The 57,671-nt window shown below is 64.6% G+C and carries 51 protein-coding genes and 1 tRNA gene (2 of these 52 running past the window's edge); 27 read left to right on the top strand and 25 right to left on the bottom strand.

The genetic code is table 11. The annotated features are described in order from the left end of the window. Positions 1–2,183 carry the 5' portion of an RNA degradosome polyphosphate kinase gene (locus ABF990_RS03550; RefSeq protein ID WP_415499936.1) on the bottom strand. Its footprint begins 322 nt before the window's first position, so the window shows 2,183 of its 2,505 coding nt (coding positions 1–2,183); its start codon is at positions 2,181–2,183; its stop codon lies beyond the left edge, outside the window. 152 nt (positions 2,184–2,335) lie between these two features. Continuing rightward, complete coding sequence (locus ABF990_RS03555) at positions 2,336–3,142, bottom strand: chromosomal replication initiator DnaA (protein WP_415491165.1); 807 nt, start codon at positions 3,140–3,142, stop codon at positions 2,336–2,338. Between the two features lie 106 nt (positions 3,143–3,248). Between ABF990_RS03555 and purM the strand changes: the two genes are divergently transcribed. The 6 genes from purM to ABF990_RS03585 all read left to right on the top strand — a co-directional run bounded on the left by purM (position 3,249) and on the right by ABF990_RS03585 (position 10,624). Next, complete coding sequence (gene purM / locus ABF990_RS03560) at positions 3,249–4,331, top strand: phosphoribosylformylglycinamidine cyclo-ligase (protein ID WP_415491164.1); 1,083 nt, start codon at positions 3,249–3,251, stop codon at positions 4,329–4,331. After that, positions 4,328–4,963: a phosphoribosylglycinamide formyltransferase gene (gene purN / locus ABF990_RS03565; protein ID WP_415491163.1), complete on the top strand. Its 636-nt coding sequence runs from the start codon at positions 4,328–4,330 to the stop codon at positions 4,961–4,963. The genes purM and purN overlap by 4 nt, the downstream gene beginning before the upstream one ends. Before the next feature lie 119 nt (positions 4,964–5,082). Beyond that, positions 5,083–6,396: an RsmB/NOP family class I SAM-dependent RNA methyltransferase gene (locus ABF990_RS03570; RefSeq protein WP_415491192.1), complete on the top strand. Its 1,314-nt coding sequence runs from the start codon at positions 5,083–5,085 to the stop codon at positions 6,394–6,396. Between the two features lie 138 nt (positions 6,397–6,534). Continuing rightward, positions 6,535–7,239: a ribulose-phosphate 3-epimerase gene (gene rpe, locus ABF990_RS03575; protein WP_415491162.1), complete on the top strand. Its 705-nt coding sequence runs from the start codon at positions 6,535–6,537 to the stop codon at positions 7,237–7,239. Positions 7,240–7,324: 85 nt separating this feature from the next. Next, entirely contained in the window at positions 7,325–9,487 is a 2,163-nt protein-coding gene (locus tag ABF990_RS03580) for a heparinase II/III family protein (RefSeq protein WP_415499937.1), read from the top strand. Between the two features lie 9 nt (positions 9,488–9,496). After that, the gene (locus ABF990_RS03585; protein WP_415499938.1) at positions 9,497–10,624 is read left to right on the top strand and encodes a glycosyltransferase family 4 protein; all 1,128 of its coding nucleotides are present in this window, start codon (positions 9,497–9,499) and stop codon (positions 10,622–10,624) included. Between the two features lie 72 nt (positions 10,625–10,696). Here the strand turns inward: ABF990_RS03585 and ABF990_RS03590 are convergent, their stop codons facing one another. From ABF990_RS03590 to coaE, 3 genes are all read right to left on the bottom strand, one after another. Next, positions 10,697–11,272, bottom strand: coding sequence for a hypothetical protein (locus tag ABF990_RS03590; protein WP_415499939.1), 576 nt, complete (start codon positions 11,270–11,272; stop codon positions 10,697–10,699). Positions 11,273–11,494: 222 nt separating this feature from the next. Next, positions 11,495–12,169, bottom strand: coding sequence for a DNA polymerase III subunit epsilon (gene dnaQ / locus ABF990_RS03595; RefSeq protein WP_415491158.1), 675 nt, complete (start codon positions 12,167–12,169; stop codon positions 11,495–11,497). Then, the gene (gene coaE, locus ABF990_RS03600) at positions 12,166–12,783 is read right to left on the bottom strand and encodes a dephospho-CoA kinase (RefSeq protein ID WP_415491157.1); all 618 of its coding nucleotides are present in this window, start codon (positions 12,781–12,783) and stop codon (positions 12,166–12,168) included. Before coaE ends, dnaQ begins: the two co-directional genes overlap by 4 nt. 316 nt (positions 12,784–13,099) lie before the next feature. Here coaE and ABF990_RS03605 point away from each other — a divergent pair, with 316 nt between their 5' ends. Then, positions 13,100–14,407 carry an amidase family protein gene (locus ABF990_RS03605; protein WP_415499940.1) on the top strand — a complete coding sequence of 436 codons (1,308 nt, stop codon included), beginning with the start codon at positions 13,100–13,102 and terminating at the stop codon, positions 14,405–14,407. A 22-nt stretch (positions 14,408–14,429) separates the two neighbouring features. On the opposite strand, the gene ABF990_RS03610 is transcribed toward ABF990_RS03605, so the two are convergent. The 3 genes from ABF990_RS03610 to ABF990_RS03620 all read right to left on the bottom strand — a co-directional run bounded on the left by ABF990_RS03610 (position 14,430) and on the right by ABF990_RS03620 (position 16,559). Further along, on the bottom strand, positions 14,430–15,356 hold the full coding sequence (locus tag ABF990_RS03610; RefSeq protein ID WP_415499941.1) for a shikimate dehydrogenase: 927 nt from the start codon (positions 15,354–15,356) through the stop codon (positions 14,430–14,432). Beyond that, positions 15,353–16,117, bottom strand: coding sequence for an N-formylglutamate amidohydrolase (locus ABF990_RS03615; protein ID WP_415491190.1), 765 nt, complete (start codon positions 16,115–16,117; stop codon positions 15,353–15,355). The genes ABF990_RS03610 and ABF990_RS03615 overlap by 4 nt, the downstream gene beginning before the upstream one ends. A 130-nt stretch (positions 16,118–16,247) precedes the next feature. Next, positions 16,248–16,559 (bottom strand): hypothetical protein, encoded by a 312-nt coding sequence (locus ABF990_RS03620; RefSeq protein ID WP_415499942.1) that lies wholly within the window; start codon positions 16,557–16,559, stop codon positions 16,248–16,250. Between the two features lie 410 nt (positions 16,560–16,969). Between ABF990_RS03620 and argH the strand changes: the two genes are divergently transcribed. From argH to galE, 5 genes are all read left to right on the top strand, one after another. Further along, positions 16,970–18,430 carry an argininosuccinate lyase gene (gene argH / locus ABF990_RS03625; RefSeq protein ID WP_415491154.1) on the top strand — a complete coding sequence of 487 codons (1,461 nt, stop codon included), beginning with the start codon at positions 16,970–16,972 and terminating at the stop codon, positions 18,428–18,430. Then, positions 18,427–18,570: a hypothetical protein gene (locus ABF990_RS03630; RefSeq protein ID WP_415491153.1), complete on the top strand. Its 144-nt coding sequence runs from the start codon at positions 18,427–18,429 to the stop codon at positions 18,568–18,570. Before argH ends, ABF990_RS03630 begins: the two co-directional genes overlap by 4 nt. Positions 18,571–18,718: 148 nt before the next feature. Next, a complete protein-coding gene (gene lysA, locus ABF990_RS03635; RefSeq protein ID WP_415491152.1) occupies positions 18,719–20,062 on the top strand; it encodes a diaminopimelate decarboxylase in 1,344 nt (447 codons plus the stop codon). A 2-nt stretch (positions 20,063–20,064) separates the two neighbouring features. Beyond that, entirely contained in the window at positions 20,065–22,920 is a 2,856-nt protein-coding gene (locus ABF990_RS03640) for a DUF4175 domain-containing protein (RefSeq protein WP_415499944.1), read from the top strand. Positions 22,921–23,045: 125 nt separating this feature from the next. Beyond that, a complete protein-coding gene (gene galE, locus ABF990_RS03645; protein WP_415491150.1) occupies positions 23,046–24,032 on the top strand; it encodes a UDP-glucose 4-epimerase GalE in 987 nt (328 codons plus the stop codon). Between the two features lie 238 nt (positions 24,033–24,270). Here galE and ABF990_RS03650 read toward each other — a convergent pair whose 3' ends face one another. Then, the gene (locus tag ABF990_RS03650; RefSeq protein ID WP_415491149.1) at positions 24,271–24,621 is read right to left on the bottom strand and encodes an ArsR/SmtB family transcription factor; all 351 of its coding nucleotides are present in this window, start codon (positions 24,619–24,621) and stop codon (positions 24,271–24,273) included. Positions 24,622–24,718: 97 nt separating this feature from the next. Between ABF990_RS03650 and ABF990_RS03655 the strand changes: the two genes are divergently transcribed. Continuing rightward, complete coding sequence (locus ABF990_RS03655; protein ID WP_415491148.1) at positions 24,719–25,810, top strand: NADH:flavin oxidoreductase/NADH oxidase; 1,092 nt, start codon at positions 24,719–24,721, stop codon at positions 25,808–25,810. Positions 25,811–25,896: 86 nt separating this feature from the next. On the opposite strand, the gene panB is transcribed toward ABF990_RS03655, so the two are convergent. Beyond that, positions 25,897–26,715 (bottom strand): 3-methyl-2-oxobutanoate hydroxymethyltransferase, encoded by an 819-nt coding sequence (gene panB / locus ABF990_RS03660; protein WP_415491147.1) that lies wholly within the window; start codon positions 26,713–26,715, stop codon positions 25,897–25,899. A 194-nt stretch (positions 26,716–26,909) separates the two neighbouring features. Between panB and ABF990_RS03665 the strand changes: the two genes are divergently transcribed. From ABF990_RS03665 to ABF990_RS03685, 5 genes are all read left to right on the top strand, one after another. Then, positions 26,910–26,995 (top strand) — tRNA-Tyr (locus ABF990_RS03665). A 437-nt stretch (positions 26,996–27,432) separates the two neighbouring features. Beyond that, positions 27,433–27,870: a hypothetical protein gene (locus tag ABF990_RS03670; RefSeq protein WP_415491146.1), complete on the top strand. Its 438-nt coding sequence runs from the start codon at positions 27,433–27,435 to the stop codon at positions 27,868–27,870. Positions 27,871–28,058: 188 nt separating this feature from the next. After that, complete coding sequence (locus ABF990_RS03675) at positions 28,059–29,861, top strand: glycosyltransferase family 2 protein (RefSeq protein WP_415491145.1); 1,803 nt, start codon at positions 28,059–28,061, stop codon at positions 29,859–29,861. A 156-nt stretch (positions 29,862–30,017) separates the two neighbouring features. Continuing rightward, entirely contained in the window at positions 30,018–30,995 is a 978-nt protein-coding gene (locus ABF990_RS03680) for a glycosyltransferase (RefSeq protein ID WP_415499945.1), read from the top strand. 70 nt (positions 30,996–31,065) lie between these two features. Beyond that, positions 31,066–31,650 (top strand): cytochrome b, encoded by a 585-nt coding sequence (locus ABF990_RS03685; protein WP_415491143.1) that lies wholly within the window; start codon positions 31,066–31,068, stop codon positions 31,648–31,650. A 133-nt stretch (positions 31,651–31,783) separates the two neighbouring features. On the opposite strand, the gene ABF990_RS03690 is transcribed toward ABF990_RS03685, so the two are convergent. The 3 genes from ABF990_RS03690 to ABF990_RS03700 are packed head-to-tail and all read right to left on the bottom strand — an operon-like array spanning position 31,784 to position 34,963. Continuing rightward, complete coding sequence (locus tag ABF990_RS03690; protein ID WP_415499946.1) at positions 31,784–32,671, bottom strand: S-methyl-5'-thioadenosine phosphorylase; 888 nt, start codon at positions 32,669–32,671, stop codon at positions 31,784–31,786. Further along, entirely contained in the window at positions 32,658–33,497 is an 840-nt protein-coding gene (locus ABF990_RS03695; protein WP_415499947.1) for a cytochrome c1, read from the bottom strand. The genes ABF990_RS03690 and ABF990_RS03695 overlap by 14 nt, the downstream gene beginning before the upstream one ends. Then, on the bottom strand, positions 33,494–34,963 hold the full coding sequence (locus ABF990_RS03700) for a cytochrome b (RefSeq protein ID WP_415506476.1): 1,470 nt from the start codon (positions 34,961–34,963) through the stop codon (positions 33,494–33,496). The genes ABF990_RS03695 and ABF990_RS03700 overlap by 4 nt, the downstream gene beginning before the upstream one ends. Before the next feature lie 171 nt (positions 34,964–35,134). On the opposite strand from ABF990_RS03700, the gene hemF reads away from it, so the two are divergent. Beyond that, positions 35,135–36,049 carry an oxygen-dependent coproporphyrinogen oxidase gene (gene hemF, locus ABF990_RS03705; RefSeq protein WP_415492536.1) on the top strand — a complete coding sequence of 305 codons (915 nt, stop codon included), beginning with the start codon at positions 35,135–35,137 and terminating at the stop codon, positions 36,047–36,049. Positions 36,050–36,120: 71 nt separating this feature from the next. Beyond that, positions 36,121–37,320: a hypothetical protein gene (locus ABF990_RS03710; RefSeq protein ID WP_415492535.1), complete on the top strand. Its 1,200-nt coding sequence runs from the start codon at positions 36,121–36,123 to the stop codon at positions 37,318–37,320. 109 nt (positions 37,321–37,429) lie between these two features. Here the strand turns inward: ABF990_RS03710 and ABF990_RS03715 are convergent, their stop codons facing one another. The 4 genes from ABF990_RS03715 to ABF990_RS03730 form a co-directional block, all read right to left on the bottom strand. Next, positions 37,430–38,209 carry a Smr/MutS family protein gene (locus ABF990_RS03715; RefSeq protein ID WP_415506477.1) on the bottom strand — a complete coding sequence of 260 codons (780 nt, stop codon included), beginning with the start codon at positions 38,207–38,209 and terminating at the stop codon, positions 37,430–37,432. Positions 38,210–38,441: 232 nt separating this feature from the next. Further along, on the bottom strand, positions 38,442–39,851 hold the full coding sequence (locus ABF990_RS03720; RefSeq protein ID WP_415492189.1) for a cytochrome-c peroxidase: 1,410 nt from the start codon (positions 39,849–39,851) through the stop codon (positions 38,442–38,444). 142 nt (positions 39,852–39,993) lie between these two features. After that, positions 39,994–40,800 carry a DNA-methyltransferase gene (locus ABF990_RS03725; protein WP_415500778.1) on the bottom strand — a complete coding sequence of 269 codons (807 nt, stop codon included), beginning with the start codon at positions 40,798–40,800 and terminating at the stop codon, positions 39,994–39,996. 80 nt (positions 40,801–40,880) lie between these two features. After that, positions 40,881–41,570: a Tim44/TimA family putative adaptor protein gene (locus ABF990_RS03730; RefSeq protein WP_415492187.1), complete on the bottom strand. Its 690-nt coding sequence runs from the start codon at positions 41,568–41,570 to the stop codon at positions 40,881–40,883. Positions 41,571–41,762: 192 nt separating this feature from the next. Between ABF990_RS03730 and ABF990_RS03735 the strand changes: the two genes are divergently transcribed. Both ABF990_RS03735 and secB read left to right on the top strand, forming a co-directional pair. After that, on the top strand, positions 41,763–42,281 hold the full coding sequence (locus ABF990_RS03735; RefSeq protein ID WP_415492186.1) for a histidine phosphatase family protein: 519 nt from the start codon (positions 41,763–41,765) through the stop codon (positions 42,279–42,281). A 197-nt stretch (positions 42,282–42,478) separates the two neighbouring features. Then, the gene (gene secB, locus ABF990_RS03740) at positions 42,479–42,976 is read left to right on the top strand and encodes a protein-export chaperone SecB (RefSeq protein WP_415492185.1); all 498 of its coding nucleotides are present in this window, start codon (positions 42,479–42,481) and stop codon (positions 42,974–42,976) included. A gap of 67 nt (positions 42,977–43,043) precedes the next feature. Here secB and ABF990_RS03745 read toward each other — a convergent pair whose 3' ends face one another. Then, complete coding sequence (locus ABF990_RS03745) at positions 43,044–43,835, bottom strand: uroporphyrinogen-III synthase (RefSeq protein ID WP_415492184.1); 792 nt, start codon at positions 43,833–43,835, stop codon at positions 43,044–43,046. A 246-nt stretch (positions 43,836–44,081) separates the two neighbouring features. After that, positions 44,082–45,164 (bottom strand): hydroxymethylbilane synthase, encoded by a 1,083-nt coding sequence (gene hemC, locus ABF990_RS03750; protein ID WP_415492183.1) that lies wholly within the window; start codon positions 45,162–45,164, stop codon positions 44,082–44,084. 147 nt (positions 45,165–45,311) lie between these two features. Here hemC and tsaD point away from each other — a divergent pair, with 147 nt between their 5' ends. Further along, positions 45,312–46,418, top strand: a complete 1,107-nt coding sequence (gene tsaD, locus ABF990_RS03755; RefSeq protein ID WP_415500776.1) for a tRNA (adenosine(37)-N6)-threonylcarbamoyltransferase complex transferase subunit TsaD — start codon at positions 45,312–45,314, stop codon at positions 46,416–46,418. Continuing rightward, positions 46,415–47,236: a 23S rRNA (adenine(2030)-N(6))-methyltransferase RlmJ gene (locus ABF990_RS03760; protein WP_415500774.1), complete on the top strand. Its 822-nt coding sequence runs from the start codon at positions 46,415–46,417 to the stop codon at positions 47,234–47,236. The genes tsaD and ABF990_RS03760 overlap by 4 nt, the downstream gene beginning before the upstream one ends. A gap of 62 nt (positions 47,237–47,298) precedes the next feature. On the opposite strand, the gene ABF990_RS03765 is transcribed toward ABF990_RS03760, so the two are convergent. From ABF990_RS03765 to ABF990_RS03775, 3 genes are read right to left on the bottom strand one after another with little or no spacing between them, the layout of a single operon-like run. Then, positions 47,299–48,033, bottom strand: coding sequence for a MarC family protein (locus ABF990_RS03765; RefSeq protein ID WP_415506478.1), 735 nt, complete (start codon positions 48,031–48,033; stop codon positions 47,299–47,301). Positions 48,034–48,093: 60 nt separating this feature from the next. Then, positions 48,094–50,169 (bottom strand): lysylphosphatidylglycerol synthase domain-containing protein, encoded by a 2,076-nt coding sequence (locus ABF990_RS03770; RefSeq protein WP_415500771.1) that lies wholly within the window; start codon positions 50,167–50,169, stop codon positions 48,094–48,096. Positions 50,170–50,188: 19 nt separating this feature from the next. After that, a complete protein-coding gene (locus ABF990_RS03775; protein ID WP_415500770.1) occupies positions 50,189–51,814 on the bottom strand; it encodes a lysine--tRNA ligase in 1,626 nt (541 codons plus the stop codon). Between the two features lie 164 nt (positions 51,815–51,978). Between ABF990_RS03775 and ABF990_RS03780 the strand changes: the two genes are divergently transcribed. Beyond that, positions 51,979–52,734: a competence/damage-inducible protein A gene (locus ABF990_RS03780; RefSeq protein WP_415492177.1), complete on the top strand. Its 756-nt coding sequence runs from the start codon at positions 51,979–51,981 to the stop codon at positions 52,732–52,734. A 238-nt stretch (positions 52,735–52,972) separates the two neighbouring features. Here the strand turns inward: ABF990_RS03780 and ABF990_RS03785 are convergent, their stop codons facing one another. The 3 genes from ABF990_RS03785 to ABF990_RS03795 form a co-directional block, all read right to left on the bottom strand. Beyond that, entirely contained in the window at positions 52,973–53,929 is a 957-nt protein-coding gene (locus ABF990_RS03785; RefSeq protein ID WP_415492176.1) for an acetyl-CoA carboxylase carboxyltransferase subunit alpha, read from the bottom strand. An 84-nt stretch (positions 53,930–54,013) separates the two neighbouring features. After that, positions 54,014–54,916, bottom strand: coding sequence for a site-specific tyrosine recombinase XerD (locus tag ABF990_RS03790; protein ID WP_415500780.1), 903 nt, complete (start codon positions 54,914–54,916; stop codon positions 54,014–54,016). Positions 54,917–55,034: 118 nt separating this feature from the next. After that, positions 55,035–55,460, bottom strand: a complete 426-nt coding sequence (locus ABF990_RS03795) for a hypothetical protein (protein WP_415500769.1) — start codon at positions 55,458–55,460, stop codon at positions 55,035–55,037. A 65-nt stretch (positions 55,461–55,525) separates the two neighbouring features. Between ABF990_RS03795 and aroB the strand changes: the two genes are divergently transcribed. Beyond that, a complete protein-coding gene (aroB, locus tag ABF990_RS03800) occupies positions 55,526–57,259 on the top strand; it encodes a 3-dehydroquinate synthase (protein ID WP_415506479.1) in 1,734 nt (577 codons plus the stop codon). A 347-nt stretch (positions 57,260–57,606) separates the two neighbouring features. Then, a protein-coding gene (locus ABF990_RS03805; protein ID WP_415492443.1) for an OmpA family protein crosses the window boundary here: on the top strand, positions 57,607–57,671 show its start. Its footprint extends 1,060 nt past the window's final position; 65 of the gene's 1,125 nt are visible here — the first part of the coding sequence; the start codon lies at positions 57,607–57,609; the stop codon falls past the right edge of the window.

Genomic DNA, 57,671 nt, shown 5'->3' on the forward strand with positions numbered 1-57,671 from the left:
TTCGCATTGCGCGACGGCAGCCGGTGGCCATTGCCGAACACGAAAATACGCGAATGTTCCAGAAAGCGCCCGACCACGGATTTGATCCGGATATTCTCCGACAGGCCGGCAACACCCGGCCGCAGGCAGCAGATCCCGCGTATGACCCCCACGATCTTCACCCCCGCGCAGGATGCGCGATACAGCGCGTCTATCAGGTCGGGGTCGACCAGGGCGTTCATTTTCAGCCAGATCAGGCCGGGCCTGCCCGCCTTGACCTGTTCCATCTCATCCTCGATCAGCCCCAGCAGCGTCTTGCGGATGGTCATGGGGGAAAAGGCGATTTCCTCCATCTGCGCGGGCATGGCGTAGCCCGTCACGTAATTGAACAGGCGCGCGGAATCGCGGGCAAGAGAGGGGTTGCAGGTAAAAAAGGACAGGTCGGTGTAAATGCGCGCGGTAATGGGGTGGTAGTTGCCCGTGCCGAAATGGGCGTAGGACCGCACCACGGCCCCCTCGCGCCGCACAACAAGGCTGAGCTTGGCATGGGTCTTGAGGTCGGCAAAGCCGAACACCACCTGCACGCCCGCCGCCTCCAGCGCGCGGGACAGGCGGATATTGGCTTCCTCGTCAAAACGTGCGCGCAGTTCCACCATGGCGGTTACGGATTTGCCGGCCTCTGCCGCCTCGATCAGCGCCTTGACGATGGGGGAATCGCGCGACGTGCGATACAGGGTCTGCTTGATGGCGATCACGTTGGGGTCGAGTGCCGCCTGGCGCAGGAACTGCACCACCACGTCAAAACTCTCGAACGGGTGGTGCACCAACAGGTCCTTGGCGCGGATGGCGGCAAAGCAGTCGCCGTTGAAGTCCAGAATCCGTTCGGGAAAACGCGGCGTATAGGCGGGGAACAGCAGTTCGGGGCGATCATCCACGATCATCTGCCGCAGGTCGGCCACACCGATCATGCCCGAATGCACGGCTATTTCCTCGGGCGGGAGGTCAAGATCGGACGCAATGGCGTCAGCCAGTTCGGCGGGGACACGCTTTTCCATGTCCAGATGAATGACCACACCCCGGCGGCGGCGCTTGAGGGCGGTCTCATACGAGCGCACAAGGTCTTCCGCCTCGTCCTCGAATTCGACATCCGTATCGCGGATCACGCGCAGCACGCCGCTTTCCCCCACGGTCAGCCCCGAGAACAGGCGGTCCATGAACAGGGTTATCAGGTCCTCCAGCCGGATGAAGCGCACCGGCGGCGGGGGCGGCACCTCCGCCGTGGCGTCCGTCGCCGGTACGGCCAGGGACTGCGCGGGAGACGGCATGGGGGTCGGCAGGCGGATAAAGCGCTCGATCTGCGCGGGCAGGAGAATGAGCGCGTTCATCGCGAACAGGCCCGTATCCGCGTAGAGCAGGCGCAGCCCAAGAGCCAGCCCCATATTGGGAATGAACGGCAGCGGGTGGGCAGGGTCCACCGCCAGCGGTGTCAGGACCGGGAAAATACGGTCCATGAAGCATTTCTGCAGCCAGTCGAGATCGGCCTCGTTCAGGTCCGCCGTTTCGCACAGTTCCACGCCTGTCCGGGCAAGGCTGGGCCGCAGTTCCGTCCAGATACGCTGCTGGGCGCGCAGCAGGCGGGCACAGCGCTCACGCACGGCCTCGAGCTGCTGGGCCGGTGTGCGGCCATCGGGGGAGAGCTTGGTCAGTCCTTCGCGCTGCTGCCCGACCAGCCCGGCCACGCGCACGGAATAGAATTCGTCCAGATTGCTGGCGCTGATGGCCAGAAAACGCAGACGCTCAAGCAGCGGGTTCCGGGCGTTGTCCGCTTCCTCCACCACACGCTGGTTGAAGTCCAGCCAGGACAGTTCACGGTTTATGAACCGTTCGGGGGAGGTCAGGGTAATCTGGCGTTCGGCTGTCCTGCGGCTTTTGCCGCCTGACGTGCCGCGACCTGCCACAGCCTTGCTCCCTGCGGTTTTTGACACGGCCACCTTGTCAGCGCCCCCTTTTGCGGCTGCCTTAGCAACCGGACGGCTTTTGGCGCCGCCTTTTTCAGCCGCCTTGCCCCCTGCCCTGGACGCAGCCCCTTTACCAGGCACCTTTCTGGCCGCTTCACCCTGGCCATTTTCACCTTGCGCGAGCGCCTTGCTGGCGGGCGACCGTGCTCCGGTTTCGTGTTCCGTCGTATTGTCCTGAGCCGTCATGTCGCCTTGCCCCCAAATACCATGCAGCACGCTCCGCCGCGGATCATGCAGAATACATCCCGGCTCACTGCCATTTCGTAAAAAGCATAATGCAAATCATGCCGCGCAGGTAAAGCGCACCCTCCCGTCATAGAGCGGGTGTCTTAAAACGATCATATATCGGCGCTCTCATCCTCACGTTTGTGCAGGTTTTCGAGAACGCTGGCGGCAAGGCCGCGCGTTACCCCGCCACCCGTAGCCAGGGCAGCCTCGTCCAGCATGGCAACACAGTCCCGTACGGCCCCCGCACTGCGGGGCAGGCGGCGCAGCAGCCATTCCGTCACCTGCGGGGCCACCACAAGCTGGCGCTCGGCCAGCAGCCGCAGCAACAGGCGGCGCAGCAGATCGCCCGAGGCCTGCCCCAGTGGCACGGCCGCGGTCGCCCGCAGGCGGCTGAGCAGGTCAGGCAGGGAAAAAGGCCAGCGCGACGGCGGCAGGCGCGCCGCCATCAGCAGGGCCATGCGCCGCTCGCGCGCCAGATTGATCAGGTGCAGCAGGTCCTGTGCGCTGGGGACTGTATCGGCATTGTCCAGCGCCATGGCCCTGAACCCGCCTTCGGTCAGCAGGGTCACGACATCGCGTTCGTTCAGCCGGCTGCCCTGCAGAAGCGGCGCACCGTAGCGCCCGGCCCAGACGGAAAGAAGATGGGTCTTGCCGGTGCCGCTTTCCCCCCACAGGGCCATGCGGCCTTCGGGCCAGCGGCTGGCCGCCTCGGCATCCAGCACCCAGGCGCGCGCCGCCGCGTTGGACGGAGCCGCCACAAAGTCGGAACGCCCGAATCGGGGGCGATAGGCAAAGGGCAGACCGATCTGTTCCGCGCCCGCAGGCTCGGCGCGGGTCACCTCCCGCCCCCGCTGGCCGCCACTTGAAGGGCCAATAGGGGCGTTATCGGGGCTGTTTGTTTCATCAATCCGTGTCATGCCGCTTTGCGCGCCGCGTCTCCTGCCTTAAAGACTGTTCGCGGGAATGCTATCTCACCACGTTCCCGGCATCGACCTTATTCTCATTCTGACCAAGAGCGCACGCATGACGTCTTCCCCTCGCCCCCCCTCATCCGGTCTCACCTATCGTGACTCCGGCGTGGACATCGAAGCGGGCGAAGCCCTGGTTGACGCGATCCGCCCGGCCGCCAAGGCCACGGACCGACCCGGCACCATGGGGGGGCTGGGCGGATTTGGCGCCCTGTTCGACCTGAAGGCGGCAGGCTTTACGGACCCGGTGCTGGTTTCCTGCACCGACGGGGTGGGCACGAAGCTGACCCTGGCCATCGACAACGACCTGCACGAAACCGTGGGGATCGACCTTGTGGCCATGTGCGTGAACGACCTGATCGTGCAAGGCGCCGAACCGCTGTTCTTTCTCGACTATTTTGCCACCGGCCGCCTGTCCGTGGCCAGTGCGGCCAAGGTGGTGCGCGGGATCGCCCAGGGGTGTGAGCAGTCGGGCTGCGCGCTGGTCGGCGGTGAAACGGCTGAAATGCCGGGCATGTATGCCGACGGACATTATGACCTCGCGGGCTTTGCCGTGGGTGCCGCGGAACGCCATGCCCTGCTGCCCAAGAACATTGCCGCGGGCGATACGCTGATCGCCCTGCCCTCCTCCGGTGTGCATTCCAACGGTTTCTCGCTGGTGCGGCGTATCGTGGCGGACGCCCATCTTGCCTGGACGGACCCCGCGGCCTTTGCCCCCGGCCAGACCCTGGGCGAGGCGTTCCTGACCCCGACGCGCCTTTATGTACAGTCTGTGCTGGCGCTGCACCGGGCCGGGCTGCTGCATGGCGCGGCCCATATCACGGGTGGGGGCCTGCCGGGCAACCTGCCGCGCGTGCTGCCCGAAGGGCTGGATGCCGTGATCGACCAGCCCTGGCCCGTGGCCCCCGTTTTCAAATGGCTGGCCCGCACCGGCAATGTGGATGACGAGGAAATGCTGCGCGTGTTCAACTGCGGCATCGGCATGGTGCTGATAACCCCCGAACCCGAGCAGGCGCTCGACCTTCTGCGCGAAATGGGCGAAACCCCCGCCGTGATCGGCCGCGTCGCCAATGCCGCGACCGCCGTCAGCAAACCCGGCCTGCAAATGCTCGCGACACCGGATTTCCGCGCAGCATGACCCTTCCGCGCAGCACGGAGCGCACGCCTGTCGCCATTCTCCTGAGCGGGCGGGGCAGCAATGCCACCGCCCTGATACACGCAGCACAGGACCCCGCTTTTCCGGCCCGCATCTGCCTGGTTCTGAGCAACCGGCCCGAAGCCCCCGGCCTGGATATTGCACGCCAGGCAGGCCTGCCCACACTGGCCATAGACCACCGCCCCTATGGCAGGGACCGTGCCGCCCACGAACGCGCTGTTCATGCCGCGCTGGAAAACGCAGGGGCCGAAGCGGTCTGCCTTGCAGGGTATATGCGCCTGCTGACCCCGTTCCTGACACAGGCCTGGGCCGGGCGCATGCTGAACATTCACCCCAGCCTGCTGCCATCTTTTCCCGGCCTGCATACGCATGAGCGCGCGCTGGAGGCGGGTGTGCGCGTGCATGGCTGCACGGTACACCTTGTAACGGAAGGCATGGACGAAGGCCCCATTCTGGGTCAGGCCGCAGTACCCGTGCTGGCAGGCGACACCGCCGAAACACTGGCCGCACGCGTCCTGCAGCAGGAACACCAGCTTTACCCGCAGGCATTGCTGCATTTCCTGACCAACCACCCCCCCTGCGCCAGCAGTGCAGACGCCCTGCTGGTGGCCTGAGCCCTGTCATGACATCATCCGACCGTCCAAGCCGCCCCAAGACACGTGGCCCCTCCACCCGCAGCCAGGCCGCACGCGGCCCCGCCTCCGGCAATCCGGCGCAGGGTGGCCAGCCCCCCATGCGTGATGGCGCAGCAGGCGGAAAGCCACGCCACAAGGGCCACTCGCCCACCCCGCCCGACCCCACGCGCGATGTCGCCTTCGATATCCTGTGCGGGGTGGTCGAGCACCGCCGTATGCTCGAAAACAGCCTGACCCGTTCGGCCGCGACCCACAATGCGGAACCGCGCGACCGCGCGGCGGCGCACCGGATCGCGGCGGCAACGCTGCGCCATATGGGCACGCTGCGCACCGCACTTGAGCCATTCCTGCGCAAGGAACCGCCCGAACCGGTGCGCGTGGCGCTGATGATGGGCTGCGCGCAGCTTCTGTTCCTGCAAACCCCACCCCATGCCGCCGTGGGCACGACAGTCTCGCTCCTGCGCAGGCGCAAACTTGCCCCCTTTGCCGGGCTGGCCAACGCGGTGCTGCGCCGCGTCACCGCCCAGGGCGAGGCCGTTCTGGACGGGCTGGACCAGCCCCGGCTGGATATTCCCCCATGGCTGTGGAGTTCATGGTCGACCTTGGGTGCGGGCGTGCCCCGCGCCATTGCCATGACCCTGGGCCACGAAGCCCCGCTCGACATCACCCTGCGCCCCGGCGCCACCGCGCCCGAAGGCGGCGTGGAACTGCCCAACGGATCATGGCGGTTCGAGAGCGGCACACGGGTAAGCGAACTGGCCGGGTATGAAGACGGCGCGTTCTGGGTACAGGATGCGGCAGCCACCCTGCCAGCGCGCCTGCTGAACGTGCAGGACGGCGAACAGGTCACGGACCTGTGCGCAGCCCCCGGCGGCAAGACCGCGCAGCTGGCCGTGACCGGGGCGCATGTCACCGCGGTCGAAAACAACCCCGCCCGCATGGAACGGCTGGCTGAAAACCTGGCGCGTCTGCGCCTGCCGGTCAAAACCGTGCAGGGCGATGCCACCGCCTACACCCCCGACACACCGCAGGACGCCATTCTGCTGGACGCACCGTGCTCGGCCACCGGCACCGCGCGCCGCCACCCGGATGTGCTGTGGGTCAAACGCCCGCGTGACCTCGCGGCCCTGACAGCCATGCAGGACAAAATGCTTGCCGCAGCGCGCGATATGCTCAAACCCGGCGGCAGGCTGGTGTATGCCGTATGCTCCCTGCAGGAAGAGGAAGGACCGGCCCGCGCCCGTGCGGCCGAGGCCATGGGACTGGTGCCAAGCCCTTTCACCCCCGATGAACTGCCCTTTTTGCCCGAAGCCATAACGCCGGAGGGCTGGCTGCGCACCCATCCCGGCCTGTGGGCCGAGCAGGGTGGCATGGACGGATTTTTCGCGGCACGCTTTACCCGCCCCGCCTGACCGGGTGGGTGCTGCCCTGCGGCGCCCACAGGGGCCGAACGCCACAAAGCGTTTGAAAAACCACGCACGGCCCGCGACACTGGCAGCCCCGACACCCATTCAGCCGTTGTCTTTATCTGCATTTCGGACACACAGACCATGCGCCCTGTTTCTTCCCCCCTGATCGCACCCAGCCTTCTTGCTGCGGACTTCACCCGGCTGGGGGAAGAAATCGAGGCCGTGGCCATGGCCGGGGCGGACTGGATCCATCTCGATATCATGGACGGGCATTTCGTACCCAATATCTCGTTCGGGCCAGCCGTGGTCAAAGCCCTGCGGCCCCGCACCACCCTGCCGTTCGACGTGCATCTGATGATCGCACCGGTCGACCCGTATCTGGAGGCGTTTGCAAAAGCAGGCGCAGACCAGATTCTCATTCATATCGAAGCCGGGCCGCATACCCACCGCTCGCTTCAGCTTATCCGCGACCTTGGGGCAAAGCCCGGCATCGTGCTATGCCCCGCAACCCCGCCCGAAGCCATTGCGGAAGTGATGGATCTGGTCGATGTCATTCTGGTCATGACCGTAAACCCGGGTTTTGGCGGCCAGAAATTCCTGCACAGCCAGCTACCCAAAATTGCCCGCCTGCGCGACATGATTACCCGCAGCGGGCGCGCCATTCACCTTGCGGTGGATGGCGGGATCGACGCCGCAACGGCACCACTTGCCACCCGGGCAGGGGCCGATGTGCTGATCGCGGGCAGTGCCGTTTACGGCAGGCCGGACTACGCCGCAGCCATGGCGGCCCTGCGGCCTGACGGCGCGACACAACCGCAGGCGGAATATTTACCTCTGCCACGCTGATGCCACGCTCTGGCCAAACATGACGGACACACTGTAACCTAGCAAGGCTGCTGCACCACCCGAACCATGGAGTTCTGACCCGCTGATGTCTTTACGCCACTGGACCCGTGGAGCCCGGCTAAGCTACGCGTTACGCAACCCTGTCGGCGGGTTCGCCCGCATACCCGATGCCCCGGCCATTGTGCTGCGCGATCTCTGGCCGGGTAATGCCGCGACAGGGGAACGTCTGGTGCGCAACCGGACCGAGTTCGACGGTGTGGCCCGCGCGCTCAAACCCGGGCAGTGGGACGACGCGGCCTGGCCCGTTGCCTACCGGCGGTGGTTGCAGGGCTTTACCTGGTTGCAGGACCTGCGCGAACTGGGCGCGGATTCCGCACGGGTCAGGGCCCGCACTCTCGTGGGCCACTGGCTGCGCCAGCCCCCCATGGAACGGGCACTGAGCGACCCCGCCATTACAGGCACGCGACTGGCCGCGTGGCTTGGATGTTACGAATTTTTCGCCGCCTCGGCGGATGACCGGTTCCATCACAACCTCATGGCCTCGTTCATCATGGAGGCGCGTTCCATAGCCGCCCTCATGCCCGAGGCCGTGTCCGGCTGGCGTGCCCTGAGCGCGCTCAAGGGCCTGCTGGCCGTGGGCGTATGCCTGCCCGACTACCCCGAGTTCCTGTCGCGCTATCTGCGCCTGATCGACGACACCCTGGCCAGCCAGATCCATGCCGATGGCAGCCATTTCAGCCGCAGCCCGGAAGAGCAGTTCCAGACCGTACGCGAACTGGCCGAAATGCTCTACATCCTCCAGATGGCCAAACAGCCCGTGCCCACCGCGCTGCTGGACGCGGCAAACCGCGCGGCCCCCGTGCTACGCGCCATGCGCCATGCCGATGGCGGGCTGGCCCTGTTCAACGGCAGCACCGAACGCGACCCGCAACTGCTCGACCATGTTCTGGGCCGTGCGTCGCGCATGCGGGTGGTTGCGGCCAACATGCCCGAAAGCGGCTTTGTCAGAATGACCAGCGGCCGGGCCCTGCTGCTGGTGGATGCCGGAGCGCCCGCCCCGACGGATTTCAGCCAGTCCGCGCATGCGGGCATGCTGTCTTTCGAATTCTCGTCCGGGCGGCAGAGGCTTGTCGTCAACTGCGGGGCCAGCCAGCGGCCCGGCTGGGCCGATGTCCTGCGCTACCCCGCAGCCCATTCCGTGCTGGATATGGCAGGAGCCACGCCGCTGCGCTTCGAGCCCGATGGCACGGTGGCGAACCCGCCCCGCGTCACCCGGTCGCATGTCACGCATGACGGCGCGCACTGGCTGGACATGACCCATGACGGCTACAAACGTCTGGGCAAAGGGCTTTATGACCGCAGGCTGTATCTGAGCAAGGACGGGCAGAGCCTGCGCGGCGAGGAAAAACTGCGCGACGCAAAACAAGATGCCTCTTTCTGCCTGCGCTTTCACCTGCACCCCGATATCACGGTCGAGCCTACCCCCGGTGGCTGCCTGCTGCATGCCGAGGAGGAAAGCTGGCAGTTTCTGTCCGACGCGACAATCAGTGTGGAAGAAAGCGTTTATCTGGGCCGTGGAGAGGTAGAGAACACACGCCAGATCGTGCTGAGGTTGCCCTCTCTGGCCACGGCGGGCGAACCTGCGAACCCGGCAGACCCGACCGAACCTTCGGCCGAACCCCAGACGGGGCTCCAGGCGGGGCCCCAGACTGGACCCAAAGCTGACAATCAGACTGGCCATCAGACTGGCCCCGGAAGCGAAACCCGAAATGGGGCCCGGATTGGACCGATGGGTGAAACCGCGCCGGGTGCGGCAGGGCATGGCACAGGCGAAATCTCCGCCCTGCCCGCACAACCCCACGGGGCCGAACCCGCCGCCACCCCTGAAAACGCAACCGGGCCGAAACCCGGGCCTGAAAGCACGCCCGCAGGCACCGCTCTCCCGTACACGGTGCAGACGGACAGCGTGGCAGGCCACACGCCGCCGCAGGGTAAGCAGTTGGATGGGCAGCAGGGTAGCCTGCCCCTATTCCCGCATGCGGGGGCACCATCGGGCATGGAGGCCGGATCGACACCCCACCAGCCCCCCCCGCTCGCGACAGCAGCATACTCCCATACGGCCGCGGCCGACGCACCGCCTGTCGCCAAAACCGAATCGGTTCAGCCCTCCAGACGCCCCACCCCACCCAAGGCTGAGCCACCGGCGCCACGCACCATTCACTGGGCGCTAACCCTTGTCAGCCCGTAAAAAACCGGCATGAAAATACTGGAAATCACCAACGTCGATTTTTCGCTGAAGCATTTTATCCTCCCGCTCATGCGGGCCCTGCGCGCTCAGGGGCATGAGGTGGTGGGCGTCTGTGCAGATGGCGATCTGCTGCATGACATACGGGCAGAAGGCTTCCGGGTGGAAACACCCGCTCTGGCACGGTCTTTTTCGCCCCGCGCGCAACTGCGCGCCTTTGTGGCACTCATCCGGCTGATCCGCCGTGAAAAGCCAGACCTCGTGCATGCACATATGCCGATCAGCGGTATTCTCGCCCGGCTGGCAGCAAAACTGTGTGGCGTGCCCTGCATTGCCTATACGTGCCACGGTTTCCTGTTCAACCAGCCCGGATCGCTCCCACGCCGCGCCCTGTCGCTGATGCTGGAAATACTCTGCGGTCACGTGACAGACCTGTACATGACTGTCTCGCGCGAGGAGGCACGGGACGCGCGGCGACTGCATATTCACCCCAACCCGATCGCCATCGGCAATGGTCGCGACAGTGCTGTTTTCCACCCCGATCCCGCGGCCCGCCAGCGCATCCGCAGGGAACTGGGCACGAACGCGGCCACGCCGGTCATTATCGCGATCTCGCGGCTGGTGCGGCACAAGGGCTACCCCGAACTGCTTGAGGCCATGCGTGACGTGCCCGACGCGGAACTGTGGATCGTGGGGGAACGCCTTGCCTCAGACCACGGAACGGACCTTGGGGACTATCTGGATCAGGGGCAGCGGCACCTTGGGGACAGGCTGAAAATCCTGGGATACCGGACGGATATTGCCGCCCTGCTGGCCGCAGCCGATATTTTTACCCTGCCCAGCCATTTCGAAGGGCTGCCCATGTCCATTATCGAGGCCATGCTGACAGGGCTGCCCGTTGTCGCCACTGACATACGCGGCCCACGCGAACAGGTTGAACACGCGCGCACCGGTCTGCTGGTGCCCCCCGGTACCAGCAGACCGCTGGCCGCAGCCCTGAATGCACTGGTTTCGGACCCGCAAAAGGCGGCCGCCATGGGGGCCATGGGTCGCGAAAAAGCACTGGCGCAGTTCGAGGAACGCCATATTATCGGCAGGACGGTTCAGCTTCTTGCCCAAATAGCAGGCGAAAGCCCCTAGCCCCGCAAACTGCGCGCTACGCGGCTGACCGGCAGAACCGACACTGGTGACAGCGTTGGTGCGCCGCCGCAGTTAATGCGCGGCCTTGCTTTCGGGCGTGCCAGCAGCCGGGTTCCCGCCCGGTGCAGGTACGGCAACAGATGCACTGCCCGGCGCGGTCTGGCCCGATGGTGCCGTTTCAGCCTGCGGGGTGGCGGCAGGCGGCGCATGCACGAAGCGCACGGTCAACCGCGAAGGTGACGCCGCGAAACGCCCGCCCGAACGGGTTTCCTCCAGCCGGATGCGCACGCCGTCGTTATTTTCCATGAGCGAGCCGGAAACACCTGCGCCGATCGTTGCCTCGCCCGAAAGAGCCCAGTACGTGCCCTCGAAATCCTCGACCCGTTGCAGGTTGTAGACCTTGCCCACGCTGGTGCCCGACGAAAACCCTATGGCCGCGGCAGAGGCCCCCCGCACTTCGAACGGATAGTGGCGGCCGCCATAGCTCAGCACCCCGTGCCCCCAGGTGTAACCCACCCCAAGGCTTGCCGAACTGGAACTGAATGTGACCTCAGCCGTAACCGGACCCAGTGGCGTCGCATGGACAGGTGCTGCCCATACCCCGCACAAAGCGAGCGTAACTGCGAGACGGCTGGATGCTGGACGCATCGGGTAAGCTCCCTGTTTCAGCGGCGGAACATGCGGCGGGCGGCTTTTTTCGTCCCCGGTCCCGGTGGCGGGGCACCCCGGGTATCCACAACGAACAACGGGGCGAACCGCCCGGCAGAACAGGCGCTTTTTTCTTCTGGCCGCTCAAGCATGGCACAGGCGTCACACTCTGCAAAGCCCTTTCAGGCAGCATCCGGGCTGTGTGGCCGGACGGACAAAAAGTCACGCATTCCAGACCGGATCTTTCAGTTTTTCGACAAAAGCCGTGTGCCGGGCCAGTTCCGCATCCGTGGGGCTGATCCGGATCACGCGGCGTTCAATGGGGCCGTCATACGTCACAGCCGGGGCCTGCCCGCCTTCGGCCACCAGGCCCAGCCCGTGCTGCCGCCCCCCCATGAGTTCGATATACACCTCGGCCAGCAGCTTGCAGTCCAGCAGGGCGTTGTGGGTGGTGCGGGCAGACAGGTCTATGCCAAAGCGCCGGCACAGCGCATCCAGGCTGTTGGGCATGCCCGCAAAGCGCTCGCGCGCCATGTCCAGCGTATCGACCATGCGGCCCATATCCAGCACGGGGTGGCCTGCCCGTGTCAGTTCCGCGTTCAGGAAGCCGAAGTCGAACCGTGCATTATGGGCTATCAGCGGATCTTGGCCGATAAACGCGAGAAAATCGGCCGCCACTTCCGCGAATTTCGGCTTGCCCTGCAGGTCGGCCAGCGTAAAGCCATGCACGCGGCTTGCCTCCTCCGGCACGTCGCGCTCGGGGTCGAGCAGGACATGGAAATTACGCCCCGTCGGCAGGTCCCCCACCAGTTCAAGGGCTGCGATTTCAATCACCCTGTCTCCGGTTGCGGGGTCCAAGCCCGTGGTTTCCGTATCGAACAGAATCGAGCGTTTCATGCCTGTTGTCTCCTGGTCAATTGTCTTGGGGCAAAACAGTTCCGGGCAAACTGGCGGGCCTGCCGCCGTGTATCGCCCAGCGCCCCGCCGGTATACAGGACCGTATCGGCCATAAGCCGCCGCCGGGCATCGGGCATCTGCCGGGCTATCAGCCTGCTGGCCTCAGCCGCGCTCATGCCCCGCCGTGCCGCCACCCGGCGGGCCTGCACCCAGCGCGGGGCCGACACCACCAGCACATGGTCGCACAGCCGCTCTGCCCCGGTTTCGAACAGGAGGGGAATATCCAGCACCACCCAGCGCGCGCCCCGCCTGCGCTGACGGGCCAGAAACCGCGCGCGCGCCAGACGCACCTGCGGGTGGATAATGGCCTCCAGTTGCCCCAGCAGGTGCGGTCGCGCCATGACAGCCCGGCGCAGGGCCGCACGGTCCAGCCTGCCTCCGGCCATGGCGTCTGGCACCAGCTTTGCCATGGCGGACAGCACTGGCCCCGGCTCGGACTGGAGCTTGCGCACGACCGCGTCGGCATCGAATACGGGCATGCCGGCACGGGCCAGCATGGCCGCCACCGTGCTCTTGCCCATGCCCATGCCGCCTGTCAGGCCCAGTATTTTCATGACCCTGTTTTCATGATCCTGTCTTCACGACACTCTTCATAAGAGCGGTTTCTTCATGCTGCTCCGTCACACGTTTTTGTCGTGCGGCCGCTCAACGTCGCAACACCTTCCGTCTCCAAGGGTGGGAACCGCACCGGATAATCGGTCTTTCAACCGCTCTGGTGGGGATACAATGCGACAGGGCAACCCGCCATCAAAACTTCACCCGGCTGGCTGAACCCGCCCTGCAAATACCTGCCCGAACGGGCTTCTTGTCTTTACGGTTACGTAATAATCATGCAGCGTCCTGGAACGACCTGAACCGGAAAACGATCACGTGACCTTATCCTTTGTGGCCAGTTCCCCTGCAGCCAGTTCCCTTGCGGCCAGCCCACTTGCGGCCAGCCTTGAACGGGCAGAAAGCCTGAACGCCATTGCCAGCATGGACATGGCCGGTATCGAGACGCATGGCGGTCCGCTCGTTCTGGTCAAGGACAACATCGCCACACGCGGCATGCCGCTCACGGCCGGTTCGCCATTTTTTGCCGATGTCGTCGCCAAGACCGACGCGACTGCCGTAAGGCTGCTCCGCGCGGCAGGGGGCAACCCGGCGGTCAGAACGACATTGCACGAGCTCGCGCTGGGCATTACCGGCGTCAATGCCTGGAGCGGCCCCATTCTCAACCCGTTTTGTGCGTCCCGGGTGGCCGGTGGGTCCAGTGGCGGGTCTGCCGCTGCGCTGGCGGTGGGGTTGGGCGATCTTTCCCTGGTGACGGATACCGGGGGCTCCGCACGTATTCCCGCAGCCCATTGCGGTGTTATCGGTTTTCGCCCCACAACAGGCCGGTACCCTGCCGACGGCGTGGTACATCTTTCCCCCAGCCGTGACACGATCGGACTTATGGCGCGGGACTTACGCTGGATCATCTGGGCCGACCGGCTTCTGAGCGGAGAAACCACCCTCCCCCCAAGCCAGACAGCGCCTGTCATCGGCATTATGGAGGCCAGCACGCTCGACACGCTGGAGCAGCCCATTGCCATGGCCTATCGCCGCCTGTGCGACAGGCTTCTGCACGCGGGCTACAGCCTGAAACCGGTCAGCCTTGAACACGTCGCCCGGCTTGACGGGCAATGCGGCATGACGATCGCCGCCCACGAGACATTCCACGCTCTTTCCGCCGCCTGCGCAACCCTGCGGGAAAGCCCGTTCGACGCGCTGGTCGCCGCCACGGCCAGTGCCGATGTGGCGGCAGTGCTGCAAGGCTGCGCGGAACAAGCACTTGCCGCACCGCGGGACTACACCCAGGCCATCGGCGTTGGCTGGCCTGCATTGCACGCGGCGTTCAGGGCGGTCTTTGCCGGAGTGTCGGTCCTGCTGACACCTACCACCCCGTTTCTGCCCCCCGCTGTCGCGCAGACTGGCGTTGTCACACCGCAGGGGGAAAACCTGCCGGTTTTTCCGGCCTATAGCCGTTTCACCCGCCCCGACAGCATGGCGGGGCTGCCGTCGCTTTCCTTCCCGGTAGAGGCGGGGCAGCACGCCCTGCCCATGGGCATGATGCTGTCGGCACCGCGCTGGCAGGACAATGCGCTGCTGCGCATCGTGCAGGATATTCTGCACACACTGGAACGGAGCGCGGGTTAGAAGGGGCGAGACGCCGGGGCATTCAGCCCCGCAGGCTGCCCAGCACATGGGCCTGGGTGGCGTCATCCACCTGCGGTTCCACCCCGAACCATGCCGTAAAGCCCAGCCGCGCCTGATGCAGCAGCATGCCAAGCCCGCCCACCGTCGCCAGCCCGCGTTCCCTCGCCTGAGCCAGAAGCGGCGTTACAAGCGGAACATAGACGATATCAGCCACTACCAGCCCCGCACCCGCCTGTGCGAAAGACGGGCTGAACATCGGGTCCGGTCCGCCCTCCATACCCAGCGATGTCGTATTCACCAGCAGGCTGTAGTCTCCCAGCCGGTTTTCCCAACCGTCCCACGCCACCACCCCCAGAGCGGGCAAGGCACTGGCCAGTTCGCTGGCCCGGGCGGCGGTGCGGTTGCTGACATGCACGTCCATCCCGTGCCGGAGCAGGGCCGCTGCAACCGAACGCGCGGCCCCGCCAGCACCCAGCACCAGTGCTCGCGTGCCGGAGCGGATGGCATGCCCTTCGGCCTGAAGGCTGGCGACAAACCCGTCCCCGTCTGTTGAGAGGCCGCGAATTTTCCCGTCATCCTGAAAAATCAGCGTATTGACCGCCCCGGCCTGAAGGGCGGAGTCGTCCAGCACATCGGCCAGACGGTAGGCTGATTCCTTGTGGGGAATGGTGACATTCGCGCCCCTGAACCCCGCAGCCTGCAGGCCGCGCACCGCAACCTCGAACGTGCCCGACTGTACAGGCAGGGGTACATAAACACCGTCCACCCCGTAACGACGCAGCCAGTAATTGTGCAGAACGGGGGAGCGGGAATGGCTGACCGGCCAGCCGATGACACCCGCCAGACGCGCCTTGCCGGTAATGATCTGGCTGGCCGGACCCGCATGTTCGCCCAGGCTCTGCCGGGCCGTATTGCTACCCGGCAGGGCGGATGTCGCGTGCGTTGTCATGTATTATCTCCATACCGGTCGCAGAAGTCACGCCACGCCATGGGCAGCAGGCGGGCCAGACGATCTGCCCATTCGGCCTGCCCGTCTGGCCGGGCTATCAGATCCTGACGGATTTCCAGTTCGATATGGGGCAAGGCGCGCTGTTCGCCATGCAGCGGAATGGTGTAGTCCGATGTCTCGGTCAGGGCGTAGGGTTCGTTGTCCCCCACGGTCAGCCCGTCCTGCCGCAGCAGGTCCAGCATGATATGGGCCAGCCGCGAATCCCTGTTGTGCAGAACCCCCGCATGCCATGGCCGGGCTTTGCCACGCATGACCGGGGTAAAACTATGCAGCGCCACCACGGCTGTCGGCTGGCCACGGTCCGCGCGGGCTGCCAGTTCCTGGCGGATACGGTCGTGATACGGATGCAGGATTTCCTGCTCCCGCCAGGCAATATCCTGCGCGCACAGCCCGTGGTTGCCCGGTACTGCCGTGCCATCGCTTTCACGCACGATGGAAGTCGGGTGCCCGGGTGCGCGGTTACAGTCGATCACCAGCCGGGAATAGACCTGTTCGATCAGCACCGCTGGCAGGGCATCGGCCAAGGCCCGCCCCACACCGTCTATGCCGATATCCCAGCCGATATGGCGCGCGCGTTCGGCAGCACTCACCCCCAGATCGCCCAGCAGGGGGGGAATAGCCTGCCCTGCATGGTCGCTGACCAGCACGAACGGGCCGCCCGTATCGTGCCCGTATACGGCAAAACTTGCCTTTGCAGCCATGGCGGCCAGTCCGTCAGCTGTCATGAACTGCTGCCTCGCCCCCTGCTGTTCCCCCTGTCATGCGCCCCCGTCATGCGCCCCTGCCCCGTATCCTTTGGTCCGGCGTTCCATCCATTATGAACCGTGTGCTTCACAGGGTCGAAGACACAACCACGGCGGCAAGGTCGGCCTGCGCGCGCACCGTACCCGCATCGTCCCCGCCAAGGGCTTCCGCGTCCAGTCCGCTCCCGTCCAGCGCATAGACCAGATAGGCCGGGTCCGTGGCGTTCAGCGCGTCCTCACCGGCTTCGTCATAGCTGTGTGCGGCGACATATTCCGGCCCGCGCATTTTCTCTTCCAGACGACGCACGGCGGCAACCGGACTTTCGGCCCGGATGACCTCAAGCAGCACATTCGCGCCCGGATCGATCACACCAAAGGTTGCAAGCTTGTCTGTCGTCATGGTCCGTCAACTCCATCAATGTCTTTGCACAGTCTAAGCAGAAAAATGCGCCCTGGCCCATCCCCGCCAGCCGGCACGCGTGCAGGGCTGCCGCGCGTGGCGCAACACAGCGCTGCTTTGCAACGTTGAGGTGGCCATGACGGCCGCACAGGTCATGGTGACGGGCCCGGTCATGGAGCCCCCGCAGGATCTGACATGGAACCTGCGGGGGAGCCAGTCGCGGAATCAGTCATGGCATCAGTCATAAGAAATCAGTCACGGGGCCTGACATTGGGGGACCAGCCATTCGGGCTGCGATGTTTGCACCAAAGACGCCGCCCCGGTAGGGTACGTGCTTTGCATTCGCGCGCGGGCGGTATAAATCCGGCACACAAAGAATGTGCACGCAGTCGAACAGGTAAGACCAACATATGTCCTTGAGCAGCCAGAGCAACGCGGAACCGGCCACACAGGGCCATGCCAATGTCCAGTGGGGTGGCCGCTTCGCCGGTGGTCCTTCCGAGATCATGCAGGCCATCAACGCGTCCATCGGCTTCGACAAGGTCATGTGGCAGCAGGATATTGAAGGGTCTCTGGCGCATGCGGCCATGCTGGCCCATGTCGGCATCATCACCCCCCAGGACGAAGCCGCCATACGCCAGGGGCTGACCGCCATCGGGCAGGAGATCGAAGGCGGGTCTTTCGTGTTTTCCGAAGCGCTCGAAGATATTCACATGAATATCGAAGCACGGCTGTCCGAACGGGTAGGGGAAGCCGGCAAGCGGCTGCATACCGCACGTTCGCGCAACGATCAGGTGGCGACCGACTTCCGCCTGTGGGTGCGTGACGCCATAGACGGGCTGGACCGGCAGGTGGCCTCGCTCATGCGCGCGCTGGCCCGCCGGGCGGAGGAACACGCCGCCGATCCCATGCCCGGCTTTACCCACCTCCAGACCGCCCAGCCCGTGACCTTCGGCCATCACCTTATGGCCTATGTGGAAATGCTGGCCCGCGACCGGGGCCGCCTAGCCGACACCCGCCGCAGGCTGAACGAATGCCCGCTGGGGTCGGCCGCGCTGGCCGGCACGTCCTTCCCCATCGACCGGCGCATGACGGCGGAACTGCTGCGGTTCGACCGCCCGACGGCCAATTCGCTCGACGCCGTGTCGGACCGGGATTTCGCGCTGGAATTCCTGTCCGCCCTGTCGATCATGGCCATGCATCTCTCCCGCATGGCGGAAGAAATCGTGATCTGGTGTTCGTCGCCGTTTTCTTTCATCCGCCTGTCAGACGCCTTTACCACCGGCTCGTCCATCATGCCGCAAAAGCGCAACCCGGATGCGGCTGAACTGGTCCGGGCCAAGACAGGCCGCATGACCGGCAGCCTTGTGGGGCTGCTGACGGTCATGAAAGGTCTGCCGCTGGCCTACGCCAAGGACATGCAGGAAGACAAGGAACCCGTGTTCGCCGCGACCGACGCCGCCGCCCTGTGCCTGGCCGCGTGTGACGGCATGGTGCGCGACATGACCGCCAACACGCAGCAGATGCGCGCTCTCGCGGGTTCAGGCTATTCCACCGCCACCGACATCGCGGACTGGCTGGTGCGCGTGCTCAAACTGCCGTTCCGCACCGCCCACCATGTCACGGGCCGGCTGGTGGCCCGGGCTGAGGAAAAAAACATCGGCCTGGCGGAGCTGAGCATCGAGGACATGCGGGCTGAAGAACCGGGTATTACAGAAGACATCTATTCGGTCCTGAGCGTGGATGCCTCCATCGCATCCCGCACCAGCGAAGGGGGCACAGCCCCCGACAACGTGCGCACGCAGGCCCGCCGCTGGCTGCACGCCCTGGAGGCGGAAAGTGCCGGAACGCCCGCGGAGTCCCGCCCGTGAACGCAAGGCTGATGCTGGGGCTGGCGCTGGCCACGTTCCTGTTCCTGCCGCTGGCGGCCTGCGGCAAGGTCGGCTCGCCCCACCCGCCGGGGCCCGCCAGCAAGATCACCTACGGGCGAAGCTACCCGCCCGATGAATAAGGCGGCCACCTGCCTCCGGGGCCTTGTCCGAACGGGCCTGCTTGCCCGCAACGGGGGCTGGGCCCCATAGTTCCTGCGGGCGGCCACCCCGGCGGCCGCCCTGACACACCAACCGACATCGTGTCTGTTCCAAGGCTTTGCTCGCCTCATGGCTGATTTACCCACCTACACGGACCCCGACCCCACAGGGGCGGAACTGCTTGCCACCCATCCGCACCTGCGCATGGACCCCACCTGCGGGCTGATGCTCGAAGGCGTGGCCCTGAACGCCATAGCCGACGCCGTGGGCACCCCCTGCTGGGTGCTGGGTGGCGGCACGCTCAGGCGCAGGCTGGCCCGCATGCAGGCCGCCATGCGCGATGCCGGGCTGGACGTCAGCATTCATTACGCCGTCAAGGCCAATGACCACCTGGCCCTGCTGTCCCTTGTCGGGCGCGAAGGCTACGGGGCCGATATCGTCAGCGGCGGGGAACTGGCGCGCACGCAAAAAGCCGGTATTGCGCCCGCGCGCATCGTGTTCTCGGGCGTGGGCAAGACCGATGCGGAGCTTGAACGGGCCATAGGGCTGGGTGTCGGCCAGATCAACGTCGAAAGTGCCGAGGAACTGGCGATCATTTCCGCCATTGCCACCCGCATGGGCAAAACGGCGCGCGTGACCCTGCGCGTGAACCCCGATGTGGACGCGAAAACCCACGCAAAAATCACCACCGGCCTGGCCGACAACAAGTTCGGCATTCCGTTCGACGACGCCCATACCCTGTACGCCCGGGCCAGCAGCCTGCCCGGTATTCAGGCCCTGGGGTTTTCCACCCATATCGGCAGCCAGATCCTGACAACCTGCCCATACCGCGCAGCCTATGCCAGGGTCGCGGAACTGGTTCGTGCCGTGCGGGGTGCCGGGCTGGAGGTCAGCACGGTAGATTGCGGCGGCGGCCTTGGCATTTCCTACCGCACGGAAGCCGAAGGCCAGCCCGAAGCACTGGCCGGCGCCATCCGGGCCGAACTGGGCGATCTGGGTGTGCGACTTGCCATAGAGCCGGGGCGCTGGCCCGTGGGGCCCGCGGGCGTGCTGCTGAGCAGCGTTGTCCTGCGCAAGGAACAGGGTATGGCGGTGCCGTTCCTGATTACCGACGCCGCCATGAACGACCTTGCACGACCCAGCATGTACGATGCGTGGCATGGTATCGTGCCGCTGGCTCCCCACTTCGCGGGGCAGGCCGTCGTCCCCACGCATGTTGTCGGCCCGGTCTGCGAAAGCGGGGACACCTTCGCCCGCGACCGGCTGCTGCCACCGCTGGCACGCGGCGAACGTGTAGCCATTCTCGACACCGGGGCGTATGGTTCGGTCATGAGTTCGACCTACAACAGCCGTCCGCTGGCCACGCAGGTTCTGGTCGAAGACGGAGAGTGGAAAGTCATACGCCGCAGGCAGGCGGTGGAGGAGCTTTGGCAGGATGAAGTCATACCGACCCGCACCACCGAACAGGCATGACCATGGGCGGGCCGGAGCATAGCCTGACCGCCCCGACCGCACAGAACGGGGGCCACCACACCCCCGATGGCAACGCCGCGCCCCCTTCCCTGGCGCTGGCGCGGCATCTGGCCGCCATGCGCCAGCGCGCCAGACTGGTGCTGCGCGCCGAATATCTGCGCCCCGCCCTGCTGCCCCCCCTTGCCCTGCTGGGGCTTTACTGTCTGGGTGGGCTGCTACGCGTGCCGCAGCACCTGCCCGACAGTGCCCGCCTTGTTCTGCTTGCCGCATGGCTGGGCCTGTGCGGCTGGCGGCTGCGCGCGGGGCTGCGTGGGATTGCACACCCCACCCCCGCCGCCATAGACCGCCGGATCGAACAGGCATCGGGCCTGGCCAACGCGCCGCTGAGCACACTGGCCGACCGCCCAGCGCCATCACCCGACGCCCGTACCGCATTGCTGTGGCAGGCCCACCAGCAACGTGTCCTGGCATCACTGGGCAGGCTGCGCGCCGGCTGGCCGCACCTGCTGCCGCACAGCAGGGCGGGACAGGCCGCGGGATCAACCCTGCTGGCTGCACTCGTGGTGGCAGGCGTGCTTGCAGGATCGTCCGCCCCCGGGCGTATTCTGGCCGCGTTCATCCCCGGCCGGGACGACCCGGACGTGCCCCTGCCCCGGGTGGAGGCATGGATCACCACCCCTTCCTACACGCCGAACGCTCCGGTTTTTCTCAAGACGGATGCATCTGGCACATCCAGCCCGGCAGGTACCGCGCCCAGCCCGCAGGTGCCACAGGGATCGCACCTGACGGTCATTGTCTCGGGTATTGCCACCGCTCCCGTCCTGCGCGGCGGTGGAGGGCTTGTGCTGGACCGGACCCAGGTGCAGCAGCTCGACACACAGAGCTGGCGGCTGAACGCCACACTGGCCCATGGGGGCACCGTGCGGCTGGCCGGACGGGGGCGCACTCTGGCATTCTGGCCCGTGAACGTGCTGCCCGACGCGGAACCCGAGGTAAAATGGGGCCCCAGGCCCGGCGCACCCAAAGGCGAATGGCGCACCCGCCTGCCCTACGAGGCCAGCCATGCCTATGGCCTGTCATCGCTTGGCATGGAAATGCGTCTGGCCCATCCCGCACGCGGCATGGATGACCGGCGCGTGCTCAGCCTGCCTGTGCCGCTGGCCGGGCACCAGCACGCCGTCAAAGGGGTGCTGACCCCCGATCTGTCGGAGGACCCCTGGGCTGGCATGGATGTCACCGGCACCATTGTCGCACAGTCGCTGAGCGGGCGCCGGGCGCGGAGCGCACCCGCCACCTTCACCCTTGGGGCGCGGGTCTTTCATTCCCCCCTTGCCCGCGCCATTCTGGACGTGCGCAGGCGCTTTGCACTGGGGCAGGAAAGCCGCGCCGACACAGCCAGCGACCTGGAAACCCTGGGCGACACCCCCGGCCCGATCCGCGACCACAGTGGCATGGCCCTGAACCTTGCCGCCGTTATCGCCATGCTGGACAACAGCCGGACCGACGCGCACACCGCCTGGGTGGGTGCCACGAACATGCTGTGGGACCTGGCGCTGGACATAGAAGACCGCCGTGACGGGGATGACGCGAGCGCCCAGGCATCGCTCGATGTCCGCGCGGCACAGGCCGCCGTGGCCCAGCAACTGGCGAAACTACGTACCAGCGGCACACAGACACAGGACGCCAAGGCCGAACTGGACACCAGATTACAGGCCCTGCGCGACGCCATAAGCCGCAAGATGCAGGCTCTGGCCAATGCGGCCATCCGCAACCATACCGCCATTCCCGACCTGCCGGGATTTTCCGCCGCCGGAGACAAGGCGTTCTCCAGGCTGATGAAGCAGTTGCAGTCCGATGCGGCCAATGGCCATTCCGAGGATGCGCTCAAACGCCTTCAGGACATGGAAAACGCCACCGAACGCATGCGCAACGCCACCCCGCAGGATCTGGCCGCCCTGGCCCGGCAGATGGTGGCGCAGCAGAAAGCACAGGAACAGATGGCCGCGGCCCGCGACCTGACAGCCCGCCAGACCGGCCTGCTGGACCATGCCCAGTCCCGGCTTGACGAACGCCTGCGCGCCCAGGCCCGCCGCCAGAACGACCTGGCCGACGACGGCGATGGCGAGGCGTCGAACTATACCTCCATGCCCACCTCGGAACTGCTGCGCCAGCTTGGCCTGCCCGTTCCGCAGGATGCAGACCAGGCCAACGCTCCACCCGCGCCACCGCCCCCCATGCCCGACCCCGCCAAGGCGGAGGCGCAGGCCAGTGCGCGGCGTGGCGAACGCGCGACCCAGCACGCCCTGGAACGCGCGACGGAAGAACTGCAGAACGAATTCAAGGACCTGACCGGCAAGGCCCCCGCCGCCTTCGACGACGCCCGCACCCATATGCGCGAAGCCCGCAAGGCCCTGACCGACGGGGATGACGCCACCGCCGCCACGGCGGAGGAAAAAGCGCTGGAGGCCCTGCGCAAGGGCCGCCAGCAGATGAGCGACGCCATGAAAGGCAACGGCCAGAACAGCACCCCAAGCTTTCTGCCGTCTTTCGGCAGCCCGTCGGAGGACTCCTCCTCCGGCTCGGGCAGCAGCGAACAGGGCGAAAACGGCAGCGGTCAACCCAGCGATGAAACAGATGGCGCCAACGACAGGGACGACGCGTCCGCCAGGCGTGACCCGCTGGGCCGCAAGCTGGGCGAAGGGCGCGACCAGTCCCCCGATGACAGCACCCATATTCCCGACACTGTAACCCGTCAGCGCGCACGTGAGATTGAACAGGAACTGCGCCGCCGCGATTCCGATCGCACCCGCCCGCAACAGGAACTGGATTATCTGGACAGGCTTCTCAAACCGTTCTGAGGAACCTGTTCCGCCTGAGGATGTTTGTAAAACTGTCCGCAACAGGCATGCAAGATAACGCACGACACCGCCTGGCCGGCACCCGGCCCGGCTTGAACCACGACTTTCCAAAGGAAGGCACCATCATGGCTCGTTTTCTTGTAACCGGAGGGGCTGGCTATGTCGGCAGCCATGTTGTTCTGGCCCTGCTGGATGACGGGCATGAAGTGGTCGTGTTCGATAACCTGCGCACCGGCCACCGCGCCGCCGTGCCCGAGGCAGCCAGTTTCGTGCTGGGCGATATTGCCGATATTCCCCGCCTGGACAGCGTGCTGGCCCGTGGCCCGTGGGACGGCGTTCTGCATTTCGCGGCGCTGTCCCTTGTAGGGGAAAGCATGCAGCACCCCATGCTGTACATGAGCGCGAACGCCGGGTACGGCTACGGGCTGATCGATGCCTGCGTGCGCCACGGTATCAAACGCTTTGTGTTTTCCTCGACCGCCAACCTGTTCGGCTCCGCCGGGGATGGCCCCATTGACGAGGACGCGCCCATCTGCCCCGGCTCCCCCTACGGCGAAAGCAAATACATGGTGGAACGCGCCCTGCTGTGGGCGGACCGAATTCATGGCCTGCGCAGCGCATGCCTACGCTATTTCAACGCAGCCGGGGCTGACCCGGCCGGCCGCGCGGGGGAAGACCACCGGCCCGAAACCCACCTGATCCCGCTGGTGATCGACGCAGCCCTTGGCAGACGACCCGCCCTGACCCTGTTCGGCCAGGACTACCCCACGCCGGACGGCACCTGCATTCGCGATTACGTCCATGTCAGCGATCTGGCGCGCGCGCATCTGGCCGTTCTGCCGCTGCTGAACGACAAGAGTGTCGTATTCAATGTCGGGACGGGACGGGGCAATTCCAACCGCGAAATTATTGATGCGGTTGGCCGTATCAGCGGGCTGGACGTGCCGTGGCAGGCAGGCCCGCGCCGGGCAGGTGACCCTGCAAGTCTGGTCGCCAGCCCCACCCGGCTTATGCAGGCCACGGGCTGGGCGCCGGAGTTCACGGACATCGACCGGATCGTGCAGACCGCCTTTGGCTGGCGCGAAGCACACCCCGAAGGTTATGGCGGGTAAAACACACGCCCCCCGAACAGAACCACGTGCCGCTGCGGTTTTCAAAACCGGCAACGGCACGCTGAGGGGATCTGAGAGGAATGATCAGGGCCGGCAGGCGCCCTGAATATTCGGGGCCGACACCGGGCGCAAACCCGTGCCTTCGGTCTGTAGCAGCAGCCCTGCCAGGCCCGCATAACCTGCGGGACAGGCCCCCTTGAAGATCTTGCCCGGCCAGTATCTGGTGTCGGGCCGTCTTTTACACTGCCAGAGGCGCGAGAACCGGAGAAGCCGAGCCTTCCTCCTCCCGCGCCAGAGCAGCCAGAATCGTGCCCAGCAGACCGGGAAAGCGCGCCTCCAGTTCCTGGGTGCGCAGGCTGTTCATATGCACCACCCCCACCACATCCGTGCGGATAAGACCTGCCTTGCGCAGCACTGAAAAATGGTGCGAGACCGAGGATTTTGGCCGCCCCGCCTGCAGGGGAGCGCATGGCTGGGGCTGCAATTCCACCAGCTTGCGCACGATGGACAGCCTGAACGGGTCCGACAGGGCATGCAGGATCGGCAACACCTGAAAGTCGTCCGCCGTGGGATGATCGTATTGCTTCATGCCTGCCACCTTACAACTTTTCCCTTGCCCCACCCAATAGTTCGATTAATATCGAACTATTGGGTGGGAACGGCCCGCCACAGATCAGGACATGACCATGCCAGCTTTATTCGATTCTTACACGCTCAAGGATGTAACACTCCGCAACCGCATTGCCGTAGGCCCCATGTGCCAGTACATGGCGCAGGACGGTGTACCCAATGACTGGCACGACGTGCATTACACCACACTCGCGCGCGGCGGGGCCGGACTGGTGACGGTGGAGGCCACGGCCGTCTCCCCCGAGGGGCGTATAACGCCCGGCTGCCTCGGGCTGTGGAACGACACACAGGCTGCGGCATTCGAACCCCTTGTCGCGGCCATGCGCAAGGCCGGTGCGGTGCCCGGTATCCAGCTTGCGCATGCGGGCCGCAAGGCCAGCGCGAACGTCCCGTGGGAAGGCGATGACCATATTCCCGCCACCGACCCGCGCGGCTGGCAGACCATTGCCCCCTCCGCCATTGCCTTTGGCGAACACCTGTCGCGCGAACCCCAGGCGATGACGCTCGATGACATCGCCCGCGTCAAGGCGGACTACGTGCGTGCGGCCGAGCGCGCCCGCGATCTGGGCTTTGGCTGGCTGATGCTGCATTTCGCCCATGGCTACCTGGCCCAGAGCTTCTGGTCCACGCATTCGAACCAGCGTACGGACAGCTATGGTGGTTCGGTCGAGAACAGGGGGCGTTTCCTGCTTGAGACACTCCGGGCCGTACGCGCGGTCTGGCCGGAAAACCGCCCGCTGAGCGTACGGTTCGGGGTGATCGAGTTCGACGGCCGGGACGAGGAAACCCTGGCGGACTCCATCGGTCTCGTGCGCGGCATGAAAGAGGCCGGGCTGGATTTCATTGATGTCAGCATCGGGTTTTCGACCCCTGCGGCCAAGATCCCGTGGGGGCCGGCCTTCATGGCGCCTGTTGCGCACCGTGTCCGGCAGGAGGCCGATATTCCGGTCAGCACGTCATGGTATATCAGCGAAGGGCGGCAGGCCGATGCCCTGATCCGCAACGATATTCTGGATATTGCAACACTTGCCCGCCCGTTCCTGGCCAACCCGCACTGGCCGCTTGAAGCCTCGCGCGCATTGCACGCCAAGAACGTGGAAACCCTCCTGCCGCCGTCTTATGGCTGGTGGCTGGCCCGTTACCAGTAAACGTTCGACCAACGGCCCGCCTATGCGGGCCGTTCCCGTTCCCAGACCGGCTCGATACCTGACATTTCTTGCTCGGGCGGTCTGGTTCAGGGCGTGTCGGTCAGGCCCACGCATTCATCCGGGCCGGGAAAGCTGCGTTCACGCACGGCAGCGGCGTATGCGGCAACGGCCCGGTCCACCTCCTGCCCGAGTTCGGCGAAACGCCGCACGAAACGGGGCGTGAAATCGGGAAACAGCCCGAGCAGGTCTTCCGTAACCAGAACCTGCCCCCCGCAGGTGGGGGACGCGCCAATACCGATGGTGGGAATAGTCAGCTTTGCGGCAATGGCCCGTGCCACAGGTTCCATCGTGCTTTCGATCACCACTGCAAAAGCACCGGCCTGTTCGACCGCCAGCGCGTCCTCCATGACCTGTGCGGCCTCCGCCCCGCGCCCGACGGTGCGAAACCCCCCATGCGCATGAACGGCCTGCGGCTTCAGCCCGATATGCCCGATAACGGGAATGCCACGCTCGACAAGAAAAGCGATGGTGGACGCCATTTCGCGCCCGCCCTCAAGCTTGACGCAGCCCGCCCCGGTTCTGGCCATGAGATCGGCCGCCACACGAAATGCCTGCTGCGGGCTTTCCTGATAGCTGCCAAAAGGCAGGTCCACCGCCACACAGGCCTTCTGGCTGCCACGCACCACCGCCTGGCCATGGGCTGCCATCATATCCGGCGTGACAGCCAGGGTTGAATCCATGCCGTAAACGACCATGCCCAGCGAATCCCCGACCAGCAGCAGGTCGCAATGGGGGTCCAGCAGGCGGGCCATGGGCGTGGTGTAGGCTGTCAGCGCCACAATGGGGGTCTGGAGCGTGGCCAGGGAACGGGGCGTATGGCGCCGGGCCATCTGATGTTTGCTCAAGATTTCTTTCCTGTTTTCTGACATGACACCGCAAGCTGGCGCAGCATTCTCCCGAACGGTCGGGGCTGTCCACCCCCGGCGGGCAAAAAGCTCCGCCATGGCGCATTCCGCCCCGGTCACACGCCATGGCAAAGAATGTTACCAAGGGCATTGACAACGTAATCAGCAGGTTATAGGTCTTCCTCCACCGCGATGGAGGGGTGCCCGAGTGGCTAAAGGGGGCGGACTGTAAATCCGCTGGCGTACGCCTACGTTGGTTCGAATCCAACCCCCTCCACCAACCTTTATTTTCATAAAATCGTGAATTACCTCATAAGGCTGGTTTTCGTCCCTTATGCCGGTCAGCCATTCTTCAGCGCTCGCGTTTTGTCTTGCTCTTTTCTCGCCAGTCAACGGGTATGGAGCGGGTAACGCAGACTTGGCGCACATGCACATGACGGCCTCTGCCTGCCAAAATGCACCTTTTGCCGAAACACCTGGCAAAGGCGACAGGGGTGGGTGTGGACACCGCGCGTCACGCACGCGTCAGTCGCCCGAACGCGTGTGAAATCGACATTTTAAAAGGTAGCTAAAATCATTAAACTACCGTAATTTCTGCCGGGGATCGGTTACATCGCGCGTTACCAAAACGTCAAAGCTGCAAAGCACGTCCGGAGGTGAGGTCGAGAACATACCCAGCAACGTCTATTTGATTAGAAACATAACAAGCACACGGTAATGAAATTATTGTCTAAAATAATTATGTTTTTTGTGGTGCTATTCGACACTATTGTATCCAGAATAGAATATATGATGTTTGGCGTTGCAACCAGTCCGTTTGTCATCAAACCCCCGCGTTCAAGTGTATCGCTAGTGGTGAGCGAACTGATCCGGGAAGAGCCAAAACAGGAACTGCGTTTCAGTTATTGTATTTTTTCAGTCAAACCCAAAGCGCTTGAAGATTACTGCGTAAAATATTTTTACAATTCATCCCTGTTACAATGCAAAAGAAACCTTGTCATAGAAGATGGCGATCTGATTATTCTCTTCAACATGGATGAAGTGCTGGGCAAAACCGATCCCAGAAGTTACCAGGCCATGTTGTCGGTCAAAGTGGCCATTCATAACGTGATGAAGAAAAACTATTTCGGACAATATAAAATTCTGCGCCTTTAATAGCCCCCTGTCCGTGCTGAATTTTTTGGGCACACCGTTCCCATCTGGTGACGCCCGTACGCCGCATCCCGGCCAGTCCACGCCCGGGCACTGGCACTGGCACTGGCACTGGCACTGGCTGACGGGGCGCCAAAATCGTTCCCTGTCTTGTCCGGCATCCGCCACCGCCGCTATGATGGCGGGGGTTCTTGTTTGCGCGGAGACTTACCGTTTTTACCTTACAGCACCTGCTGCTTCCCGGTGCCATTTTTGGCGCACCAGCCGATCTGTACGCCCGCATAGGGCCGGGGGTCCGGGCAAAAACCGCCACCCGCCGGCTGGAACTGGCCAAAGGCGGTGCGGTCTCGTTCGATACGTATTTCAACACCCTGTCCATAGCGGGGCTGAAACGCAGCACACTTGTGGATTCAGTTTTCCTGCAACTGCACGGCGTGGGGCGCATTACCCTTTGCGCCACAGTGCTGGAACCATGCGGCACCCGCACCAAACTATGGGCACAGGACTACGATCTGGCACAGAATATGCTGCTGGAAGTGCCCTGGGCAGCACTGGGCAACGGCCTGCTTTACTGCACGCTCGACGCGTTGGAAGACGGTGTTCAGCTACACGGGGGCCGCTTTGCCACCGCCACCCGCCCTGCCCCGCAAACCCGACTTGGAATTGTCATTACCCATTACAACCGCCAAACTCAGGTAGTGCCCGCCATCGCGCGGCTGCGGGCCGAACTGCTGGACGATCCTGACTATCGGGACTGTATCGAACTTGTCGTGGTGGACAATTCACGCAACCTGACCGCGGATGACGCACAAGGGGCCATTCTTCTGCCCAACGAGAATTATGGCGGCTCAGGCGGGTTTGCACGTGGGCTGCTGTACCTGCGGGAAAGCGGGCGGTTTACACACTGCCTGTTCATGGATGACGACGCCTCCTGCGAGAGTGAGTCCATCCGACGGGCCTTTGCCCTGCAACGTTTTGCCAAAGACCCGGCACTGGCCATTTCCGGCGCGCTGCTTGAAGAACAGACCCCTTACCGCCTGTTCGAACAGGGAGCACTTTTCCGCAACGGCAGCGTCGTGCCCCGTTACCATGGCTACGACGTAAGGGAGCCCGCGGCACTGCTGGAACTGGAGTTGCAGGATAGCCGTGTCGATTATGGCGCGTGGTGGTTTTTCTGTTTTCGGATCGACCAGGCGCGGGCTTTTCCCTTTCCGTTTTTTGTGCGGGGGGACGACATTCTTTTCAGCCTGATCAATCCGTTCTCGGTCGCGACCTTCAACGGCATTGCATGCTGGGGGGAAAGTTTCCAGATCAAGGAAAATCCAAGCACACGGTACCTGGGCGTCAGGGCGACACTCTGCATTCTGCTCATGCTTGAACACAACAGCAGGCTGCGTGCGCTCAGGACTATGCTGCGCTGGTTCCTGGCCGCCCTGCTATCCTGCAACTATGCCTCCGCCAGGGCCGTCTGCATGGCCATACGGGACACAGCACAGGGTCCACAGTTCTGGCTGGATAACCTGGACATGCGCACCGTCCGGGCAGCGCTTGCCCCGCTTGATGCGCAGGAACGCATGCTGCCCCTGGAGCATGTACAAAATCCCTTTGACAGGGAAGCAGATGTGCAGACCGGCCCGGAATCCCGTTTGCACCGGCTGTGGCGTCTGCTGACGCTGAACGGCCTGCTCCTGCCCGCAGCCTGCATTGGCCAATGCTTCGTGCGGCAGGACAAGGGATTTCGCGCCGTGCTGCGCCAGATTTTCCGCCGCCGGGGCGTGCTGTATGTTCACGAGCCCACGCAGCTTGCCTACCTGGCCGTCCATGACAGGCGTGCGGCCTTTGGCGTGATCCGGCAATTCCTGACATGTGCCGCGGTTTTCCTGTGGCGCACCCCCCGCCTGGAACGGGCCTACAGCCAGGCCCGCCACACCATGACGACCGAGCAGTTCTGGCGCGATCTGTACAGCAAAAACACGGACAAAGGCCCGGTGTAACGCCCGGCAGCACCCCCGCGCGCAAAGCACGGCTGCTATCCAGCCCGCCGCGCGGATGATAGAACAGGTGCCGCTTGCCCGCATGACGGGCCATGTCGGTGTGACGCCACAAAAAAGGGTAAGAAACATGGCAATGTTTTGCACGGATACGCTGGCGTGACCGACGGTTGCGTGCCCATGCCGCGCGTGGCGGCAGTCATCGTGACGTATAACCGGCTTGCAAAGCTGAAAACAACGATCGAGCGCACGCTGGCACTCCCGTTTTGCAGCATCATCGTCGTCAATAACGCCTCAACCGACGGAACGGGACCGTATCTGGAGTCACTGGCCGATCCGCGCCTGCGCATCGTGCATGAACCGGTCAATCTGGGTGGAGCGGGCGGTTTTGCCCATGGTTTTGAAAACGCCGCCCGGCAGACCGACTGCGACTGGCTGCTGTGCTACGATGACGACGCCTACCCCGCCCCCGACGCGCTGAGCAGCTTTGCTGCCCTTGCCCCCGGTCATGACGTGGCCGGGGTTGCCGCAGCCGTCTATTTTCCCGACGGCCGGATTTGCGCCATGAACAGGCCGGGCATGGATGTTTTCCGCTCCCCCCGCACACTCTGGCGGGCCATACGGCAAAAAACGGGATCTGTCGGCATAGGGGATGCAGCCTATGCCCGGACCCAGCCGGCGGATATCGGCTTTTCCTCCTTCGTCGGGCTGTTTGTCCGCTGCGATCTGGTGCGTGGCCGTCTGGGCCTGCCACGCCGGGACCTGTTCATTTACCGCGATGACTCGCTTTACACGCTCAGCATCACCCAACACGGCTACAGGCTGCTATTCGCCCCGGCCGTGCGTTTTGTCCATGACTGCACCACCCCGACCGGTGGGCGGTGCGTTTATACGCCCTTGTGGAAAGCTTATTATGTTATCCGCAACGACCTGCCTTTTTTCAGGGCTCTGGCCGGTGGGTATTTTTATGCAATCCTGCCGCTCCTGATTCTGAAATGGCTTTTGCCAACCATGCAGTACACGAAGCCATGGCTTTTCCTGCGCGTGGCAGCCCTTGCGATCAGTGACGGATTACGGGGCGACTTTACCAGACCGCACGCGGATATCCTGGCCCTGACCAGCCCGCACGCACGCTGATTTTCCTGTTCGGTGCACAAAACATTGCTATCCTGACACCTGTTTTCCATCGCGCCACGGAGCCTGCCCGGTGCCCCTGACCACGACCGCCGACACGTCTTTTTCGTCCCCCGCGCCCGAAGCGCTGCAACGCTACGACAGTCTGACCATCGTGCTGCACTGGCTGACGGCAGCGCTGGTGTTCGCCCTGTTCGGGCTGGGAGAAACATGGGACCTGGTGCCGCATCCGACCCACCATGTCATGGTGGTCGCACATATGACAGCGGGACTGACACTGGTGGCCGTTCTGGCCCTGCGCATAGGCTGGCGGCTGACAAAGGGGCGCAGATTCGCCTCGTCCGGATCGGTCATGGCAACCCGTATGGCCCATTGCATGGCGTATACACTTTACGCCCTGCTGGTGGCCGAAGCCTGCCTTGGCTTTGCGTGGCGCTGGGGGGCCGGCCGTGCCATGAGCTTTTTTGCACTCCAGATCGGATCGCCTTTTGCCGCAGCATCCCATGACAGCGTGGTGCTATTTCGCCAACTCCACAACTGGACGGCGTGGCTGATTATCGGGCTGGCTCTGGTCCACGGCATTGCCGCGATCTGCCATGCCGTCATTCTGCGCGACGGTGTGCTTGAACGCATGCGCCCGGCACGCCCGAACCGATAAGAAAAATCACCCCGTGCAGGGCTGAACGGGGCTGAACGGGAAAGGCCGGCCAGCCCCACATACCCAGCGCGCAGGCTGCCCCGCCCCCGGCAAAAAAAGCCGGAGGACAGTGGTGTTTTTTTAATGCGCCTTTTTACAGCACGCGCCCTGCAACCGTTTTCAGCTTGCCGATCAGGGCCGGGTCGCGCGCCTCGGGGGCGGTAATGATCGCGTATTCCAGCGCCCGGTCGCACCCGGCATGGCACAGAGCCCGCGCCTTGCCACCCAATGCCGGAATGACAGCCTTGACCAGCGCCTTCGCCTTGGCGGAATTGGCCTGCATGGTCTTGATCACGCTATCCACCGTCACATTGTCATGCTCGGTGTGCCAGCAGTCGTAATCCGTCACCATGGCCACGGTCGCGTAGCAGATCTCCGCCTCACGGGCCAGGCTGGCCTCGGGCATGTTGGTCATGCCGATAACCGAGCAGCCCCAGGTACGATACAACTCGCTTTCCGCACGGGTGGAAAACTGCGGCCCTTCCATGACCAGATACGTACCGCGACGGGCCGCATCCATGCCCAGGCTGGCCGCCTGGGCCTCCAGCACGTCCCCCACGCGGGAGCATAGCGGGTCGGCCATGGAAACATGTGCCACGCAACCGGTATCGAAAAAGCTTTTGTCCCGCGCGATGGTGCGGTCAATGAACTGGTCGATGATCACGAAACGCCCGGGGGGGAGTTCTTCCTTGAGTGACCCCACGGCCGAGAGCGAGACAATATCGGTCACGCCCGAAATTTTCATCGCCGCGATATTGGCGCGATAATTCAGACGTGAAGGCGGAATGGGGTGCCCACGCCCATGACGCGGCAGAAACACGCAACGCACACCGTCAAGCCGCCCGAACAGAAGCTGGTCGGACGGGCTGCCCCATGGGGTCTCGACCGTGCGCCATTCCTTGTCCTGCAGACCGTCAATATCGTACAGGCCCGACCCGCCGATAAGGCCTATGACAGGTTCCACGGTTTCATTTTCTGACATCTGACCAGATTCTCCGCTTTAAGATCACAAACAGCAGCGCAAGAAAGCACAAATACAGCGCCGCACCCACCCCTACCCGGCGCCGTGCGTCCTGATGGGGGGCAGAAACCCATGCCAGGAACGTGGTCACGTCGCGCGCCTGCTGCTGCACGCCGGGCTGTGTGCCGTCGGTATACTGAACCGCTCCGTCATGCAGGGGCGGCGGCATGGCCGTGCGATGCCCTATGGCATAGGGGTTTGCAAAATCATGCCCGGCCGGAGCCGCATCGGGCGCGTACCCTGTCAGCAGGGCGTAAATCCGGTCCGCGCCACCGGGGTAGACCGTCACGATTCTCGACAGATCAGGGGGCACGACGCCGCCATTGGCCGCCTTGGCGGCGGCCGGCCCCCAGTAGGGTGAGGCCAGTGCATCGTCTGGCCGGCCCTTGCGCCGCTGAAGCTGCCCCTGCGCGTTCGGCCCGTCGGGCACCTGCCACGCGGCGGCTACGGCCTGCACGTCCTCCGCATCGAGCCCCATACCCATCAGGTCGGAAAAATGAACCTGCGCCAGACCGTGACAGGACGCACAGACCCCCGAAAACACCGCATAGCCCCGCTGCACGGCGGCAAGGTCGAACCGCCCCAGAGCACCGTTAAAGGACCACCCCTGCGCAGGCGCATGCCGGGGTCTGAGCGTATCGTCGGCGGCATGCGCCACAGGGATAATAGCGGTCGCAACGACGGCAAGGCCGCACGCCAGCAGCCGTACCGCACGGCCGGCCCTGCACCGCCCATGCCCGGACCGGACCGGTTGTGTGTGCACAATGGCTGAAAGCATGGTTTTCATGGCCGGGCCTTTCCCGCCCGACCGCGCAGGGGCAGGAACACCAGAAAATAGGCGTAATACACCGCAATGGCCGCACGCCCCGCCAGCAGCCAGCCACCCTGTGCGTGGTGCCGCCCGGCGGATGCCGCAATCACGGCCGCGCCCATCAGCATTGCCAGCGCCAGCGTGGCCCCCCATGCAGACCCCGACATCCGTCCCGGCACGGACCATACGCCATGCGCCATCTGCCCGCTTTCCCCCATATCGCTACCCAGCCCGGCATCGCCACCGTGCAAGACCGTACGGGCCGGGCCGTCAGCCGCAGCAGTGTCGGGCACAGCGTCAGGCGCGGTAGCGATATTGCAGACCTCGGGATGGGGGACTCCAGCTTGCCGGTCCCGCACTTTGTCCGCTCCCCTGTCGAGCCATGGCACCGCGAACAGAAGCGCCACCGCCCCGCCAGACAACACTACGCCACCGAGCTTGAAAGGCACGACCTGCATCATGCCGTAAAACGGCAGAAAGTACCATTCGGGCTCGATATCGGTGGGCGTGTGCAGCGGGTTGGCGGGGCGGTAATTGGCGGGCTCCGTAATCAGCCCCGGCCAGAAGCACATGACCAGCACAAAAACGAGCGCGAACACCAGAACGGCCAGGATGTCCCGCACCGTAAAATACGGATGGAACGGCAGGAAACCACGGGCCGGAACGGCCCTGCCAGACGGGCTGGAACTGCCACGCGCATGCACAAGCGCGACATGCAGCCCCACCACCCCGACAATAAGAAACGCCAGGCTGAAATGCAGCGTAAACATGCGGTGCAATGTCGGGGTGCCGGGCAATTCCCCGCCCAGAAAAATCCGTTCGGCCAGCGGGCCTGCCAGCGGGATACTGCCCACGGCCTTGCCCGCGACATCCGCCCCCCAATAGGACATCTGCCCCCATGGCAGCACATACCCGGCGAAAGCGGTAACCATGAGCAGCCCGAGCAGGGTGCATCCGCTCAGCCATATCCCGCGCCGGGGCGCCAGATACGAGCGGTAATACAGCCCGCGCAGGATATGCGCGTACAGTGCCGCCATACAGAACGATGCCCCGGTCATGTGCATGGCGCGCAGCAGCCAGCCAGAAGGCAGGCGGCGTTCCAGTGCCTCGACCGAGCCGAAAGCAAGCCCCGCATCGGGCGTGTAGGCAAGGGAAAGGGTCAGCCCGGTCAGCACCATAAGCCCCAGCACCGCCACCAGCATGGCCCCTATGGTCCAGAACCAGTTCAGATCGGCGGGAAGCGGCAGGCGCGCATAACCCCGCACAAAACCCGTCACGCCAGCGCCCTGGGCCGCCGGGCAGGCCGGTTCGTCGATCTTGTCGGTATTCTGGCAGGATGGTACGCCACCAGCCATGTTGCCTTCTCCCCCCGCGTCTGCCACACCATGCCGGGCATGGCTACGGTTTAACGGTGAACGGGATGGTGTGGCAATGACCCGCATGCAAACCATGTCCGCCCGCCCCACGACCGGGGGCATGCTTTCGCGCCCCGCCCGGCCATCCCACGAGCCGGCCCGGGTCCTGTATCCGTCCCGCCCTGGCCGCACCCGGGATGCCGCACGCCCTATCGCACGCCCTATTGATGGACTGCCCGAACAGAAGAGCCGCCGCCCATGACCCTGACAAAGCCTGCCTCCGTCCCCGCCCATGACCGGCTGAAAGACACTGCCCGCCAATGGTTCGAGGACCTGCGCGATCGGATCTGCGCCGCGTTCGAACAGATCGAGACAGATGCCGGGCAACTGGGCAGCCCCACCCTGCCCGGCCATGACACCCCCGGCCGGTTCGAACGCAAGGCATGGCAGCGCGCCAACGAAGACGGCAGCCCCGGCGGCGGCGGCGTGATGAGCGTCATGCGCGGCCGGGTTTTTGAAAAAGTGGGGGTCAATGTCTCCACGGTGGAAGGCACGTTCAATACCGATTTTGCCGCGACCATTCCCGGCGCCGCCGAAAATCCGCATTTTTTTGCAACCGGTATCAGCCTTGTGGCGCATCTGTGCAGCCCGCTGGTGCCCGCGGCCCATTTCAACACCCGCATGATCGTAACCACGCAGGGCTGGTTCGGCGGCGGGGGCGACATTACCCCCATGTTCCCCGACAGCGCCCAGGCCCAGGACGACGCGGCCGTGTTCCATGCCGCCTTCGAACAGGCCTGCGCACGGCACGACCCGGAGTATTATCCGCGCTTCAAGGCATGGTGCGACACGTATTTCCACCTGCCCCACCGCAACGAACCGCGCGGGCTGGGCGGCATTTTCTACGACCGGCTCAACACCGGCGATACCGACGCGGATTTCGCCTTCACGCGGGATGTGGGGCTGGCTTTTCTGGACGCCTACCCACGGATCGTCCGCCAGCGCATGATGCAGGAATGGACCCCCGAACAGCGCGAGGCCCAGCTTGTACGACGCGGGCGGTATGTCGAATTCAACCTGCTGCACGACCGGGGCACGCTGTTCGGGCTGAAAACCGGCGGCCACACGGAAGCCATTCTGATGAGCATGCCGCCCGAGGTGAAATGGCCGTAATAAAACTGCCGTGATTCTGCCGCCAATCTGTCGTAGCATGCGCCCGTCGATCAGCAGAGGAACCACAACGCTTGCCTGACCCTGACGAGACCCGCCGTCTTTCATCACGCCATGGTAGCGCGCACCCGCGCCCGTTGACGCGCCGCGTGTTCGTAACCGGCACGGCAGCGGGCCTTGTCGCGACCGGCATGGCCCGGGCACAGGATACCGCAACACAGGACGCATCGGGCATTCTGGTCAACGATCCCCCCGCGGCGGACCCGGTAAACGGGGCTGGCCTGCCCGGAACAGGCAGTGCGACACGGCTGGTCATTGCCGGAACCGCCGACACACCCAGCGGCAAATGGGCCACCGCGCTGGCACCGCTTATGGCGCATGCGCTCGATCGCCCAGCTTTCAGTCTTGAAACCACCACCGGATGGGACGGCGTGACCGGGGCCAACCTGTTCGACGCCCAGCAGCAGGCCATAAATGCCCCGGCAGCCCTGGTGGCGCCCGGCACCACCATGCTGACATCCATGACCGGCGACATGCGCGTTCATTACGATTACCAGCGCTGGATGCCGGTGCTGATCGCCCGCCAGCCCACTGTTGCGGTCGGGCGCGTGGCGCTGCACCGCTCGCTGGGGGCGATTCTGGGCAACCAGCAGACGAAGGTGGCCGTTCTGGGCCCCACCGGCCCCGAACTGCCCACATTGCTGGCCCTCGACCTGCTGGGCCTGCGCCCCCTGCCCGTAAGCGGCTACGGCACGCCCGATGCCGCAATGGCTGCCCTGCGGGCCGGTAGCGTCAACGCCATACAGCTTCCCCTGGACGCGGACTTCGCGGGCCGGATGGCGGATCTGCGCAATGACGGCTTCGCCCCCCTGTTCGTGAACACCACCCGCCCCCTGAGCGGCGAGGGCGTGCAGGACCTGCCAGATTTCATGAGCGTGCTGCGCCAGGAGCACCCCAAGGCCACCCTGGCTCCGCTTGCGGCGACATGGCACGCGGTCGCCGCCGCCGCGAGCATAAAGACAGCGCTGCTCCTGCCCCTGCTGACCCCGCCTGCGTCCGTCGCACGCTGGCGGCATGCCGCGGAAATGTGTGCGGCAAACCCCGCAATCCGTCAGGAAGCCGCCGACAACCGCGACATGCTGCTCAGCGGTGCGGAGTGCATGTCCTTTTACATGAGCCTGATGCCCGATGTGAACGTCATACTGGGGCTGCGCCGGTGGCTGGCACTCAACCTGCCCCGCTGGCGCAACGGCATGGGCACGGGCAAACTCTAGGATTGTGCCGCAACCTGCGCGGAAATGCCTGAAACACAGAGTTTCGGGCCAGCCCCGCGCGCGCCCTGCCACAGTTTTTTTGCCTACAGACTGCGACAGAGCGCGTCGTTCAGCCTTTTCTGCGACGCAACAGCACCCGGACAGACCCCCTGTTACCCACATGGGGGTAGGACAGGCCCAGAATCCGGCCGCGTATTTCAGGACGTTCCAGCCAGTGCGGCAGTTCACGGCGCAGAATGCCGCCCTCCTGCCCGGTGCCCAGCCCGGTTATGATTTCCACACAGCGCACATCGCGCCGGGTGGCCACGTCCATGAACTCCATCAACCTGCGAAAAGCGTCCTGTGCGACCATGCCGTGCAGGTCCAGCCGCAGTTCAACACGCATGCCGCCATCTGAAAAACGCCGCCAGCTATAGTCATCCACCCCGGGCTGACGGCGGCCTATGGCCTGTGCCGCAGTCGCCGTTCGGATAATCCTGACCGGGGCCGCCACAGGCACCCTGCCGGGAAACGGCGGTTCCGCACCGGTACCCAACACGGCATCGCCCATATAGTCGGCCATGGTCTCCCCCGCAGGATCGCCCGACAGAGTGCTCAAGGAATGACCTGCAAGGTTATCGGCCACGTTGCCCGCGGGACTCCCTGAAGGGTCGCCACACACGCTGGCGGAGGAGGCCCCAATCTGAACAACGGCCCCGGCACGACCTGCCTGCTGGCGTGCCCGCTTCCTGCCCGGAGCCATGGGGGGGGAGACGGGATCGGTCGGGGGCAGTGGAGTTTCGCCATTGGGGGGCACACTGGGGGCCACACGCAGGGGGGAGACGTCGCGTACGACCAGCGCCCACAGCGCCTTTTCCTCCTCCTTGAAATGCCGCCGCCTGTTCGCCACCGCTCTGCCCACCCGCTGCCCGCCTGTAAAATTTACAGGCCATGTGCTTATGACACGTTACAAACGGCAACGGCCCGGTAGCAAGTCTATCACCTGCTACCGGGCCGTATTTCAAGGCCTTAAAAGAAAACGTGCCCAGCCTGAGACCAGTCTCAGCCTGGTCTCAGGCCGAGCTTAAACCAGTTCTGGTCTGGTCCTGGCCTAGTTCTGGCCCGGTCTTCGGCCCCGCGCCTCAGTTTGCCGCGTTGGTCAGGGCATGCCCGTCATACGTGCCGGTCAGGGTTTTGAGGAACGCGACGATATCCGCCACATCCTGATCGGATGGCGAGCTGTCGGGCGTCTGGTAATGCGCCATCTTGCGCACGGCATCCTCCAGGGTGGCAACGCTGCCGTCGTGGAAATAGGGCGCCGTCAGGGCGATATTGCGCAGGTTGGGCACCACAAAGCGGGACCGGTCCTGATCCTGGTGCGTGACCGTATAGCGTCCTTCATCCGCATCGGTCACGGGGCCGCCACGATCCTTGAAGTAATCCGCCTCCAGGCCCATGGCTTCGTAGCCGCCACCACCCAGGCCGATACCGCTATGGCAGCCGGAACAGCCAATGGCCTTGAAGCGCTCATACCCCCGCTTGGCCTGGTCGCTGATCGCGTCGGCCTTGCCTTTCAGATACTGGTCGAAGGGGCTGTCGGGCGTGACCAGCGTTTTTTCGAACTCGGCGATCGCCGTGGTGATCGTGTGTTCGTCAGGCCGTGCATCCGCCCCGAACGCCGCCTGGAACAGCGGTGCGTAGTCCGGCCCCAGCTTGCTGGCAACAACGGTCCAGTCGTGCGACCCCATTTCAAGCGGGTTCATGACCGGGCCTGCCGCCTGCGCCGCCAGATCGGGCGCGCGGCCGTTCCAGAACTGCGCGATCTTGAAATAGGCGTCATAGACCGTGGGGACGTTGATCGGCCCTTTCTGCCCGCTGATACCCGTGGCCGTGGTCAGGTGATCGACCCCGCCACGTTCCAGATCGTGGCAGCTTGCGCAGCTTACGGTACCATCGCCAGACAGGGTCTTGTCAAAAAACAGCTTGCGGCCCAGTTCGACCTTGGCCGCGTCCACCGCAACGGCGGGGACCGTGCGTACGGGTTCACCGGCGAACTGTGCGGCGGCCATCTTGTCGGGGTAGTAGCGCAGCCGCGTATCGCGCACCCAGGCCAGCACGGCCTGACGGTCGGCATTGGACAGGTGGGCATGCCAGTGCAGCAGCAGATACAGCGTGGGCGGCATGCGGTTCTGGACAATGACCTCCTCGATCCGGGAGAGCGCTTCCTCCGACGGGGCTGTGCCATCCTGCAGGGCGGCCAGAACGGGTTCTATGCGGAAATGCCGCCGCCCCTGCTCCAGGTCGCTGCTCATCAGCGTATGGGCAACGGGCAGGTTGAAATAAAATGGCAGTTCACGCCCGGTGGCGTGACAGTAATCGCATCGCGCCTCGCTCATGACATTGAAGGCCGCCAGAGCAACAGGATTTTTAAGCGTAGGGGACGACGCAGGCAGTGCGGGCGCCTGAGCGTGATCGAAATGCTGTAAAAAGGCGACTGTTCCGCCGTAAGCCACAATACCGGCCCCGATCAGGCCAACTACGATGCGTTTCAATTTCAATTCCCCCTCGGCATTGCTTTATCGTCTGTTTCATATTCTTTCTGACCTGAGCTTGTGTTTGATACACATCAAAAAGTCAAAACGATTATTCTTGAAATAATTATGAACAAAATCGATCAAGATGCTCCCAGCGCCCTTACGGGTCGGGGGGGGCGGGGGCAACAGGCGGCGTGTCATCCTCCTTCAGGCGGGCGCGGGCAACCGCGACATACTGCCCGTCAAGCTCGATCCCGACCCCCCTGCAGCCCAGCCGCTGGGCGGCGAGCAGGGTCGTACCCGTGCCCATGAAAGGGTCGAGCACATCCGCCGCCGACCTTCCATGGAGCAGAATGCACCGTTCCGGCAATGCGACGGGAAAGGTGCCGGGGTGGTCGAATTTCCCGGCCCGGCCCCGCACCGTTTCATACGGGATAAACCAGGTGTCCCCCCGGCAGCGCCGGTCCTGGCTGTGGCCACGCCGGGCTATGTTGGATTTGTCCTTGTAGGGCACCCCTGCCGCCAGCCGGTCCAGCGCAACCGCGCCATCGAGCGTGAAATGGAACACGTGTTCATGCCCACGGTGCAGATAGCGCTGGCTGTTCATGGGCTTGAAATGGCCGAAGCTGTCTTCCCCCACCGAAATGGATTTGACCCAGGCAATATGGTTTTGCAGCACGAACAGCGCGCGCAGCCGCACGACAAGCTCAAAGGGCAGCCAGGGCTGTGCGGACGAGCCTGAAATATTGAGAAAAAAGGAGCCATCGGGGCGGAGTACGCGCCGCAACTGGGTTGCGACCTCCACCATCCAGTCCAGATAATCGTCCTCTCCCCTGCGGTCGGGGTAGGAACGGTAGGACAGGCCGATATTGTAAGGGGGAGACGTTACAACGACATCGACAGACTGCCCGGCCATGCGGCGGAGCACGCGCAGGCAATCCCCCTGCACGATCTGCTGTTCACCCACACGGTACCGTCTGGTCCTGGCAGCACGCGCCGGGACCGGCGTGCTGGAAGCCGCCCCGCTACCCTTCCTGTCGCCCGCACTCACGCACTGCGCGCCGCCGCAAGGCGCCAGCCCGTGCCGCTGACACCCAGAAGGCGTTCGAACGTCCACAGGTCTGAAAATTCTGTCACGGCGTCGGTGCCGGTCACGGGCTGGCCCTCACCATCGACCAGCAGGCTGATCTGGTCGGAGACAATCCGCACATCGATCGCGGCCATGCTGCCCACCCCGGTCGCGAGGGGAGCAAGCCGCACGTCCTCGATACCCAGGGACCGTATGGCTTTTATGTCGGTCCGCTGTTTTTCGCCCGCGGTCTCGCGCGCCGACATGGCGGTGTCGAACATGGCGTACACTGCTGGAATAAGATAGGTTTTCAGCGGTTCGCGGTTACCCTCGGCATAGGCTTTGACCACCTGCGGGAACACGATCTGCACGTTCATCAGAAAGGGCTGGGCGGCAAAAGCCGGGTCCAGCTTATGGATGTCCTGCAATGCCTGTCCCACCCGTGTTCCGGGGGATGGAATATCGAAAGCGGTGGGGCTGACCTCGGGCTGGCTGGCAATATTTTCCACCGCGCGGACCGCCGCATCCGGGCGGGGGGGCACGGGTACGGGCTGGGGCTGCATGCCCACCCGCTTGCCCAGCACGCCACGCAGGCGCAGCGCCAGAAACGCCGCCACCAGTGCCAGCAAAACCAGGTCGACCGGAAAATGGCCGAGAGAAAAATCCATCTGTCTTACGCCTACCCTCTCTGCGCGCGGGGTCATTCCAACCCGCGCTGCGGGAAACCGCTTTCCCTTTTTGTGTCCTTACCACATAGTCATGCGGCAAACCCGATACAATGGCGCGCATCCGTCACACGCCAAAGGCAATGTTCCGATCGTGTCACCATACGGTCATAATACCATGAACAGATCCTATCCATGATTATCCTGCGACATTGCGAAAGCGAATTCAACCGGCTCTATGCCCAGCAGGGCCGTGATCCGGGCACACCCGACCCCTCGCTGTCCCTTCAGGGGCAGGCCCATGCCACCCAGCTTGCACGGCAGATGCACGGGCTGGGCATTACGCGCATTCTGGTATCGCCCTATACGCGCACGCTCCAGACAGCTGCCCCCATTGCCGCCGCGCTTGGCATTACCCCCGAGATCACGCCCATCATCCGCGAACGGGGCATGTATTCGTGCGACAAGGGCACGCCCGCATCGGCTCTGGCGCAGGCCTGGCCTGCGCTGGACTTCAGCACCCTGCGCGAGGACTGGTGGTCCCCCCCGCCGGAACCCGACCGTATTCTGCATGAGCGGGCGCAGACCTTCAACCAGCGCATGACCCGTGAACGCGCGCATGAGCAGATTCTGGTCGTTTCGCACTGGTGGTTCCTGCTCGCACTGAGCGGACGCAGCATGGAAAACGGCGACTGGATGCACCACCGCCCCTGATCACGCCGGAACGGGCGGATGCCGGCCGCATAGCGCCCGATATCGCCCCTGCCCATGGGCCGCTCCGCCGTGACGCCAAATTCCCGCCTATTGTTCGCCAGATACGCGGCGACAGGCGGATGAGTTATTGGCGAAGCTCCCCGGGCATGCTACCGCGAAAGGGTTATGTAAAGCCGACAGCAGGAAAACCGTCATCCATGTCTGAAACTGTCCAGTCCACTCCGCCCGCACTGCCCCTGACCATCAATCTGCAGTATACGCGCGATCTTTCCTTCGAAGTGCCCGGAGGTGCGGAAATTTTTGCCACCCTGCGCAGCCAGCCGCAGATCGGCGTGAATATCGACGTCCAGGCCAACCGCCTGCAGGACGACCAGATGATTTACGAGGTCATCCTGAGCATCAAGACCGAAGCCAAGGAAGCGCCCGAAAACGAGGATGGTCCGGCTGGCCGCACGGTGTTCATCGCTGAGCTGGTTTATGCCGCGGTCGTGACACTGACCAACCCGCCGCAGGATCTGGTCGAACCGATCCTGCTGGTCGAAGTGCCCCGGCTTATCTTCCCCTATGCCCGCAACATCATCAGCGATGTCACGCGTGACGGCGGTTTCCCGCCCATCGTGCTTCAGCCGATCGACTTTGTGGCCCTGTGGCAGGCCCGCCGCGCCGACTTCCCGCAGGCTGCCGGCAACGCCTGAACCCGGGCTTTTACAGCCGCCTGAAAAAAGACCTCCGGCCATTGCGGTCCGGAGGTCTTTTTTTCGATCAGTCTGGCGCGGCCGATCGTTTTGAAACCTGTCGGGCAGGTGCCCGCGCCACCCGGCCCAATGCATCGAGCATTGCCGCCGCATCGGGATGTTTCGCTACGACCACGGGCCCGGCCCACCCCGACGCATGCAGAACAGTCGCAACACTGGCGGAGATCACCACCGCCCGGGCCGAACATGCAGCAAGCCTGACAGGCCCATCCGGCAGGGCCGCCAGCCAGTAACGGGCACTGAGCGCTGAAAAAAACAGAATGGCCGCAATCTCACCCTGCTCCAGCGCCTGCTTAGCCTGCGGGCCGATGGTGGCGGCAGGCCGTGCCTCGTAAGCGATACGCCGCAGCACACGAAAACCCGCCTGCCGCAACACTCTGGCAAGGTCGCGCCCCTGCCCCGCCCCCGACAGCAGCAGCAATGTGCCGTCGGCCGGTGCCCTGTGCCGTATCAGCAGCATTGCCAGTGCCGCCGCGTCACCATCCGCGCTGTATACCTGCGTAAAGCCTGCCTGCCTTGCCCGTTCGGCGGTTCTTGCCCCCACCGCAAAAAGCGGCACGTCCGCCGACAAGCTGGCAGCGGCACATGCCACGGCCTGCCCGCTTGTCAGCACAACAGCAGCAGGCGGGTAAGGCGTGGCGGCCAGCGGGCGGGGCTGCACGACCAGAGCGGGTGATGCATGGGGCCGCCAACCTGCGGCGGCAACGGCGGCAAGGGTTTCGCTCAGTCCTGGTTCGGGGCGGGTAACAAGTACGCCGGCTAAACCGTTCTGTTCGTCATCCTGTAATGGCGTGGCCACATCCTGTGGGAACCGTGCGCCGCCATGCCCCTCGGCACAGGATGCTGCCCCCTCCTGCGGGGCAGCCGCCGGTGTATCGGCGGCATGTCCCGCTGCATGCCCGCTGCACGGTTGGGGGCCGACTTTATCTTCATCGAGTGGGCGTAACCCCGGCCGGGGTTGTGACAGGTGCCCCGGCTGGCAACCCGGTTGGCGACCCGATCGACCACCCGAAAGGTGGCCTGTCTTGGGGGGCCGGGGCATGCGTCAGGCTGGCCCGGTGTCCTCGAAAATATCGGATGGGCTGTCCATGCGCAGGCTTCTGCCCAGTTCCCGCCCCAGACGCTGCGCATCTTCCGGCGGGCCGCTGATCGCACGCTTGAGCAGGAAAGACCCGTCCTCGCGCGCGACAAGTCCTGTCAGGTGCAGTTCGGGCGCATCGCCCGCGACTACGGGAATAAGCTGCGCGTAGCCGCCAATAGGCGTGCGGCAGGACCCGTCCAGTTCGGCCAGCAGGGCGCGCTCCGCCGTGGCAACGGCGCGGGCTTCGTAATCCTCGATGGCGGACAGCAGTTCGCGCAGTTCGATATCGTCCTCACGCACCGTCACACCCACGATCCCCTGCCCGGCGGCGGGCACCATAAGGGTGGGGGCCAGGACAACGCTGGCGCGCTCGGCCATGCCAAGACGCTTGAGCCCGGCCAGCGCCAGCAGGGTCGCGTCGCACTGGCGGGCTGCCAGCTTGTCGAGTCGGGTCTGCACGTTGCCGCGCAGCAGGCCGAATTGCAGGTCCGGGCGGACATGCAGCATCTGGGCCTGCCGCCGGACCGAGGCACAGCCGACAAGCGCCCCCTGCGGCAGGGAGGAATAGGGGTCGTCCGGGTCGGTCGGGGTCAGGCCGGGGCCAAGAATCAGCGCGTCACGCGCGTCTTCGCGCTTGAGGGTGCAGGCCAGCACCAGACCGGGCGGGAGGGTTGTTTCGAGATCCTTGAGGCTATGGACCGCGAAATCGATCCGGCCATCGGCCAGCGCTTCATGAATTTCCTTGGCGAACAGGCCTTTGCCGCCAATTTCCGCCAGACGCCGGTTCTGCACCTGGTCGCCGGTGGTGTTGATCTGGTGTTCCTGGAACGCGCCCATGTCACGCAGGACCGGGCAGAACCGGGTCAGCGTGGTCAGGAACGCGCGCGTCTGCACCAGGGCCAGAGGGGAACCACGCGTACCCACCCGTAACGGCAGGGAATGGCGACCGGAATGCCCCCCCACTTTTTTCTGGCGGGCAACGGCTTCGGCCGCGATTTCCTGCAAGGCGGAAGACACGGGCATGGCAGAGGGGTGGGCTTGCTCCATAAGATGTGTCTATTTACCGGGAAGCACGAAAGGACAAGACGCGATCATGCCCGGCTGGTCTGACAAACTTACACGACCGGAAAGACATTCCGACCTTCTCCCTCTGTTTCGTGGGCAGTACGTTACTCCCTTTTGCCCGGTGCGTCCATGAACCTCTCTGACATCCCCCCCATGCCACCCGGTCCCGTTCTTGCCATCGAATCCTCCTGCGACGAGACAGCCTGCGCCATTCTTGCCCCCGATGGCACCTGCCTGGGCCAGCATGTGGTGTCGCAGGACGGGCATGCCCATTTTGGCGGGGTCGTGCCCGAAATTGCCGCGCGCGCGCATCTTGCCCTCCTGCCCGGTGTGGTAAGCGCCACCCTGCACGACGCCGGGTTGCGCCCCGCCGACATCGCCCTTGTCGCGGCCAGCACCGGGCCGGGGCTGATCGGCGGGCTGATCGTGGGCAGCGGCTTTGCCAAGGGGCTTGCCATGGCCCTTGGCGTGCCTTTTGTCGCGGTCAACCATGTTGAAGCCCACGCCCTGACGGCCCGCCTGCCGGGGCTGGTGGAAGGGGGCGCACCCTTTCCCTACCTGCTGCTGCTGGTCTCGGGCGGGCATTGCCAGTGCCTGGCGGTGGAAGGCGTCGGGCAGTATCGCAAGATTGGCGGCACGATCGATGACGCAGCGGGGGAGGCCTTCGACAAGGTGGCCAAAATGCTGGGTCTTGGCTGGCCCGGCGGCCCCGCGCTGGAAAAACTGGCGCGCGAGGGCGACCCCACCGCCATACCCCTGCCCCGCCCGCTATGGCGCAGGCCAGGGTGCGATTTTTCGTTCTCCGGGCTCAAGACCGCCATTGCCCAGAAACTGGCCCCCTACGGGCAGGACGCCCTGCCGCGCCAGTTCGCAGCCGACCTTGCCGCGTCCTTCCAGCAGGCCGTGGCCGACGTCGTGGCCGACAGGATCGAACACGCGCTGGACATGATGCCGCAGGCCGGGCTGCTGGTCGCCGCAGGCGGGGTGGCCGCCAATACGGTGCTGCGCGCCCGGCTGGAAGACTGCGCCGCCCGGCGCGGCGTGCGTTTTACCGCGCCCCCCTTGCGGCTTTGCACGGACAACGCCGTCATGGTCGCCTGGGCCGCCCTTGAAACCTGGCATGAAACCGCAAGGCGCCACATGCCCCCGCCCGATGACAGCGCCATGCGCCCCCGCCCCCGCTGGCCGCTTGAAGACATGGCCACACGATTTGAGGCAGTTGCGTCCATCCCATGAACTACCGACATATCTACCATGCCGGCAATTTTGCCGACTGCATGAAACACGCCCTGCTGGTCAGCCTGCTGCACAGTTTTTTACGCAAGCCGTCCGCGTTCATGGTGCTGGACACCCACGCGGGAATCGGGCGCTACGATCTGCAAAGCGAGGAGGCCGAAAAAACCGGCGAATGGCGTGAGGGAATCGGCCTGCTGGCGGAAGAAGCCCCTTCAAGCCCGTTGGCGCCCTGGCTCGCTCTGGTGCGGCAGGCTGGCGGACCACGGTTCTACCCCGGCTCACCCCTGCTCGCGGCCTGCATGCTGCGTGCGCAGGACCAGTTGATCTGCTGCGAAAAACACCCCGACGACAAGCGGGCCCTGTACCGCCTGTTTGCCCAGACCCCCAATGTTTCCGTACATGAACGTGACGCCTACGAGGCCCTGCGCGCCCTGCTACCGCCCAAAACCGCCCGGCGCGGCCTGATCCTGCTGGACCCGCCGTTTGAAGAGCCGGGAGAATTCAGCCGCCTTGCCGACGCGCTTGCCACCATTCGGGCGCGGTTCGCGAACGCGGTGGTGGCTCTGTGGTACCCCATCAAGCACAGAACACCCGTGCGCGCTTTTCAGACCGCCATGGCGGGAACGGGACAGCGTAATATTCTGGTCACGGAACTGCTCATGCGCCCCCCGCATGACCCGGATCGGCTGAACGGGTCGGGGCTTATGGTGATCAACCCGCCCTATGGCTTTGCCGAGAACGCACAGGCCATACTCGCGCGCCTGAAAACGGTGCTGGGCGCGCATGACTACGAAACCAGCATGCTGGTGCCCGAATAACGGGCAGCGCAATCATGGAAATCTGACGGCACAAACCACCCGGCAGCTCAGGCCGCGGCTGTTTAGCCCCGTGTCGCCGCAACCTTGGACAAATGCGCCCAGGTATCGGTTACAAAACCCTGTACGCCCCCCGCCATGATCTGTACGCCAATGCACAGCAGCACCAGCGCGGCCAGACGGCTGACAATGCGTGTGCCGGTAATACCCAGCATGGACACCAGTTTTTCCGAACTGGAATAGGCAGCCCACACAATCAGCACCACGGCAATGGCCGCAACGCTGACACCCAGCCCGTAGGCCCAGAACGGCTCATCCGCCGGGCAGCCCGACCCCAGGGCAATAGCCACGGCTATGGTGCCGGGCCCCACGGTAAACGGCATGGCCAGCGGAAAAAACGCGGCGTCGGCCCAGTTCGAGGCCATGACCGTGCGCCCGCCCTGCAGGGCCTGCTTTTCCTTTTGCGCTTCCACACTTTCGGGGCTGTGCAGCAGCGCCCAGGCCCGCACCGCCACGACAAGACCGCCCGCAACCCGCAGGGCGTTGACCGTAATGCCGAAAAACGCCAGCACGATGCTGCCCAGCCAGACCGAGGCCATGACCAGCACAAAGGAATAGAACGACACCAGCCGGGCAAGGGCCAGAATTTCACGCGGGGACCGGCCTGCCGTAGCCTGCGCGAAAATCAGCGATGCCCCCAGCGGGTTGACGATGGAAAACAGCGCGGGAAAGGCAAGCAGGAAAGATGACGACGCCGAACGGAACGAAAAAGCGTTCAGGGAAAAATCTACAACATGCATTGTCATGGACCTGCCACGAACCTCGTTCCTGAAAACCGGCTGCCTGCATCCGCCGCCATATCAGGGGGCGGAGGGCGGCAGGCCTGCTGGCCCCGGCTGCTGCTCATAAAGTTTTGCAAGCCGGGAGGCCAGCGCAATATCGCTTGAGGGATAGCAGAAATTCTGCCCGCTTCCATCCTGTAGCGGCCATGCATTCAGGCCGATATCATCGTAAATGCGCAAAAACGTCTCGCCCACACGCCAGAAACCGACCTTGAGCCCTTCCTGCAAGGCCAGATCGCGCAGGCGCCATATGGCGGAGATGCTGTCATCCTCCCCGCCGGCAGGGTCTCCCAGCCCGACCAGAAACCCGTCACGCACGAAAAAGGGAATCATCGCCTCGCCCGCCTCACCCAGCACAAACCCTTCGGGGTTCAGGGCCGGCACATCGGGCAGCGCATGGGCCAGGGCACGGTACTGTTCATACGCCTGATCCGTCCAGATCCGGACGGCTATGCGGCCGGGCCACATCAGCCGCACCACCACAACCAGCGCCAGCAGCACGGACAGCGCAACGGTCCAGCGCGCGGCGCCGTGCTGCTGGGCAGCCAGCACCAGTTGCCACCAGCTTCCACCCACGCCGCTGCGTGTCGCCAGGGTAATGACACAGCCAAACAGCAGAAGCAGGCTGAGCAGGGTCGAAGCCGCCAGAGGTTCGCTCAGCAGACGCGCATGGCGGTAGTAGCAGGTGCGGAACGGGGCGATAAACAGCATGGAAAGCCCGAGCATGATGGGCACCAGCACAGTATTGCCGCGCAGAAAGGTCAGCACCGTCGCCACAAGCAGCAGCCACAGCGCCCCCCGCCATGCCAGCGTTACCCGCTGCGAAAGACCGATTGCCATCCCGATCAATGCCACCCCCATAAGCGAGAGCAGGTAATTGCCGCTGACCTGTGCAAACCACGCAAGGCTGTCGGGCAGAATGGCGAACTTGGGCACAGGGTCCATCAGCACAAGGCAGATCAGCAGCAACCCGCAAAGCGAGACCGCGCCGGTAGCCACCGCGACCGAAAACGCCGCCTCGCTCTCGCGCACCACCTGACTTGGCCGACGCTTGAGCGCAGGTGCGGGCCCGGACAGGCCAGCCGCTTTCTTTTTTGCCAGAGCCGCGTCACCACGCAGGAACAGTTCGTGCCCCGCGAACATCAGCCCCGCCATGAACAGCGGCACGATGTAGTAAAGCAGGCGGAAAACCAGCACCACGCCCAGAATGGCGGAGGCGTGCATGTATGGCCCCAGCGCCAGCAGCATGGCCCCGTCGAACACACCCAGCCCACCGGGCACGCTGGCCACCAGGCCCGCCGTGTAGGAAGCAATGTAAATCGCCAGGAACGAGCCGAAATCCACCCCGGTGTTCGGGGGCAGCAGCACAAAGGCGATACTGGCCGTAGCCGCGACCTCGGCCGTGGCCACAACCGTCTGCATGACCGCCATGGCGGGCGATGGCAGCGCCACCACCCAACTGCGCCAGCGCACCTCACGCACCCGGAACGCCACCCCGATATAGGCCCCCACCGCCAGCCACAGCAGACCGCCGATAACCGCCAGCACGGGGGCGGGCACATGCGCGCCGATACCGGGCAGCACCGCGGGTTCCCAGATCAGTACGCCACCGATCAGCACCGCCGCCCCCAGCAGGTAGGTGGCCGAACAGAAAGCAATGATCTGGGTTATGGCAAAGGAGTCGACCCCCCAGTTCCGGTACAGGCGGTAACGCACCGCAGCGCCGGAAATGGCCGAAAAACCCAGATTATGGGACAGGACATAAGAGCAGAAAGCTGCAAAAGCCGCCCTGCGGAACGGTACATGACGGTAGCCGACCTGAATGACGGCCAGCCGGTCGTAGAAGGAGAGCACGAAGTAGGACAGCAGCGTGCAGCCCACCGCCAGCATGATCCGGGGTGCCGGGATGGACGCCGTGGCCTGGCGGATATCGGACAGGCGCAGGTGGCGCACCTCGTGCTGCACCACGCCGATTGCCGCTACCATCAGTATCAGCCCCAGCACATGCGGCAGATGCTTGCGCCATTTTTTCCACCCCGTTTCCCCGCCATGCAGGTCGGGTGCGGGCTCGGGCGGGGTCTGAGGCTGTGCCATGATGGCGAACCTCCCGCCCTCAGTCCTGCCTGTCGCGCAGCAGGGCGCCATCGATCAGTGCCACGGTCTCAGCCACGCCATACAGGGCCACGAATCCGCCAAAGCGCGGTCCTTCCTTCTGGCCCAGCAGCACCTCGTACAGGCAGCCAAACCAGCTTCGCAGCGGTTCGAACCCATGGCGCTTGCCCACCTCGAACACAAGGTTCTGCAGGACCGTGGCATCGGGCACATCACCCTCGTAGCCGCGCAGGCATTCCGCAAGATCGGCCAGAGCCGTGCGTTCCATATCCGTGGGCGAACGGAAGGTTTTGGCTGGCCGCACAAAATCCGCGTAATACGCCACCGCGTACCGGACCAGACAGGCCAGCGTGGGGTGTGTCTCGGGCGAGACCGCGGCGTCATACCGGCGAATGAAACCCCAAAGGACCTCGGGTGTTTCGGCATTGGCAACGCTGGCCAGGTTCAGCAGCATGCCGAACGGCACCGGGCTGCCCGCCTCCGGCCCCACCTGGCCTTTGAGAATGAACCAGGCCGGGTTGGCGCGCAGGTCGGCCCCCGTGGGGTCCTGCGCCTGCTGGGCGCAGGCTTTCTCGACATGGGTCAGGTAGTCGTCAGCCGTTTTGGGAATAACGTCAAAATACAGCCGCTTGGCCCGCTGCGGCTGGTTGAACATGAACTGGCCCAGACTTTCGGGCGGGGCGTAGCGCAGCCATTCCTCAACCGAAAGCCCATTGCCCTTGGACTTGGAAATTTTCTGGCCCTTGTCGTCCAGAAACAGCTCGTAGGTCAGCCCCGCCGGGGCGACGCCACCCAGAATCCGGCAGATCCGCCCGGACAGCCGCACGCTGTCGATCAGGTCCTTGCCCGACATTTCATAATCCACGCCCAGGGCGTACCAGCGCATGGCCCAGTCAGCTTTCCATTGCATCTTGGCATGGCCGCCGGTGACGGGTGTTTTAAACACCTCGCCCGTTGCGGGGTCGGTCCAGCGCACGGTGCCGGCCGCCGCGTCGATCGCGTCCATCTTCACCTGCATGACCTCACCCGTGCGCGGGTGCAGCGGCAGGACGGGCGAATAGGTCGCCCTGCGGTCCGGCCCCAAAGTAGGAAGAATGACGCCCAGAATCTCGTCATGGACTTCCAGCACGCGTTTCAGTGCCGCGTCGAACCGGCCCGAGGTGTAATAATCCGTGGAGGATGCAAATTCGTACTGAAACCCGAAACTGTCCAGAAAGGCGCGCAGGCGGGCGTTGTTATGCGCGGCAAACGACTCGTGCGTGCCAAAAGGGTCTGGCACGCGCGAAAGCGGCTGGCCGATAAATTTTTCCAGCATGTCGCGCTGGGGCACGTTGTCGGGCACCTTGCGCAGGGCGTCCATGTCGTCGGAAAAAGCCAGCAGGCGCGAAGGGCGACCCGTCAGCGCCGTATAGGCCTGCCGCACCCAGGAGGTACGCGCCACCTCGCCAAATGTGCCGATATGGGGCAGACCGGAGGGGCCATAGCCGGTTTCCAGCAATGCGGGGCGTGGGTCGCCGCCTGCACCTGCCGTGTCGCGCTGCGCGACATGGTCGGCCAGTTTACGCGCTTCCTCGAAAGGCCAGGCGCGCGGAAGATCGAACACGGGAGCTGTTTGGCTTTCAGACATTGCGGGAAGCTATGAACTGCTCTGCGCCGGGTCAATCCAAAAACGCGATCACGGGCGGATGGCTGTCATTTTTTACCACCATTGACCGCGCCCGCCCGCCGTTTCATCTTCTGGCCAGAACGATGCCGCCCATCTCAGCATCCAGGAAAGGATTGTCCCCGATCATGCGCCGCACCTCCGCCCTCATCCTGATAGGCAACGAAATCCTGTCCGGTCGCACGCGCGATGAAAACATCCAGTTCCTGGCCAAGAACCTGGGTGAACTGGGTATTCCCCTGCGTGAAGTCAGGGTTATTCCCGATGTCCGGGAAACCATCATCCGCACCGTGACCGAAATCCGCGCCGCATACGACGAGGTGTTCACGACCGGGGGGATCGGCCCCACGCACGACGACATCACCGCCCCCTGCGTGGCGGAAGCCTTTGGCGTACCGTGGGAAATTCACCCCCCCACTTTCGCGCTGCTGGAAGAGTATTTTCGCAAGACCGAGTTCAATACCGCGCGCCAGCGCATGGCCAAGCTGCCCCGGGGGGCGACCCCCATCGCCAATCCGGTGTCCCTCGCGCCGGGGTTCACAATCGGCAATGTTCACGTGCTGGCTGGCGTTCCGCGCATCATGCGCGCCATGTTCGGGGAGCTGGCCCCGACCCTGCGCCCCGGTGAGCCGGTGTTTTCCCTGACATGGCATGTCACATCCCTGTATGAAGGCGCCCTGGCCGAAGGGCTGGAAGCCATCCAGACCCGCTACCCCGATCTGGATATAGGCTCTTACCCGTTCCACCGTGGGGACGGACGTTACGGTGTGGCGCTGGTGGCCAAGGGACAGGACAGGGAGGCCGTGACCAGAGCCGCGACCGAAATTCATACCCTGATCGAAGAAAAAGGCGGCACCCCCGTGCAGGGCGAACCTCCGCTCTGACATGATGCGGGCTGGCGCAGGCACGCCCTTTCATCGGGTTGGCGGAATGGCGTCCGCCACCCGCACATCCCCCTGCTCTGCCTGACAGAGCGCGCCAACAGCACCCGGGCGACAGACGTCCCGGCAGGGTTTACAAACGGGACAAAAAACAATGCCCGCCCGGCAAAAACCGGGCGGGCATCGGATAAAACGCCGCATTTCAGGCGGACCAGCCCCGAAGGCTGGCGTAAAGCCCCGCTCAGTGCAGGACTTCGCGCCCCATGGCGAGAAATTTCTCGCGCCGCAGTTCCTTGAGCCGCTGGGGTGCAAGCGGCACCAGTTCCTTGAGCGCCCCCGCCACAGTCCTGCCAACAGCGGCCATGGCGGCCTGCGGGTCGCGCTGCGCGCCCCCGATGGGTTCTGGAATGATCTGGTCGATCAGCCCCAGACGCTGGAGGTCCTGCGCCGTCAGACGCAGGGTTTCCGCTGCCGTGCTGGCCTGCTTGGGGTCACGCCACAGGATGGAGGCACAGGCCTCGGGCGAGATCACGGAATAGATCGCGTGTTCGAGCATGAACACCCGGTCCCCCGCACCCAGCGCCACGGCACCGCCCGAACCGCCTTCACCGATCACGGTGGCCACCAGCGGTACGGGAGCGTCGAAACACGCACCGATGGAGCGGGCAATGGCCTCGGCCTGGCCCCGCTGCTCGGCATCGATTCCCGGCCATGCGCCCGCGGTGTCGATAAAGGTCAGAATCGGCAGGCCGAACCGCCCTGCCAGCGCCATCAGGCGCTGGGCCTTGCGGTAGCCTTCCGGCCGGGCCATGCCAAAGTTATGGCGTAGCCTGGTCTCCAGGTCCGACCCGCGCTCGGTGCCGATCACCACGACAGGCATGCCGTCAAACCGGCCCATGCCGCCAATAATGGCCTTGTCGTCACCGAACAGCCTGTCCCCCGCCAGAGGCGTGAAGTCGCTCACCAGCGCATCGATATAGTCCTGCGTGTGCGGACGCTGCGCATGGCGGGCCACCTGCACCTTCTGCCACGGCGTAAGCTTGGCATAGATGGTGCGCAGGTGCTTTTCCGCCTTGTCGGAAAGGCGGGCTGTTTCTTCTTCGATATTGACCCCTTCGGGGTCGGTCATCTGCCTGAGTTCGTCGATCTTGTTCTCAAGTTCGGCGACAGGCTTCTCAAAATCCAGGAACTGACGCATGCAATGCCGATTAGCACAACGCGGTTGAAAACCAAGTCACTTCATGCATCCAAACATGTCGTTCATGCGCTTTTTTAGCAAAATCTAATCGACGGGGCTGTTTTTTGCGCCCTTTCCGGACCGCGCCAGGGGGTGGTGCGCCGCCACGGCCTGTTTCAGCCGGTCGGTCTGGACATGGGTGTAGATCTGGGTCGTGGCGATATCCGCATGGCCCAGAAGCATCTGCAATGCCCGCAGATCGGCCCCGTGGTTGAGCATATGCGTGGCAAAGGAATGCCGCAGCACATGCGGCGACAGACGCATGGGGTCCAGCCCGGCACGCAACGCCACGTCATGCAGAATCCGGTCGAAGGCCTGGCGGGTCATGGGCTGGGTGGGCACGCGACCGGGGAACAGATACGCGCTGGCCAATGGCGCATCCACCGCAAGCAGGGCTTTGGCCGCGTCCCGCGCGCTGTCTGAAAGCGGGACCAGTCTTTCGCGCCCGCCCTTGCCGCGCACCGTCATCATGCGGTTATCCCCCGCCAGCGCCTGACGCGGCAGGTTCAGCAGTTCGGAGATTCGCAGGCCAGAGGCATACAGCAGTTCAAGGGCCGCGCGCGCCACCAGCCCACGCCGCTGTTTGGCGGCCGATGCACCGGGCGCGCAGGCGCAGGCATCCAGCAGGGCCAGCACCTCCGATTCGGACAGGAACCGTGGCAGGGTGGTCTCGGGCCGGGGGCTGTCGAGATTGGCCGCCGGATTATCCTGGCGCAGACCTTCGCGCAGCATGAACAGATAAAACTGCCGGATACACGACAGCCGCCGGGCCACGGTGCGGCGCGACTGCCCCGCCCCCGCCAGATCGGCCAGCCACGCCCGCAGCCCCTCAGCCGTGGCGCTGGCCAGGGTCTGCCCATGCGCTGCCAGGCTTTGCGCGCAGGACTCCATGTCCCGCCCGTAGGCGGCAAGCGTGTTGGGGGCTGCTGCCCGCTCGGCCGCCAGCATTTCAAGAAACAGATCGACACCGGCATGCACGCCGCCCACAGCGGGAAGCGCCACCGTTATGGACCGCGCCGCAGCGCAGCAGGTGCGGGCACCCGGCTACGGGCGCGGCCGATCCCCGTCACGGATGCGCGGGGGCGGGCGGCGCCAGAGAGGACTGCGCAGGAGCCGACTGCCCGGCCTGGGCCGGAACAGCAACAGCCGGAACCGCCGGGGACTGAGCCGACCGTGACAGACCCGGCTGGGACCGGGTTGCCGGAGACTGGACCGCAGGGGATTGAGCTTGCTGCGTCTGGACCGGCTGGGTCAGCGTCGGCTGGGCCGGGGCAGCAGGCACCACAGGGGCCGTGACGGGAGCCATGACCGGTGCCGCGGGCACCACCGGCACCACGACGGCGGCCTGGACATCGGCCGGGTTTGCGGGCAGCGCCACAGTACGGTGCACGGCCTGCGGCACCGGGGGCCGCCCTGTCAGCCCCAGCGCCGCGAAACCGCCAAGAAGGCCAACGAGCACAACGGTAAAAACGATCAGAACCGCGCGGTTCATAAAGGCAGGCTCCCCTGATAACAGATATAGGTGTCTTCCTCCTGCTCTATGTTAAGCTGCGTTTCATGTCATCACGTATCTCTCTCCCCCTCCCCGAAACCGGGGACCCACCCCCCGTCCCGCTCGATCTGGAGCGCATCGTCCGCGACCATGCCCATACCGTTCTGCCGTCGGGCCGCAGCATTGTGCTGGTTGGCCTGATGGGCGCGGGCAAGACCACCATCGGCCGCCATCTGGCCACCCGGCTGGGCCTGCCTTTTGTGGATGCGGACATTGAAATCGAACGCGCGGCAGGCTGTTCCATTGCCGATGTCTTCCGACTGTATGGCGAGGCCGCGTTCCGCGACGGAGAACGGCGTGTGATCCGCCGGCTGCTCGAAGGTCCGCCCATGGTGCTGGCCACCGGCGGCGGCGCGTTCATGAACGCCAGCACGCGCGCCCTCGTGCGTGACAGGGCCATTTCGGTCTGGCTGCGCTGCCCGCTGCCGGTGCTGCTGCGCCGGGTAGCCGGGCGCACGCACCGCCCCCTGCTGAACACTGCCTCCCCGCGGGACGTGCTGGACCAGTTGATGACCATCCGCCACCCCGTCTACGCCGAGGCCGACATTACCGTTGATTGCGGAGATAACAACGTGGACCACACCACCACCCGCGTGATGGAGGCCCTGGCCCTGTCACGCCGCCCCCTGCGGCTGCCCGTGGCGCTGGCGCGCAACACCTACGATGTCGTGATCGGCACCGACCTCATCAGCCGGGCAGGCGCCCTGCTGGCTCCGGTCCTGCCACGCAAGGACGTGATCATCATCACCGACGAGGCCGTGGGCGCGCTTTATCTGGACAAGCTGAAAACCGCCTTGGGCGAAACAGGCATTACCACACGCAGCCTGACCATAGCGCCGGGAGAGCACAGCAAGAGCCTGGAGACATACCAGCGCCTGACCGATGCGATTCTCGAACACGGGGTAGAGCGCCGGACCTCCATTATCGCGCTGGGCGGCGGGGTGGTGGGCGACCTTGCCGGATTTGTCGCGGCCACCACGCTGCGCGGGCTGCCTTTTGTGCAGATTCCCACAACGCTGCTGTCACAGGTCGACTCGTCTGTGGGCGGCAAGACCGGCATCAACTCACGCTGGGGCAAGAATCTGATCGGGGCGTTCCACCAGCCGCTCTGCGTGCTGGCCGATGTATCGGCCCTGGCCACCCTGCCCCGCCGGGAACTGATGGCAGGTTATGCCGAAATCGTGAAATCCGGCCTGATCGGTGACGAATCCCTGTTTGCATGGTGCGAAAAGAACGGTGCGGCCGTTCTCGCCCGGGACCCCGAATGCCTGGCTGAAGCCGTAAGGCAGGCCTGCGCCTTCAAGGCCCGCGTGGTGGCCGCCGACGAGCGCGAGGAACAGAAGACCGACGGACGCGCCCTGCTGAACCTGGGCCATACCTTCGGCCACGCGCTGGAAGCGGAACTGGGCTATGACGGCCGCCTGCTGCATGGGGAGGCTGTCTCCATCGGGCTGACCCTGGCCTTTGCGCTGTCCGTCAGGCTGGGGCTGTGCCCGCAGGGCGATCTGGACCGCGTGACCACGCACCTGGAATCGCTGGGCATGCCTGCACATATTCGTGATCTACCATACAGTTTTCGCATAACGGACCTGATGGCCCACATGCAGCGCGACAAGAAAATGCAGGACGGAAAACTGTCTTTCGTTCTGGCGCGTGGAATCGCCAGCGCCTTCACCACCCGCGACGTGCCGGCCGATCTGGTGCGCGAGGTTCTTCTGGCGGACGGGGCCACACCCTGAATTGCGGCGGAAAACCGCCATTGCGCAGGGTGGCCGTTGTAAAAGTGTCACCCTGCCTCAATTCCGCCTCAATGCCGCAGGAGAGAGACTTCAACAGTTGCGTTTGCAATATGTTAGGCTGTTTCAGTTAGACCCGTAGCAAGCTGTATGCAGTAAGAACATATTCGAGCTTCGGAATGAACTGTTGCAGATTAACCACGCTTATGACTTGTTATGCGGCATAGCGTGAAACTTCGGGTTCCTATCAAGGAACTGATCGTTTTATAACGGCTTTAAGCATCTTGCTGGATTTGCCGGCCAAATGGTTGGTGGCAGGTCAAACAGATGAAAATATTGAGGACGAAAAAATGCGTCTCCGCACGGCGTTACTTGCAACGACTTTGATGGCAGCGGCTCCGGCGGCCGCATTCGC

It is taken from the genome of Acetobacter sp., assembly GCF_047723915.1.
Lineage (GTDB): Bacteria > Pseudomonadota > Alphaproteobacteria > Acetobacterales > Acetobacteraceae > Acetobacter.

Bases quoted from the DNA above. Each gene is read 5' to 3' on its own strand.
- hemF (WP_415492536.1), top strand. From the start codon at position 35,135: ATGACCCTGACAAAGCCTGCCTCCGTCCCCGCCCATGACCGGCTGAAA.
- ABF990_RS03690 (WP_415499946.1), bottom strand. From the start codon at position 32,671: ATGTCAGAAAATGAAACCGTGGAACCTGTCATAGGCCTTATCGGCGGG.
- ABF990_RS03615 (WP_415491190.1), bottom strand. From the start codon at position 16,117: ATGGCTGCAAAGGCAAGTTTTGCCGTATACGGGCACGATACGGGCGGC.
- galE (WP_415491150.1), top strand. From the start codon at position 23,046: ATGGCTCGTTTTCTTGTAACCGGAGGGGCTGGCTATGTCGGCAGCCAT.
- ABF990_RS03590 (WP_415499939.1), bottom strand. From the start codon at position 11,272: ATGCGTCCAGCATCCAGCCGTCTCGCAGTTACGCTCGCTTTGTGCGGG.
- lysA (WP_415491152.1), top strand. From the start codon at position 18,719: ATGGCTGATTTACCCACCTACACGGACCCCGACCCCACAGGGGCGGAA.
- ABF990_RS03620 (WP_415499942.1), bottom strand. From the start codon at position 16,559: ATGACGACAGACAAGCTTGCAACCTTTGGTGTGATCGATCCGGGCGCG.
- ABF990_RS03670 (WP_415491146.1), top strand. From the start codon at position 27,433: ATGAAATTATTGTCTAAAATAATTATGTTTTTTGTGGTGCTATTCGAC.
- ABF990_RS03770 (WP_415500771.1), bottom strand. From the start codon at position 50,169: ATGGCACAGCCTCAGACCCCGCCCGAGCCCGCACCCGACCTGCATGGC.
- ABF990_RS03730 (WP_415492187.1), bottom strand. From the start codon at position 41,570: ATGGATTTTTCTCTCGGCCATTTTCCGGTCGACCTGGTTTTGCTGGCA.
- hemC (WP_415492183.1), bottom strand. From the start codon at position 45,164: ATGGAGCAAGCCCACCCCTCTGCCATGCCCGTGTCTTCCGCCTTGCAG.
- ABF990_RS03795 (WP_415500769.1), bottom strand. From the start codon at position 55,460: ATGAACCGCGCGGTTCTGATCGTTTTTACCGTTGTGCTCGTTGGCCTT.
- coaE (WP_415491157.1), bottom strand. From the start codon at position 12,783: ATGAAAATACTGGGCCTGACAGGCGGCATGGGCATGGGCAAGAGCACG.
- ABF990_RS03580 (WP_415499937.1), top strand. From the start codon at position 7,325: ATGTCTTTACGCCACTGGACCCGTGGAGCCCGGCTAAGCTACGCGTTA.
- ABF990_RS03695 (WP_415499947.1), bottom strand. From the start codon at position 33,497: ATGAAAACCATGCTTTCAGCCATTGTGCACACACAACCGGTCCGGTCC.
- ABF990_RS03570 (WP_415491192.1), top strand. From the start codon at position 5,083: ATGCGTGATGGCGCAGCAGGCGGAAAGCCACGCCACAAGGGCCACTCG.
- ABF990_RS03640 (WP_415499944.1), top strand. From the start codon at position 20,065: ATGGGCGGGCCGGAGCATAGCCTGACCGCCCCGACCGCACAGAACGGG.
- argH (WP_415491154.1), top strand. From the start codon at position 16,970: ATGTCCTTGAGCAGCCAGAGCAACGCGGAACCGGCCACACAGGGCCAT.
- ABF990_RS03700 (WP_415506476.1), bottom strand. From the start codon at position 34,963: ATGCGGGTCATTGCCACACCATCCCGTTCACCGTTAAACCGTAGCCAT.
- ABF990_RS03655 (WP_415491148.1), top strand. From the start codon at position 24,719: ATGCCAGCTTTATTCGATTCTTACACGCTCAAGGATGTAACACTCCGC.
- tsaD (WP_415500776.1), top strand. From the start codon at position 45,312: ATGAACCTCTCTGACATCCCCCCCATGCCACCCGGTCCCGTTCTTGCC.
- ABF990_RS03790 (WP_415500780.1), bottom strand. From the start codon at position 54,916: ATGCTGGCGGCCGAGCGGGCAGCAGCCCCCAACACGCTTGCCGCCTAC.
- aroB (WP_415506479.1), top strand. From the start codon at position 55,526: ATGTCATCACGTATCTCTCTCCCCCTCCCCGAAACCGGGGACCCACCC.
- ABF990_RS03785 (WP_415492176.1), bottom strand. From the start codon at position 53,929: ATGCGTCAGTTCCTGGATTTTGAGAAGCCTGTCGCCGAACTTGAGAAC.
- dnaQ (WP_415491158.1), bottom strand. From the start codon at position 12,169: ATGAAACGCTCGATTCTGTTCGATACGGAAACCACGGGCTTGGACCCC.
- ABF990_RS03650 (WP_415491149.1), bottom strand. From the start codon at position 24,621: ATGAAGCAATACGATCATCCCACGGCGGACGACTTTCAGGTGTTGCCG.
- ABF990_RS03735 (WP_415492186.1), top strand. From the start codon at position 41,763: ATGATTATCCTGCGACATTGCGAAAGCGAATTCAACCGGCTCTATGCC.
- ABF990_RS03610 (WP_415499941.1), bottom strand. From the start codon at position 15,356: ATGACAACGCACGCGACATCCGCCCTGCCGGGTAGCAATACGGCCCGG.
- purM (WP_415491164.1), top strand. From the start codon at position 3,249: ATGACGTCTTCCCCTCGCCCCCCCTCATCCGGTCTCACCTATCGTGAC.
- ABF990_RS03555 (WP_415491165.1), bottom strand. From the start codon at position 3,142: ATGACACGGATTGATGAAACAAACAGCCCCGATAACGCCCCTATTGGC.
- ABF990_RS03585 (WP_415499938.1), top strand. From the start codon at position 9,497: ATGAAAATACTGGAAATCACCAACGTCGATTTTTCGCTGAAGCATTTT.
- purN (WP_415491163.1), top strand. From the start codon at position 4,328: ATGACCCTTCCGCGCAGCACGGAGCGCACGCCTGTCGCCATTCTCCTG.
- ABF990_RS03780 (WP_415492177.1), top strand. From the start codon at position 51,979: ATGCGCCGCACCTCCGCCCTCATCCTGATAGGCAACGAAATCCTGTCC.
- ABF990_RS03760 (WP_415500774.1), top strand. From the start codon at position 46,415: ATGAACTACCGACATATCTACCATGCCGGCAATTTTGCCGACTGCATG.
- ABF990_RS03765 (WP_415506478.1), bottom strand. From the start codon at position 48,033: ATGCATGTTGTAGATTTTTCCCTGAACGCTTTTTCGTTCCGTTCGGCG.
- secB (WP_415492185.1), top strand. From the start codon at position 42,479: ATGTCTGAAACTGTCCAGTCCACTCCGCCCGCACTGCCCCTGACCATC.
- ABF990_RS03775 (WP_415500770.1), bottom strand. From the start codon at position 51,814: ATGTCTGAAAGCCAAACAGCTCCCGTGTTCGATCTTCCGCGCGCCTGG.
- rpe (WP_415491162.1), top strand. From the start codon at position 6,535: ATGCGCCCTGTTTCTTCCCCCCTGATCGCACCCAGCCTTCTTGCTGCG.